Raw genomic sequence first — 47,538 nt, 5'->3', positions numbered from 1 at the left:
TTTCGGGGCTCAGGTGAAATCCGCGCTTTTCTGGCGTTCCGGCAGCCAAATCGTCGCGCAGATCATTGCGTGGAGCTCGACATTAATCGTGATTCGACTGCTTTCGCCGTCGGATTATGGCCTGTTTGCCCTCACCCAAGTGGTGTTGGCGCTGCTGACCGCCTTTGCCGGATACGGATTCGCCCGCTCTTTGGTGCAGGCTGATTCGGTGACGCCCAAAATGATTCGCCAAACTTTGGGTCTGCTGATTCTCCTGAACGGCGGTATGGCCATCGTCCAATATATAGCCGCCCCTTATATAGCCGCTTATTATGGTCAGCCGATGGTGGCCGATCTGCTGCGTGTGCAGACGCTCATCTTTCTCGCCAATCCGTTCGCGCTGGTGTCCGAAGTTTTGTTGAGCCGCGATCTGCGTTTCCGTCCGCAAGCCATCGTCAATCTCGTCGCAGCGATTCTGGGTGCAGCAGCCGCGCTTATTATGGCGGCAACCGGATTCGGGGTGTGGACGCTGGTGTTCGCGCCCGTCATCGGCTTTTGGGTGCGCGCCATCGGGCTGGCGCTGGTCGTGCGGTTAAAGCCGATACCCAGTTTCGATTTTCGCGGCACTGGCGACATGGTCACGTTCGGCATGACCTTATTAGGGAGCCATTTGCTGATCGCGATCCAGACCCAATCGGACATTTTCCTGTCGGGCCGCAAATTCGATACCCACGCCATCGGCCTTTATAGCGAGGCGCTGTTCCTTGTTCAGATCTTCATCAACAAGTTCATCCCGCCGCTAAACGATGTCGCCTTCCCTGCTTATTCGCGAATCCAAGGGGATGTGACCGCGACACGCTGGGCGTTTTTGAAATCGCTGCGGCTTGTCTTTCTGGTCGCCGCGCCAATCTTCTTTGGCCTTGCCGCGACCGCCAAGCCGCTCATCCTCACCTTGTTCGGTTCAAAATGGGGCGAGATGGCCCCTTATGTCGCGATACTCGGCCTTATCATGCCGTTCCTCACCTTTCAGGCGCTGATCGGCCCGCTCAATAATGCGCTGGGGCGGCCCGACATCAATATGAAGTGCAGCCTGCTTGGCGTGATCCTGTTTCCCGCCTGTGTGCTGGTCGGGCTGAACGATCAGGTGATCGCAGCGCTGCAATCCCTCCTTAAGACCGATGGCAAGATGATCGGCGTGGTATGTGCCTGGCTGGTTTCCGCGCCGCTCATCGCCTGGTTCGGCGCAAGCCGGACGCGCGCCATTCTCCACTTCAGCTATAGCGAGCTATTGCAGGCGGTGCGCCCCGGCCTTGTGCCTGCCTTCCTTATGGGGGCGGTAGTTTATGGACTGGGCCGGATATTGCCTCCGCTCCCCGCGCCGGTCATGCTCGGCCTGCTCGTCGCCGTCGGGGCGGCGCTTTATAGCGGGCTGTTATGGCTACTCCATCGCAGCGCGGTCGACGAGATTCTCGGGATGGTCCGCAAGAAGAAAGCGGCGGCGCAATAAGCGCACTCCATATATGCACATTATATACGCACACTATAGAGCAGCCCTCTATATAGAGTGCGCTTTCTTATAGAGTGCGCGCTTGGGCCGCCATGCGGCGCAGCGCCGCGCGGTCGAACCACCACCACACGGGATGGGCGCGCGGGGTCAGGCTTGGTAATTTTTGCAGGTAAAGACTTGCCAATTGGCGCGGCAGTCCGGCGGGGCCTTGCGCGCGCATTATTTCGCTGACCATCCGGTTCTGGAAATGGCGCACACTATAATTGACCATACGCTTGCGCTGCATCGCCCATGTGTGCGGCGACCAGAGCGATACGGTTTCCGACAGGAAGCCCGCCTGTTCGCACACCTGCACCCGCGCATCTTGCCAATCGGTTTCCGGTTCGAGATTGGTCTTGGCCATCGCGCCGATCAGGCCGTCATCTCCAACCAGATCATCAGGCAGGCGCAACCCGCGGCGTTTCATTTCGCCAAGGAAGGCGCCCTGCAATCCGTAAAGATCGCCGAACAGCCCGTGATCGCGCACCATCGCCGCGCGATATTCTGCATAACGCCGCCCGTTGTACGGCATCCCCGCCACCGCATTGACAGACGCATCGGCCTTGAGCGCCGCAGCGAGCGCGTCAATCGAACCCGGCACGATTTCCGCATCGCCATCGACGAAGATGTGGGCGGGGTGGAAGGCCGTCAGCGTATCGAACAGGAAGCGGTTCCAACTGCGCGATTTGCCGCCTTCCTTGAAATTATGGACAACCAGATTGTCCGTGCGGTCCGCAATCGCCTGCGCGCGGGCAGCAGTGCCATCGGTCGACCCATTGACCACCACATGGATGATGACATCTTTGCGGCCCAAGGGCAGGCTTTCAAGACAGGTCGCAATGCGCCGCTCTTCCTGATGTGCCAGCACGGTGATGCAGATAGGCTGCATAGCTTATCGCTTCGCATCCTGTTGCGGCTTTTGCGCAATCGCCCACACGGTCACGGGGAAACGTGCGTCATTATGGAAACGGCGCTCCCAGCCCGCGCGCGCCCAGCGGTGGAAATTGGCTTTGACCGCCCCCGCATTGCCCCAGCTTCCGGTCTGCGTCGCGTCCGGATCAAAGCCCGCTTCGTCCAGAAAATGCAACAGGCCGGTTTCGGTCCAGCGGGTGCAGTCTATCGGGATCGGATGATAGCGGATGAGGAAGGGCGTAATGCAGATGAAATGCCCGCCGGGACGCAGCATCGCAAATACATTACGCGCGGCGCGATAGGGATATTTGAGATGTTCGAATACATTGTCGGCAATGATGACATCAAATTGCCGGTCGATCCGGTCGGCGCAAATATCATGGTCGGGCCAGTTCATTTCGGAAAAGCTGCCCCAATCGCGCGCGCGCCATTTCCAGCCTGCCGATATTTCGAGCGCGTCGAGCCGGGCAGTCCCCGCCGCATCCAGCCAGCGGTCCACCGCACGATAAGCGACCACCCGCGTAATATGGGTTTTGTCATAGCCGATGCTGCGCGCGATGCGTTCCAAAAGCTGCTTGCCGCCCAAGGCCATATCTATTCCCGTTTTGCTGTCCGCCCTATGCCTTGCGGCACAGACCGTCCGTAGCGCCAAAATATTAGCCAGTCATGAAAAAGACCGGACATTTTTCCATTTAATGCGAGAGGATGGAAGCGGCGCGCGCTTCAGGTCACACCTTGTATATAGTTGCGCATTGCATGGGCTTCCGATTCGATCCGGTCGATCCGGTATTTGACCAGATCGCCGATGGAAACAAAGCCGTTCACCTGCCCTTTTTCGATGACCGGAAGATGGCGGATGCGGCGGCGGGTCATCAACGACAAGGCGGTGAGCGCAGGCACATCAGGTTCGACCGTAATCGCGGGCGAGGTCATTACGGCTGATACCGGCAGGTCGAGCGCGGCGGCGCCTTTGGTTGCAAGGCAATGCACGACATCGCGTTCGGAAAATATGCCGACCACTGCGCCCGAGTCGATGACCGGCACCGCGCCGATCCGTTTTTCGGACAATAAAGCGACCACCTCCGAAACTTTCTGGTCGCCCGTCACCGAAATGACGGTCCCGTCGCGCGTTGCCAAAATCGCCTTTATTGTCATAGCCGGACCCTCTTTTTGTGCTGCCGCCTGTCTTGATGCAGGCTGGGCGGAAATTGTAACACAGATTTTTGCAACCGCCAAAGGGCTTGCCCTTCGCTTATGCGAGGCGCAAGATAACCGCTATTATGACCAAACATTCCCAACTTGATGACCCCGACTCTGCCCGTTTTGCGTGGGATCGCTATTGGCGATTGATGCGCTGGATGGCGGGCGGTGCGGTCGTCGCGGTGCTTGTCTCTTTCGCCTATCTCGCTTTCTCCGACGGTGCTGCCTATGTCAGCATCCATATGTATATCGCGACGGCGGCGGGCGTATTTTTCTCGGTCTTATTGGGGGCGGCGCTCATGGGGCTGGTCTTTCTGTCGAGTGGCACCGGCCATGACGAAGCGATTGACGATCAGCTTGCGGATGAATTAGGGCCGGACAGCGACATTTATAAAGACCAGAAATAAGAAATAATGCCTCCAAAAACAGATGCCCCCGCCTTCTCGACCGAAGGCAAATTTCCCGTGCTGCGCGTTGTCCCGGGACCCCAGGATATTAATTCCAACGGCCATATTTTCGGCGGCTGGGTTTTGTCCCAGATGGATATTGCCGGCGGCATCATCGCGGGCCATGTCTGTCAGGGGCCGTGCGCGACGGTCGGCATCGAGGCGATGGAATTTATCGCCCCCATTTTGCTGCGCGATCTGGTGTCGGTTTATGCCGAGGTGGAGCGGCGCGGACGCACATCCGTCGGCATCCGCATCAATGTCGTCGCCACCCGCGACCGCGGCGCACAGGAAGTGCAGGTCACCAGCGGCCTGTTCACATTTGTCGCACTCGACGAACAATTCCGCCCGCGCGCCTTGCCGCCGGTAGAGGCCGACGCCTCTTAATCCTGTAATCCTAATCCTTCGCGCGCTTGACCTTATAGCGCAGCACCGCCTTGCCATTGGCCGGGACGGTGGCGAACCAGGTTTCCACCCCGTCCTTGCGACGTAGCTTTTGGCTGGGCCCGCGCGCAGCGGATTCGCCCGCGCTGCCGATGCCCAGTTCGAGCGCCACCGGATAGGGATTGGCGTTGCTGACCGTGACCGTCACCCGATCCTTGTCGTCGCGCATCTGTTCGACCGTGACAGTCGGGCTTTGGCTGACCTTGACCTCAATCTCTTCCTTGACCGCATAGTCGGTGACGCGGTCGCGTCCGGCAAGGATGCGCGCGCCGCCCACCTGTTCGAACACCGCGATTCCGCCCGACGGCAGCGGCACGCCCAGCCCGTCTTTCTCTTCATTTCTGAGCCGCAGAATAAGTGTCGGCGTGATCGACTGATCGCTATTATCGGCGGCAATCCACGCTTTATAGAGGCGCGCGTACGGCACATCATCCTTGACCAGCAAGGCCACCTGCTTTTGCTGCTTGGCCGCGACCGTCACCGCCATCGGGACGCGATAAAGCTTCAAATCGCCCAGATCTTCCTGTCTGGCGACACGCGAGGCGGTCACGACGACCTCATCCATCGCCATTTCCGCAAGCGGGGCGGCCATCATCGGCGGGGGTGGCGGCGGCGGCGGCGGCGGCGCGCCTGCCAAGCTATTCCTATTCCGCTCCAGCCCCTCACGCCCCGATCCCATCGGATAGCAGGACAGATTCAAGCGCGGCGGCGGCTGGCGGGTCACCAACTCGCGATAATCGCGCTCTTTATTGAGCTTGCCCGCAACCGCCATCATCTGCGCATCGGGGAAGGATTCGGCATTGCTATTGGCCACGGTCAGCCAGGCAAACAGGTCGAGCGTGCGCCCGTCGGGATTGACCGTCGCGACATAATTGGCCGCCCAGTCAAATCCGGTCGCAAGATAGGTGAGCGTGACCTTGGCCGTCACCGGCGCATCGCTGCGGGTGATAACCGACAAGGTCGGCTTGGCGGTCAGCCCTTCGGGGACTTGGCTATAAACCAAGGTTTCGGGGAGGCCCGAACAGCGCAGCGATTCAAACCCTTTATCGGTTTGCAAAACCACAGCGCCACCGGGGCCGGAGCGGATAATCGCTTGCTGTTCCTCCACTTTGCCGGTGCCGGGATTGACCCGCTTAACCGTCACCCGATTGCCGAGCGTGCCGTCGAGCAAAGCGGCGGGCGATAATAAAGCGGCATCGCGATTTTTTTGCACCACGCCGCCTGGAAGCCCCGTCACCACCGCGCTTACCGCGACCATGCCTTCGGCGACACCTTCGAAGCGCACCCGCGATTCGCCCGCCGGTATCGCAATGGTCCGCGTTTCGGTGATGAGCGCAAAGCCGTTGAGCCAGTTGCGGTTAATCTCCCCGCCATCGCGATTCGGATCGCGATAGATGGTGACATTGACCGCATCGGGCTTGGGCGAGGTGACGGTCTGTTGCGGAGCCGGTTGCGGGGCAGTTTGCGGCCCCACTTGTGGCCCAACTTGCGGAACAGGCACATCCTGCGCCGCCAGCGGGACCGCCGCTGCTGCCATCATCCACCCTGCAAGGAAAGCGCGCGCGCGCATGGCCTATGCCCCCTAAATCAATAGCGGGTTTCAAACACAGCGGTCACGCTCGCTTCGCCATTGGCGGGCACCGGCACATTCCATTCGGTCGCATTGGCATTGACGCGCGTGCTTTTAAGGCTTTCCGACACGATGCGCGTATCGCTCCAGCCCCATTCGAGGCCGGACTGGACGAGGTCGACCGTCACATTTTGCGCGCGCGCATTGGTGAGCGTGTAACGCATCGTCGTGCGCCACTTGTTCGCTGACAAACGCTCGCGCTTTTCGACGGTCGATTTGACCTTCACGTCAAACGCATCGCCGGTGGCCAGCGCAAGCGCGCTCCCCATCGGGGTATGGCCGATGCGGCTTTCGCCGATAAATTGCGGGTCGCCTTTGCGGTCGCGCATATAAAAGCGCACCGTGCCTGCGGGGAGCGCATCGCCCAGCCCGCCATTGCGGCTGGAGCTGAATTTGATCACCGACTTGGCACTTTGCGCCTGCTCGGTGGAGGCGAGCCAGCCGACATTATATTGATAGGCCTTGCGCGCCGGGACTTTCTGCACATCAAGGAAACTCACCTGCTTGGTCTGCGCATGGGCTATGGTGGTGCGTTCCTTGAGCGGATAGAGATAATAATCGCCCAAAGTCGCGCGGGTCGGGGTTTCGGTGCCCGCCTCTTCGACTTCGGCATCCTCCGAAACATAATCGCCGCCATAATTGCGCATCCCGCCTTGCCCGCGCGGATTGCCCGCCACCAGCAATGTATTCGCATTGCGGAAGGTGGTGCCGGTATTATTGGTGAGCGTCACCCAGCCTTGCACATCAATCGTGCCGGATGCTTCGTCATAGAGCGACACATAATCTGCCGCCCAGCCCATGCCGCCGGTAAGATAGGCAAGCGTTGCGGGGCGGGTTCCGGCGCGTTGCGAATCGAGTGTCACCGACAGGGTCGGCTTGGCGCGCAAATTTTGCGGGATGCGGTCGAAAATGACGCGGACGGGAAGCCCGTCATCGCGCAAGATTTCGATACGCTCGCCAATCTGCATGACAACGCCGCCATTGACCGCGAGGATTTTCGCACGTTCGCGGGTTTCCGCGCCGGTCGCGGGATTGGTGCGGATGAGCGTCACCGTCTCGCCCACCGCCTTGTCCATCATCGCATTGGGCGACAGTAGGTCATAATCGAAATTCTGTTCGACAATCGAGGTGCCGCTGGCGTTGAAGGACACGGTTTGCGGCTGGATTTGCGCCGACACATCGGGAAATTCCTGCCGCGCGACGCCGTTCGGGATATTGAGCTGGCGCACATCCTGTACCAGCGCGAGATTATTATTATAGATGGTGACCGACACATCGCCTTGCGCATTGGGCGCAACCGGCGAATTGCTGGTCTGCGCGGTCGCAGGACCGATGAGCGTCAGTGCGGGGACAAGACCGGCCAATGCTGCCACTGCTTTGAATTTCATATTCTCTCCCCTTCACATCTTGGCTCGTGCGGCCATCCTATCGCGCCTTTCGGAAATTATGAACCTCATTTCCCGCCGGAAAATGTATTTTTCAGAAACATATCGCTTTTGGCGAGCATTTCCTGACGCACCACATTGTCCTCCAGATAATGGTCGAGGCCTTTATAGACGATAAGCTCGTTGCGCTTGCCAGCCTTGCCGAGCGCATCGGCCATGGTGCGCGAAGCCGCAACCCCTACATTCACATCCATATCGCCGTGGAACATCAGCACCGGCGCCTTGAAATTTGCGGCGTGGCGGTTGGGCGAGCCTTCGGCAATATGCGGGCCGCTGCCGACAAATTGCTGGACCATCTTGAAATCCGAATAATAGCGATGCTCTTCCTTGAGCGCGTCAAGGTCGGTGACGGGCGCGACCGCGATAATCGCCTTGAACAGGTCAGGGTCCAGTACTGCCGACTGGAGCGCGGCATAGCCGCCATAAGACCAGCCGAACACGGCCAGCCTTTGCGGGTCGGCAATGCCTTGCGACACCAGCCAGCGCCCGCTGTCATTAATATCGCCAACCGCAATCTTCCAGGATTTAAAGCCATTATTCTGATACCAGCTATCGCCATAGCCCGACGAGCCGCGATAATTGGGTTGCAGCACCGCATAGCCGCGATTGGCGAAAAATTGCGCGAGCCAGTCAAAGCCCCATTCGTCGCGCGCGCTCGGCCCGCCATGCGGCATGATGATCGCGGGAAGGGCTTTGCCGTCCGCGCCTTTGCCATTGGACCCGGGTGGCAGGGTAAGATAGCCCGGCACCAGCGTGCCATCGGCAACCTTGATCGACACCGGCTTCACTTCGGACAGCTTAACCCCGTCAAGTTCTGCGCGGCTGGGGAAAAGCGGGCTCATCTGCCGCGTTGCGCGGTCGAGATAATAATATTGCCCCGGATCCACATCGGACCCTGCCCACACGATCATTTTCTGTTCGTCTTCGCTGAGGCCGACCATATTGACCAGCCGTTCACCGCCCAAGGCTTTGGCAAGGCTGGTGCGTAATTTCTCTATCGCAGGATCGAAATAAACTGCGTGCCGCTTGTCGGTTGCATAGGTTGCCCCGACCACCTTGCGCTGCCGCCCGAGCAGGATGAGTCCGTCAATATCGACATCGGAACGCTGCAACACGTCGCTTTTGGTAAGGCTTCCATCCAGCACCACCTTGGCGACCATATCGCGGCCATCCTTCTTTTCGAACCCGAAAACGGTGTTGGTCGCTGGATCAATGGCGGACGGATAAAAGCCTGCATCGGTGCGGCTGTCATAGTCTCCAAGCTTCCGCCAATCCTTGTCATTGGCCAGCCGGTACTGGAAGGTAACCTTACCGGTATCATAGCCGCGCCCGTCCGTCTGGCGGATGGCAATCACACGGATATTGCCCTTACCGTCCGAAATATAACGCACCACATTTTCGCGGGGATATTCGACGGTTTTGGATTTTAACGTCCGCGTATCGACATGGTCGACGCCCAGCCCTTCGCGCCTGCTCACGATATTCGACCCCGTGGTGCTTTCCGGAACATAATAGCGCGTCACCAGCGCCGCGCCGTCATCGCCGGGCAAAAGGTCGATCAGACTGCCGCCATGATAGGCAAAGCGTTCTGCACGAAAACCCTGCCGCACACTCACCATTTTTTGTTCGGAGCCATCGGCATTGACCGCAATCATCCGTGTAACGGTCACAGGCCCCTCCAAATCCTTGGACACGGCCATGATCTGGCACAAAAGGCGGGTGTTGGAGACCCAGTCACAATGGGCGATTCGCGCCGGATTGCCATCCGCGCTAAGCGCCAGTTTGCGCTCTTGCTTACCGTCAATTTCGATCGTCATCAGCACATTGCCCTGCCCTTTGGGCATAGGCGCAATCAAACCGATATGCTTGCCGTCCGGAGACAGCGAAATATATTGTATATTTTCGCGCGCGCCAAAGGCCGCAGCGGCATCAAAATCCGCAGATTGTGCAACAGCAGTGCCGCTGGCCGAAACCAGCAAAGCCAAACCGAATAAATATTTCACGCTTATCCCTCCCCCTCAAGCCCGTTTATATTTTTAACGGATGACAAGCCTGCGACAAGCAGAATTACACTCGCTTTGGCGCAATAATGTCAGGGGAGATATTGTCAGGGGAGAAGCAGGCTCGCATCGCCATAGCTATAAAAGCGGTAATCCTCTGCAATGGCATGGGCATAGGCGGCCTGCATCCGCTCGCGGCCCATAAGCGCGCTCACCAGCATGAACAGGGTCGAGCGCGGCAGGTGGAAATTGGTCATGAGGCCGTCAATGAAGCGGAAGCGGTAGCCCGGCGTAATGAAAATCGCGGTATCGCCCGCAAAAGGCACCATCTGCCCGTCATCTCGTGCCGCGCTTTCGAGCAGGCGCAACGAGGTGGTGCCGACCGCAATCACCCGCCCCCCGCGCGCCTTGACCGCATTGAGCCGGTCGGTGGTTGCCGCATCAATCCGGCCCCATTCGCTGTGCATCTGGTGCGCGTCGGTATCGTCGACCTTGACCGGCAGGAAAGTTCCCGCGCCGACATGGAGGGTCAGCGTTTCATGGGTGATGCCCGCTTGCGCCAGCGCGTCCATCAGGCCGGGGGTGAAGTGGAGCGCCGCGGTGGGCGCTGCAACCGCGCCTTTTTCGCGCGCAAACATAGTCTGATAATCTTCGGCATCGCGCGCATCGGTCGCGCGCTTGCCCGCAATATAAGGCGGGAGCGGCATGGTGCCTGCGCGTTCGAGCAATATCTCCACCGGCTCGTCGCCGAGGAAATGGAGCGTCATGCTGCCATCTTCGGCGCGTAGGCCCGCCTTGGCTTCAACACCCGCGCCAAAGTCGATGATGTCGCCTTCGCGCACCCGTTTGGCGTTGCGGACAAAGGCTTGCCAGTCGCGCAGGCCCAGCCTTTTGTGGAGCGTCGCACCGACCGCGGCATTGCCGCGCTTGCCTTCCAGTTGCGCCGGAATGACCCGCGTATCGTTGAACACGAGGCAATCGCCCGCCTTCAACAAGGAGGGCAAATCGGTCACAATATGGTCGTGCATCCCTGCCGCATCGAGCGCGAGCAGCTTGGCACTGTCGCGCGGGGCCGCAGGACGCAGCGCAATATTGCCGGGCGGCAGGTCAAAATCGAACAGATCAACCCGCATCGGGTGCCGGTCTTTCTTTCAAGTTAAAGCGCGCGGTCGAGCCTCAATTGCCCGACGGCGGCGTCGGTGTCGCGGGCGCGAGCGGCGCGTTGAGGTCGGTCGCAACCGGAGCCGGAAGCGGCGCTTCGCTCAGCACCGGCGGGACCGGCTTATTGTCGGCGAGGATCGAGGCCTGGACGATGCGCGAAGGCACCACCGGCGGCTCGCCGCGCCGGATCGCGTCGACATAGGGCATCCCCGAAATCACGCGCCCGAACGCGGTATAGTTGCGGTCGAGGTTGAAGCGCGGCTGGAACACGATGAAGAACTGGCTGTTCGCACTGTTCGGCTCGTTCGCGCGCGCCATCGAGACCGACCCGCGCACATGCGGGAAATTGTTGAACTCGGCCGGAAGGTCGGGAAGTTTCGATCCGCCCGTGCCATTGCCCAGCGGATCGCCGCCCTGCGCCATAAAGCCGTCAATCACGCGGTGGAACGCAAGGCCGTTATAAAATCCCGCGCGCGTCAATTCCTTGATGCGCTCGACATGTTTGGGTGCAATGTCGGGGCGGAGCTGGATAATCACGCGGCCCCCCGTCGAAAGGTCGAGCGCCCACTGGTTTTCCGGCACCGCAATCTCCGCAGGCGCATTGACCGCCACCGGCGTGAAGGTCGATGTCGGCACGGTTTCGGGCGTAATTTCCTTGGGCTGTTTGCCAAACAGCGTCGTGCAGCCCGACAGCGCGATCAGAGCCGGAATGAGGATAAGCGTCTTGCGGTTCAGCATTATATTCGGGTCCATTATTATGTCAGGCTGGCAGAGCGGTATTTGCCTTGGGAACAAGGCCGCGCCACCTTTTGCGGCCATGCGATTAACCGAGGATGAGCGCGCTGTCCATCATCCTGTCGTTCCGGCGCTTTATCCGCGATCGCCCTTGAGGCCGATTTCGGCGACGCGCGCTTCGACTTCGGCGCGCACAGTCGGGGTGACGAATTTGTGGATCGGGCCGCCATAGCTTGCAATTTCCTTGACCAGGCGCGAGGCAATCGGTTGCAACGACACATCCGCCATCAGGAAAATGGTTTCGACGCCTGCATTAATCTGCTGGTTCATCCCCGCCATCTGATATTCATATTCAAAGTCGGCAACCGCGCGCAAACCCCGCACAATCACGCTCGCGCCTTGTTGCGTGGCAAAGTGCATGAGCAGCGCGTCAAAGCCGACCACCTCGATATTATCGCCAAGGCCGACCACTTCGCGCCGCACCATCGCCATCCGCTCGTCATCGCTGAACATCGGAGATTTGGACGGGTTGGTCGTGACCCCGACGATAAGCCGGTCCACCAGTTTCGCGCCGCGCCGGATAATATCGACATGGCCCAAGGTGATGGGATCAAATGTCCCGGGATATACGCCGATCCGCTCCGCCATCTTACCGGTCCCTCTCCACTATATAATAAGCAATTGCCCGCAAAAGATCCGCCTCGCGGCCATAGGCGTTGAGGTGGCCCACCGCTTGTTCGACCAGCAAGGCCGCCTGTTCGCGCGCGCGCTCCAACCCCATCAGCGACACAAAGGTCGCCTTGCCTGCCGCATCATCCTTGCCGACCGCCTTGCCGGCGGCGGCGGCATCGCCTGCAACGTCCAATATGTCGTCGGCAATCTGGAAAGCGAGGCCGATGTCACGCGCATAACCGCGCAAGGGCCCGCGCCCTTCCGGCGGCACACGGCCCAGAATTGCGCCTGCTTCGAGGCAGAAACCGATAAGTGCGCCGGTCTTTAATTGCTGGAGCCGCGTGATGGTCGGCAGGTCGAACGCCTGCGCGCTGCTTTCGGCGGCCAAGTCCATCGCCTGCCCCCCGACCATGCCGCTGATGCCCGCAGCGCGGGCGAGCGCCAGCACCAGCTCTGCACGCACAAACGGGTCGCCATCGGTCGCCTCGTCGCTCAAAATTTCGAACGCCAGCGCCTGAAGCCCGTCCCCCGCAAGCACGGCAGACGCTTCGTCATAGGCCTTATGCACGGTCGGCTTGCCGCGCCGCATATCATCATCGTCCATGCACGGAAGGTCATCATGGACGAGCGAGTAGACATGGACCGCCTCGACCGCCGCGCCAACGCGCAAGGCCGCTTCCTGATCCACGTGGAACAAGGCTGCGCTTGCCTGCACCAGCAAGGGCCGCAGCCGCTTGCCGCCATCCATCGCGGCATGGCGCATCGCTTTATAGAGCGTATCGCGCGGGTCGCCGGGAAGCGCGAGCAGCCGGTCGAACAAGGCATCGATCGCGCTCGCCACCGCCCCCAGAGCGGGGTTCAGCAATGCGCGCGGATCCTGTGCATCGGGCGCCTGTTCGTCGTCATTGGCGGGCAAGGCGGCGCGGCTTTCAGTTGGCGTCGAACGGGACGCTGCCCGAAGGCTTGCCGCCCGCGTCGAGACTGATCTTGTCAATCCGCGCCTGCGCTGCATTGAGCCGCGCTTCGCAATGCGCGCGCAACGCATCGCCGCGCGCATAAAGATCGACCGATTCGTCAAGCGGCACATCGCCGCGCTCCAGCTTTCCGACAATCGCTTCCAGTTCGGCAAGCGCGGCTTCAAAGCTGAGGGTCGAAATATCGGCGGAAGGGGTAGGGCTGTCGGTCATACTGCCAGCAATGCCGCCGGGCGCCCCGAGCGTCAAGCACCGAAGCGGGGCAGAGGCGCGTTTTATCCCGCTAAAAATTACATTTGGCCTTCACCCCTGCCCCTGCACCATCGCGCGCAATTTGGTGATGGTGAGGCCGAAGGTGATTTCCTCCATATCGGTTTTGATATGGAGTAGTTTCACGCCGTCTTGCGCTAAAGCCCGGTCGAGGGCGGGGACGAACTCTTCTGTGGTTTCGACCGTTTCCGCCCAAGCCCCGAACGCGCGCGCATAAGCGGCAAAGTCCGGATTGGCGAGCGCGGTCGCGGGGGTCACGCGGGTCGGATATTCGCGCTCCTGATGCATCCTTATGGTGCCATAGCCGCCATTATCGACAACCAGCACCAGCATATCACAGCCATAGCGCACCGCGGTTGCCAGTTCCTGACCGTTCATCAGGAAACATCCATCACCTGCCAAGGCTACGACCTTGCGGTCGCGGTGGCGTATGGCGGCAGCGGTCGCGGCGGGAAGGCCATAACCCATGCTGCCATTGGTCGGCGCTAACTGGCAGGTCGGGCCTGCATAGCGCCAATAACGATGCCACCAGCCCGAATAATTGCCCGCGCCATTGCAGATGATCGTGTCGGTCGGGAAACGCTCGCGCATCGCGGCAACGCACGGTCCCAAGTCCATCTTCACGCCCTCGCGCGGGGCAGGGGTGGACCAGTCGAGCCAATCCTGATGCGCAACCTTGCCGCAATCATAATCAATAAGGTCATCGGGCCATAGCGCGGCGGTTTCGGCGAATTCGTGGCAGTCCGCGCAAATACCGAGATCGGTTTTATAGACGCGGCCAATCTCGTCGGGATCGGGATGGACGTGCACCAAAATCTGCCCCGGATGGTCGGGGGTGATAAGGCTATAGCCATCGGTGGTCGCCTCGCCCAAACGTGCACCGACAACCAGCAGCAGATCGGCATTTTTGACCCGCTCGACCAGCTTGGGGCTGGGGCCGTAACCTAAATTGCCCGCATAGGTGGCGCAGTCATTATCGACCGCATCCTGACGGCGGAACGCGGCGGCTACGGGGATGCCGGTGCGCTCGGCAAAGGCTTTGAAATAATGGCCCGCTCCCGGCGTCCAACCAGCCCCGCCGATGATTGCCACCGGATCGGTTGCGTCTTCGAGCAAGGTCATGAGTGCTTGCATCGCTTGCGGATCGGTCGCCTGCACCACCGGCTCGACGCGCGGGCGGTCGAGACATTCCGCAACATCGGTCAGCATATCTTCGGGGAGCGCCAGCACAACCGGCCCCGGACGCCCCGACATGGCGACTGCATAAGCGCGCGCGATATATTCGGGGATGCGCGCGGCATCATCAATCCGCGCCGCCCATTTGGCGATGGGCGAAAAGAAAGCGGTGAAATCGACCTCCTGAAAGCCTTCCCGGTCCTTCATTGACCGGTCCACATCGCCGATGAACAGGATCATCGGGATCGAATCCTGAAACGCGACATGGACGCCAATCGTCGCATTGGTCGCGCCCGGCCCGCGCGTCACGAACGCCACGCCGGGGCGGCCCGTCAGGTCGCCATCCGCGCACGCCATATAGCTGACCCCGCCTTCCTGACGGCACACCACTTGCTCGATGTCGGGCGTGTCATGGAGCGCATCGAGAACGGCCAGAAAACTTTCCCCCGGCACGGTGAAAATCCGGTCACAGCCTTGGATCAACAACTGGTCAACAAGGATGCGGCCTCCGGTGCGGGGGGCGTTTTTACTGTCTGTGGTCATCGTCAACTCCATTGGCCCATCGTTGAACGACAAGGCTGAATCATCTCACCCGTCATTGCGAGCGCAGCGAAGCAATCCAGTGTTGCGCACGCGACTCTGGATTGCCACGCCGCTGCGCGGCTCGCAATGACGTTGTGTGTTTAAGAGTGGAAGGGACTTAACCTTGTCACATCATATGAATGGTTTTGGACACCATGAACGCCTTCAATCCTTCCGGACCATCTTCGAGGCCGTGGCCTGATTCCTTGACGCCGCCGAACGGGCTGTCGCCGGTTGAAATCGTCGCCGAATTGACCGCGACCATGCCTGCTTCAATCTTGTCTGCGGCCAGCATGGCGGTGCGGCCATTTTCGGTAAAGACATAAGAAGCGAGGCCGAACGGCAAGCGGTTGGCGTGGTGGATGGCTTCATCCATATCCTTGAAGCGGTGCATCATCGCGACGGGGCCGAACGGCTCTTCATTCATGATGCGCGCGCTTTCGGGAACGTCGGCCAGCACGGTGGGCGCATAATAATAGCCCGCTTTGTCGAGTTGTTCGCCGCCGGTGGTTGCCCGCGCGCCGTGCTTGACCGCATCGTCCACTAGATCGCCGACCGCCGGAATCCGGCGGCCATTGGCCAGCGGTCCCATCTTGGTGGCGGCATCGAGCGCATTGCCGACCTTGATATTCTTCTCGGTAAATTCGGTGAAGCCTTTGACGAACTTGTCGTAAATCCCCTCCTGCACATAAAAGCGGGTGGGGGAGACGCACACTTGGCCTGAATTGCGGAACTTGCCGGGGACGATGAGCTCCAGCGTGCGTTCCAGATCCGCATCGTCAAACACCAGCACCGGCGCATGGCCGCCCAATTCCATCGTCGTGCGCTTCATGCCGTCGGCGGCAAGTTTCATCAGATGCTTGCCGACCGGCACGGAGCCGGTGAAGCTGATCTTGCGGATGATGTCCGACGCAATCAAATGGCGGCTGATAAGGTCGGGGTCGCCGAACACCAGTTGCGAGGCATTGGCGGGGATACCGGCGTCGATGATCGCTTGTTGCAACAGGATCGCCGAGGCCGGAGTTTCCTCGGCGGGCTTGGAGATGATCGAGCAACCGGCGGCGAGCGCGGGCGCAATCTTGCGGGCGACATTATAAATGGGGAAATTCCACGGCGCAAAGCCGACGCACGGGCCGACCGGCTCATAGGTCACGCTCGACCGCTGCCCCTGTGGGCGCACTAGCAAGCGACCATAAGCGCGCTTCGCTTCTTCGGGGTGGATGTCGAAAAAGCGGGTCGCGGCGCGGACTTCGTTGCGCGCTTGCTCGATCGGCTTGCCTTGCTCCATCGCGAGCGCATGGGCGATGGTATCGGCCCGTTCGCGCAAAATGTCGGCTACTTTGTGGAGCAACGCGCCGCGCGTTTCGACATCCTTGGCGCGCCATTCATGCCAGCCTTTTTCGGCGGCCTCCAAAGCGCGGTCGAGATCGTCGGTGGTCACCTCCGAAACCTCGCCCAGTGTCTCGCCGGTCGACGGATTGATAACGCCCCGCGCGCTGCGATTTCCGCGCGCAATCCATTCGCCGTCAATCTGGGAGGTCAAAATCTGGGGATAGCTATAGGGCATGAAACGAGTCTCGCATCATTGATAAGGGGAGGAAGGGGTTCGTCTTAGACCAACGGCTGTTGGGGGGCAACATGGGGGGAGGGAGAGAGGGAGAGCGAGAGGGGCGCAACGACTTAACCAGATCCTCCCCGAGCTTGCTCGGGGAGGGGGACCGTCCGGCGTAGCCGGATGGTGGAGGGGTAATGCGATTGCTTCAGCAATCGCGCGAGGCAAAGCCTCGCTTAACCCCTCCGTCACGCGCTGACGCGCGCGCCACCTCCCCAAGACAAGCTTGGGGAGGAACTGTTTCTTCACCCCCCCCTCTTTACTTGACATTTTCCGCCACCGCCCGGACATTGGCTGGGCTTATGCTTATAAGCAGGGGCGCGTATCAACAGGGGGCGATACGGAGGAAAAGATGAAATTACACCCGATCCTTTTTGCCCTGCCTTTGGCGCTCACCGCATGTGGGGGCGATCCGTTGGCGGAAGATATTCGCGAATTCAACGCGCTCGGCGAAAAGACGGTGTCGCCCGAGGCTGCCAATGACCTGATGAGCAAGGCGCGCATGGCGCAGACCAATGCCGAAAAGGCGAAATTGCTTGGCGATTATGCCGACCAGACGGCCAAGCAGGCGGAAACAATGGGGGCCTTCAAAGCGGATACACCCGAGGTTAAAGCGATCGCCGCCAAGGTTTCGGGCGGGCTTAAAAAAGCATCGGATGGCGCGCGGGCGGGACAGCAAGGCTTTGCCAATGATAATGAGGAAGCCTTCCGCACCGCCGCGCAAAATATGAATGAAGGCTTGCAGGAATTTCAGGCTGGCGCGAACGAATTGCGCAAGCTCGCCCGCGAAAAAAATGTTGACCTGACGCCTTAAAATAGCGGCCCCGGAACAGGGTCGAGCTTGCAGCGCCGGTCGCGCTTGCCGAAAATTGGACGCTCTTCTCCACCCTGATCGTTGCTGCCGCGTTTATCACCTTGGTCCTGTCGGGGATTTTCGGCATTGCGGACAAGTTGCGGCTATTAGTGGGGTTGCATGGCTATCCGAACGCTGGTTGCCGCCGGTTGCGGCGACGCTGCGGGTAGGAAATTTGGCCTTCTTGGATATTCAAATGCCACCGGTGGCTCCGACCGCTTCGTTAGGGGGCGTTAAAAAGATCCAGTAAGGCACTTATATATTCCAGAAAAAAATCTGTTATCGGGGCGGGATCTTGGTCGAAATAAAGACATTGAAATGCTCTGCCGACATAGGGACGAAAATGATAAACCGCAGGAGCTAAGGGTAGAATCGGTTGGCGTAAACCTAAGCTATCCCTGAGGCTCAGTTGATATAGTAGTCGGGCCGTGCGTCCGTTGCCGTCGGGGAGGGGGTGGATCCTAAGATAATCGACATATAGCGCGAGGGCCCGCAACAGAGGCGGCATCGCACTCATTGCATGATAGTCTGTACCCAACTGATTCAAATGTTGCGCGATCAAACCAGAAGGCAAATATCCCAGGCGCAGTCCATTAGAAAAACGCGACGTTGCTATGGGCGTGGTCCGGTTGGAACCATGCCCGGTCAAAGCCGCTCCTGCCAGCTGGTAAAGATCTACGCCAAGCGGATATTCTTTCCTATTCCAGAATTGCTTTGCTAACAGTTCAGGCTGTGATCCTCGAATATGGGAAAGTTTATCTTTCTCTATCGACTCATGGTAGAGTGGCAGTGCTATCGACGCTTTTGGCAAAATGCATCGCGGATTAAACCCATCTACTCCGGCGCGCATTAGCCTTGCCTCCAGTTCGACCGGAATACCCTCGTATGGTAGCGACTGGTTGAACTTATGCAGCCGCTGTTCAACCCTATATGTTCGCGCTGCCGGGAGCATCGAAAATAGCGGCCATACGGGTGTTCGCCAAATATCGATAATGGACATCGCTCGAGGATTAATGCGCAATACCGGATGGTTTTACGGGAGGCGTAACTAAAGACTGCCGGGACGAGATAACGGTTTTTCGCGTATCGAAATAAAGTGTCAAACGCTGCGCGCCTTGTTCGGTGAAACTAACCGTAAACCCGCCATTTAATGCACATTCAAAATAAACTAGGGCGTAGCCGCGCTTCACTTGGCCGAGCAGCTCATTAAATTGGTCAAGCTGGGTCGGAGTCATAATCTTTTTATCAATATAGGCCGACATAAGTTTTATGGAGGACAAATCGGATTCAAAGGTCAATCCGATCTTCTGATCAAAGCATAAATGTTCTTGTCTGACGATGGACCGCTCTGCCGGTCGCCCATCCACCATCATTGGCGGAGGGGGGGCAGAAGGAGCAGGAGTCGCCGCTGTGGCCGTGCAAGCGGATACAGCCCACAACAAACTAGTCAAAATCAATCTGGCGGCGCTGTGCATCGACTATTCCTAAAGAATGAATGTTTCTGAAATCACGGTATTAGAATTCAGCAAATCCGGAACTGCATTTTGATTATCACTAACATCATATTCGTCCACTTGATTTCCGTGAATAAGATAGAGTCTCTGATCAACGCTTTGGTCTCCATAATTGTCCAGCCAAGAAAAACCTTCAATGTCCCCCGTAGATAACAGACCAGCATAAGGATTTGGTTCACCATTTAGCGGTTGGATATCCGGGTGACTGTGGATAAAGCCGACTACATTATGAGCGCCAACCTGATTGACAATTGCGCTTAAATCAACTTGCCCGCCTTGTGCACCTATGGGGCCGGGTTGAATCTCCGAAATTTTAATTTGCCCGTCCAAACCGCGATATATAACCGCCCCATATTCGCGGATATTATAGTCCGGTTTGTTTTTTATAATGTTAGCGACATGGGTGGCTAATGCATCCGCCGCTTTGTCTTCAACATATTCGGTGCTTGGCGTCGGTTGCTCGCTGCCCCAGCCCTGATTGCCGCCGTCACCAAAGCTCCAACCCCAACCCCAATATGATCCATCGGGCGTACGATTACCTGTGACCACAATATCCGGTTCGGATGAGGTTTGATAGGTGGATGCAGCATGGCTATAGTCGAAGAGCGATTCATCTTCCGAAGACATGAATTCAAGCATCAATATACTCCTCCCTTAGCTTTCATCCCCTCTTTTTCACCACGCGTTTATGACAAGCCTATGACCAAACTTACCGGCCTACTTGGGGGCAGTTTCAATCCGGCGCATGGCGGACATCGGGCGATCAGTCTGTTCAGCATCGACGCGCTGGGGCTTGACGAGCTGTGGTGGCTGGTCAGCCCCGGCAATCCGTTAAAGCCCAAAGCGGGGATGGCGCCCTTGCCTGCGCGGCTGGCGTCAGCACAGCATCAGGCGCGGCGCTCGCGGATCAAAGCGACGGCCATCGAAGCCGAATTGGGCACGCGCTACACGATTGATACGCTTAAAAAGCTGGTCGCGCGCTACCCCGACCGGCGCTTTATCTGGCTTATGGGGGCGGACAATCTCGCCATATTCCACCAATGGAGGCAATGGCGCGATATTGCGGCATTAATGCCGATTGCAGTTATCGCCCGCCCGGGTTATGATGACCCTGCTCGCGCGGCTGTCGCGATGAGCTGGTTAGGGCGGTATGTCCGGCCCTCGAGCCAACGGAAATTATGGACACACTGGAGACCCCCGGCGCTTGTGTTTTTGCGCTTTCGACCTGATCCGCGCTCCGCAACGCAGCTCCGGCTGGCCAATCCCCACTGGTATCGTGCCTATGAAGGCCGCATTGTTCGCGATGCGGTCACGCGCCATTTGGTGCGGGGGTGATGCTTGATCCGGCAGCATGGCCGGAACGGGTGCAAGGCTTGCCGGGACAGGAACAGGTTCCCATATGCCGCTTGAACATGGTGCGGATGGTCCGCCCCGTTTAAAGGAGTGAATTTGATAGCTGGTAATCCGCACGCAGCAACCCCGGTTCCGCCGCCCGCCTCGCAAGGCGCGCCGGTCGATGCCGAAGCCGCTGCCCTTCACACGCTGGTCCTCGCCCATCTGGACGACGAACAGGCGATTGAAACCATCTCCATCCCGCTTTCCGGCAAGAGCAGCATCGCCGATTATATGGTGATTGCGAGCGGTCGATCGACGCGCCATGTCGCAGCGATTGCCAACAAGCTTGGTGAACGGCTCAAGAAAGAGGCAGGGATTCTGCCCCGCATCGAAGGGCTTCCGGCTGCCGACTGGGTGCTGATCGATGCAGGCGATGTGATCGTCCACCTGTTCCGCCCCGAAGTGCGCAGCTTCTATAACCTCGAACGCATGTGGGGTTTCGAAGACGCACCCGAAGCGACACCCGAAGGTCCGGAAATCAACTGAAGCGGACTTGGCGTTTCCTGTCACAAGGACGGGGACGGCAAGCCCGCTCGGTTGTTGCTTGGCCGGGCATAAGGGGCTGATACGCCTTGACCTTTTGCGCTGGCCCGAAGAATATAAGCGACATTCAGAGTGAATGGGGCCGCATGAAGCTTTAAGCTGACACAAACGGGGCACATGTTTCGGTCGGGATGACGGCATTGTGGCCAGCACAATCCGGTCCTGCTTTTGTCCGGGAGTGTTTTGACGATGAAAAGCCCCATCCTTACAGCCGCCGCTCTTATCGCCCCTGCGGCCGCATTGTTCCTGTCCGTTCCGGCGGCGGCCCAGACGATTGATCCTTTCTCCACCGATTATTTCACCAAGGTCACTTGGGACGATATTAACCGCCGCACGTCCGATCAGGCGCGCGAGGCCCGCAAAAAGGCAGCGCCATCGCCGCCGCGCCGTGCGTCTTCGCCAAAATCCGCATCCCCGCAAACCAGCCCCCGGCAGGTGACGCCCAGACAGGTGACGCCCAGGCAAAGCGCCGCACGGCCTGCGCCCGCCGCTTCTCCTGCCGCGCTCGATTTCCGTCCGACAGGGGCACTCGCACGTTCCAAAGGAATTAACGCCCTTGTCGCGCACTATAGCGCCGCTGAACAAGCGGGCGCGCGGGCTAATTATGTCGCGATGATCGAATCGTTCAACAATAGCGTGCCGCGCCTCTATGGCGTACGCAAAAATAATATGGCGACCGGCACCGCGGCGCTGCTGACCGGCGCCTATGTCGCTTACACCAACCGGCCTTTCCCCGATGCGTGGGTGCGCCCGCTGGTGGCGCAACTGGAATCGACGATGGTCGAGGACAGGAACCTCACCGGCGCGTCCGCTGCAGATAAGGAAACCGCCTATCATGTGATGGTCGGCACCGGCATGACCTTGCAGGTCGCGCAAGCCGAACTGGCCAAAAAACCCGACGCCCGCAAAGCAGCAGAGCTGCGCCGCATGGGCGCGGACATATTCCGCAAAATGCAAATCAACGACCCCGCCCGCATCCGCTTTTCCGAAAATGGCATATCAATCCGGTGAGGATGCGCCGGTGAGGATGGTCCGGCGAGGGTGCGCGGGCCAAAGCCAAAGCCCTTAAAGTCGCATTGAGTCACACCATTGAACGTTATCGCGCGACAGGTTTTTTGTAGCATCTTGCCGCTCCTTTCCTGCCGCGACTTTATGGGCAGAACGGCAAAGCTGACGGCGCGCAATGATGTAGGACAGGGCTATTATAGCGCGCGGTAATTCTGCCATCCGCACGCAGCGACATGATGCTGGCCCCGTCGCAAAGAAAAAGAGCTTCGCGGGGGCGAAGCTCTTTCTTGTTCCTGTTTAAGGCGTGTACCCTATTTTTTCGCCTTCGGTTTTTCGAGGATGAGCGGCGCGCTGTCCTCGGCGTCCGCCTCTTTCGCCCCGGCACCATCGTCATCGTTGATCGCGGGTGGGGCGTCGGGATGCGCAACCGGATCGGCGGCGGTTTTGACAAGGCCGTTTAGCGATTGGCCGTCCAGCCCCAATTCTTTCATCAATCCATCAATTACCGGGGCCTGCGCGCGATAGGCGAGCGCGGCCGAAACCGCATCCTGCGCAAGATTGCCGGTGGTGCCAGCGCCGCCTGCTCCGGCACCGTGCGCGCCCGCCCGTGCGCCAGCGCCATTGCCGGTAATGCCATCGACCTGCACAATCTTGATCGAATCGATTGCCTCCAACGGTTTGGCGGATTCGCGCACCAGTTCGGGCAGCACTTTGAGCAGCGCCATTTTGGTCTGGAGCGAAATCTGGTCCATCGACAGCAGGTTGGCCGCTTCGTTGATCGCGCGTTGCCCCGCCGCTTCGACTTCGAAACGCACGCGGGCCGCTTCGGCGCGCAGCTTTTCGGCCTCGGCTTGGCCTTCGGCTTCAAGGCGCAAGGCTTCGGCGCGGTTGGAGGCGGCTTCCTTTTCGGCTTCGGCTTCGACTTTGACGCGGATCGCGTCGCGTTCGGCCTGCTTGGCCGCCTCGATCAGCTCGATGCGCTTGTCACGCTCGGCAACTTCGGTTTCGCGCGCGGTCGCAACCTGTTCTTCGGCGGCAACGGCGGTCGCGCGGGCGGCGTCGGCTTCGGCCTTGGCCTGGCTTTCCTCGCGGCTCTTATTCTGGACCGCAATCTGCTGTTCCTGCCGTGCGATTTCGAGCGCCTGTTCCTGTGCAATGCGCGCCTGTTCGACCGCGCGGTCGGCTTCGATCTGCTGGTTGTCGATCAGCTTTTTGGATTCGATGCGCGCTTCTTCCGCCTCGCGGTTTCGCACCGCTTGTTCGCGCGCGACCTCTGCCGATTGTTCGGCGCGGCGCATTTCAATTTCGCGCTCCTGTTCCAGCCGCGCAAATTCATTGTCGCGCTTGATTTCGAGCGAGCGTTTTTCTGCTTCGAGATTTTTGCTCTCGATCTGGACGCGCGTATCCTGTTCGATGTCGTTGCGCGCTTTTTTGCGCAGTTCAATCTGTTCGGTAAGCTTGGTCAGACCTTCGGCGTCGAACGCATTATTGGCGTTGAAATGTTCGATCAGCGTCTGGTCAAGGCCGGTCAGCGATACCGATTCCAGTTCCAGCCCGTTCATCGCCAGATCGTTCGAGGAGACCTGTTGCACCTTCTGGACAAAGTCGGCGCGCTGTTCATGAAGCTGGTTCATCGTCATGCCCGCCGCGACCGAGCGCAGCGCATCGACAAATTTGCCTTCGACCAGATCCTTCAAAGCTTCGGGCTGCATCGTGCGCATACCCAGCGTCTGCGCCGCCATTGCGATGGATTGCGCATCGGGCCGCACGCGCACATAAAATTCCGCTTTCACGTCAATGCGCAGCCGGTCGAGCGTGATGAGCGCGTCGGCATTTTTGCGCTCCACCGCAAGGCGCACCGTGTTCATGTTGACCGGCATGGTTTCGTGGAACACCGGGAGGACCAGCGCGCCGCCGTTCATCACGACTTTTTCGCCACCAAAGCCGGTGCGGACAAAGCCGACCTCCTTGGTCGCGCGCTGGTATAGCCGGGTAATGGCAACGCCGAGGATGATAAGGACGAGCAGGGCAATCCCTGCATAAGTGGCGAGGGTGATGAGGTTTTCCACCGGGTTCAATCTCCTTTCAGCATGGTTTGTGTTAATCGCGTCTGGTCAATGAATAGGGGTCGGGACGCGGCACTCAATCGAGCCGCAGCATCGGGTGGTCGCCATAGAGGATGGCGCGGAACGCATGGCCGTCGCGGCGCACGAGCATCACCATCGTTCCGGTTTCAAAACGGCCATTTTCATCGTCGGGTTCGACCATCACCTGATGCGGGTGGCCAAATATATCGCGGATTTCGGCGCGGGCGGGCGCACCGCGTGTCGCTGTACCGATGGTGATGCGCCCCGTGCGCCCGATCAGGCTGTCGATAGAAACCGCCGTGCTTTCATCATGCGGCAGGATGCGCGCGAGGGGCCGCGCCAACAGGCCGGTGAGCGGCAAGCCAATCACCCCTGCGCCGATGCCCGCCAATAGCGGGTCGAGCGGGGCACCCGTCAACGCTTGCGCGGTTTGCTGTCCGGCAAGGCCGGTGATCGCATAGACGCCCAGAAATAGGATGAGCCAGAGCAGGAAAGGCAGCCGCCCGATGCCGAACCAGCCGAGCAGTCCGTCAAGTCCTTGCACATCGCCATGCGTGTCCACGCCGCCGTCAAGGTCGGCATCGCCGAACAAATTGGCAATGCCGGTTAACTGAAAAATCCCGATAAATAGTAAAAGAAGGAGCGCGCCCGTAAAAGGCAGATTCTGTGATGCAAGAAATTGCGAATAAAATCCGTTCGCCATTGGTCCTCCTGTAGGACAATCCTATAAAAAGCGGTGATGAATAGCAATAAAAATCAACAGATTTGGTTGAATTTATGACATGTTCATAAAAGTGCCGGTTTTATACGGAATTTCCTTTTCGGCCCGACGGATTTATAATATAGATGGAGGCTTGAAGTCGTGGCGGCTATCCGTTGGAGTCTGCCGCTGGAGTCTTAAGCCGGAGCCTCAAGCTTCCCGCCAGCCCGCATCCTCTTCCGTCGCGCGCGCTTTCCTACTAACAGGCTGCCATGCACCTTCACATTATCGCGCGCGGGAAGATTGGCCGGTCTGCGGAAGCAGAGCTGGTGGACCGTTATTTGAAACGGGTAAGCTGGCCGACGAAAATTACCGAATTGCCCGAAAGCGGCGGCCCCAAGGGAAGCGGGAAATGGCCGGATGCGGCGGCGGGCAGTGTGACCGTGCTGCTCGATGAAAAGGGGCAGAATCTCACCAGCATGGAATTGGCGCAAAAGCTGGAACAATGGCGCGATTATGGCGCGCGCGAATGTCGATTTCTGATTGGCGGTGCGGACGGCTTTGACGACCGCCAGCGCGGCGAGGCCGATCTCCTCATCGCGTTCGGCAAGGCAACCTGGCCGCATCTGATGGCCCGCGCGATGCTCGCCGAACAATTATGGCGCGCGACCAGCATTATTGCAGGCCACCCCTATCACCGCGAAGGCTGAGAAGCGCAGTCGCTATCCTTTAAATTATAGCTTTCATTTAAATTATACGTGCATTGCTCCTCTTAGAAATAGGAGGAAATGATAGTTATTGTCCGGTCATCCGCGCCCTCTCTTTTCTTTTGCGCTCCGTCCTCTGCGCTGTTATTAATCCATGTTAGTAAAGGCAGGGGGCCAATAGGGGGCATCTGCTGGCACATCAGGTCCATATCCTCCCGCATGTCGCGGCGGGAGGCGGCTATATTGCCATGACCCACGCATAAGACGCCCACGCATTAGATGGGCGGGCGGATGGCAGGCACAAAAGCCAAGGATAATGGTCCGAAAATAGATGTGGACGCCCCTCTCCTGCCACGCTGACGGATGCGTTGGCTTTTGGAGGAGGAGCTTGGGGATGACTATCAATCGCGCGGCATCGGCCGCATCGTTACTGGTCTTGGCATTGGCCTTGACCGCCTGTGGCAAACAGAGCGCGGACGGCGCGGGTGCGGGGAAAGCCGCTGCGGCGGATACGGCTAGCGGTGCTACCGCTGCCCCCGACAAGGCCGCCGAAACATTGCCCGCCCCCGCACTTGCCGCGTGGGAAAGCTATTCCAAGACATTATGCAAAGATATGGGCGAAAAATTCGCCGCTGTGCATTTTTACCCGCTAGCCAGCGCCCCCGCGACGGGCGAGGGCAGCGACGCGCAGGGCGGCTATCTCCAGGGCGATTTCAACAGCGACGGCACACCCGATTTTGCGGTGACCAGCGACAATAATGGCTGCGTCAACACCAGCGGCGGAACCCCTTATGGCAATGCCGGACCGCCGGTGGATTTCATCATCTCGGACGCAAAGGGCTATAAGGTCGTCGAAGGCTTTATGGCCTATCTTGCCGCCGGAAATCTGGGCAAGCATGGCGGGCGCGATGCCGTCATCACCGATGGCGCGTTCAACGGCACCTGCGGGCCGGTCACCAAAATCGTCTGGGGCTGGACCGGCAGCAAGATGGACGTGCTGGAACGGCGCAATGACAAGGGCGCCAAGGTCGATCAGGAAGGCTGTCCGGTCGGCCAAGCCGCCAAAGCCAGCGGCAATTTCCCCCCGGTCAAGCAAGGCGTTTATGTCGTTGACGGCACAAGCTGCCAGCAAGCGGCCGCGCAAAGCACACCGGGCAAGGATGGCTGGCCCGCCGATGCTTTCGCTTATTTTGACGACAAGATGTGGGGCTTTGTGTTCGAAGACGGGATGCCGTGGGGCAACCGCGATTATAAGGGTTTCGAACCGGCTGGCCCCAACCGCTACAAGATCAAGCTCCACACTTTCGGCAATGGCGATGGCCCCGGTTTTCCGGACAGTGCGACCATTAATGTCGCATCGCCGACGCGGTTCAGCGAAACCTATAATGGCCAGACCACCACCTATAATCATTGCCCCGACGCGAGCCTGCCCGCTTGGCTGCGCAACCATTTTAAGGCGTGATAGCTATGCGTTATATATCTGCATTGAGCGTTGTGTTGCTGGTGAATAGTCCGGCAACCGCGCAAACCGCTCAACCTTCCGCTGCCCAACCGACCGCCGCGCAAGCGGCTGCGGCCAAGCCTGCACAGCCCGGCAAGCCCGCCCTCCACATATTGGGCGTGCCCCTTGGCGGCACGGTTGCCGACATTGAACGGATGAGCCGCGCGCAAGGGTTTCAAGGCTATTCGCGCGAAAATTATTGCGACAGCGGCCGTCTGTGCCGTTACCGCGTGAGTATTGAAAATATCCCCGGCACCGATTTCATCTTCACCATGTGGGGACAGAAAAAGACCGCGGATCACAGCCTTGCGATCAGCTTTGCCTTCACCGCGCCGCCTAACGCGCATCGCATCTGGTCGGCAGGAACGGACCAAAGGTTCGGCGATGAACGCAATCCCGGCGCTTCGGCCCCGATGTGGGCGGATGTGCAAGCCGAACTCAACCAGCGTTTCGGCAAAGCCTCTTATGTGCGTCCGCTCAATGGCGGCACACAGGCGCTGCATATGCGCTGGGTGTGGGATACGAACGGACGTCTGCTTAACTGGACCAAGCCGATGTTCAATAATTGCGGCCCCGCCATCGCGCGCGCATCGGTCGAGCCGGGCATCGGGGTGCTGGCCAATTCCAACGTCGCACCGCTCCAGCCGCAAGCCTTTTTATGGGCGCGCCAAGGCGGCTGCGCCCGCGCGGCAGAGGTCGAAATGTACCAGACGCGCGGCGTGGTCTATTATCTCAAAGTCCGCGTGATGGACTTCCAGATGGGCCATGATTCGCAATATTACACAACGCGGATGCTCAACGAACATCGCGCCAAAGACAACCGCGCCCGCACGGTTAATAATAAACCGAATTTCTAAAAAAGCAGGAAGCAGAAAGCAGGGGGGGCAGGGCGCATCTCCGGCTTTGCTTGCACCAACAAAAAACCGCCCGCCCCTTGCCGGAACGAGCGGTATTTTTGAGCGAAGGGTCTTTCCCCGCCGATGAGGAGAGGAGAGTGGGGGGAAAGCCGCCTTCGCTCGTCGGGCGGCTCCGCGCGGCCGGAAATGTTACCTGAAACATTCCGGCGCGCAGGAGCGCCTTATGGGCTTATGCAGCCGATTTGAACTTCGACACAGCCACCGCAACGCGGTTCGAAATCGGCTGGAACATGTCGTTCGCAAGCTTCAGAACGGCTTCGCTGTTCTTCGAGGTTTGCTTGACGGCAGCGTCGAACGCGTTGCGCGACAATTCACCCTGAAGCTGGAAGAATTCGGTCGGGGTCTTGACGGCCGCAACCTTCTTCAGCGCAGCGGTGCTGTCTTCAAAGCTCTGCTTGGCGAATTCAACATAATCGCGGGTCAGGTCCTGGCTGCCCTTGAGGCCGATCTTGCCGGCTTCAACAACAGCTTCAACATTGCCCTTGGTGAATTCCACAGCGTCCTTGGCCAGTTCCTGACCCTTTTCAGCCGCAGCCTTCGCCTTGCTGTTATAGTCGCCGAAAAATTCTTCAGCCTTGGCCTGAGCTTCTTCAGCGAAATTCTTAACGGTGTTAGCCATTTTCTTAATTCCTTCTTGGTTGGCTGCGGGCTTAGCCGACGCAACCTTGGTGGTTTTGATGGTCTTGGCAGCGGCGGCCTTGGGAGCCGACTTGCGCGCTGCCGTTTTGATCGTCTTTGCCTTGGGAGCTGCGGCTTTTTTTACAGCCGTCTTTTTGGGCGCGCTTGCCTTGGGCGCTGCCGGAGCAGCCGCCTTGGCAACAGCCGGTTTGGCCGGAGCACTTTTGGGCGCAACCGGTGCAGCAGCAGCCGGAACCGCCTTGGGCGCTTCGGTCTTGGCCGTAGCGGGGGCCGTTACAGTCTTATCGGCTGCAACGCTGGTGCCGCTCACCGGAGCCGCAGGGGTGCCGGTGGTCGAACTGGCCGCAGCATAGGCTGCTTCCGCCGACTTCGCGCTTTTATCTTCAAATTTGGTCGCCATGATGACGCTCCTTCATTCTCATGCTGCACTGCACAATATAGGAAGTGGTTGTCGATTTCAACTATTTTTTGTGCAGTGCAACATAAGTGTCATGGTGGAGGGTGGCTGGCGCTCATACAGGGCGGCGAACAGGCCCTCCCCCGGCCCCTCCCGCAAGCGGGAGGGGAGAATATGTAAATGCGGGAATCCGCAGCAACGCCGCGCACAATCTATTGGAACGGCGCGCCGCCCTGCCAGTTGCGGATGGACTCATTGGGGGCCAGCAGCATCCACACATTGAGCGTGAGATTGTCGCGGATAGTGGCTAATGTCATCGCCTCGAACGCCAAGGCGAGCGCGACCACCCACCATGTTTTGACCTTATCCCATGCGGCAAACAGGAAACCGGCCATCATCCAGATAATGTCGAACAGGCTGTTGAGGAGCGAATCGCCCGAATAGCCATAAGAAATGGTCGCCTCGCGATAACGGTCGATGATGACAGGCGAATTTTCGAGTATCTCCCATCCGCCCTCGACCAGCACGGCGAGCAGCAAGCGCAGCCCCAAAGGCCGGTTGCGCAATAACAGCCAGCCGACTCCATAGAAGATAAAGCCGTGGATGATGTGACTGAACGTATACCAGTCCGCGATATGCTGGCTGTTTTCCGCCGACTGGACGATGCCGTGCCATAATTTGACCGTGCCGCAGGTGCAGATGACGGGGCGGCCCATCGCCAGCATGACCGCGATAAAGGCGAGCAAGGCGACGCCGACCGCTATCCACCATCTGCGTCCGATCTGCGAGAATATCTTGTTCGTCACCCGTCACCCTCTTGACCCGGACCGCCTGATGGAACAGGAGCGGCCATGCGCGATACTTATCCGACCTCTAAAGAGATTAGCTCCTTGCACAAGGGGCAGAACCGATGAGCGTCCCGTCGGAAGCCGGTGGGAGCCTTGCGCGGCGCGGCGTCTTGTTCGTCCTGTCCTCGCCGTCGGGCGCCGGAAAATCGACGATTGCGCGCAAGCTCATGGAAAATGACGACCAGCTTTCCATGTCGGTGTCCGCCACCACCCGCCCGCCGCGTCCGGGCGAAGTCGATGGCGAACATTATCATTTTGTCGATGTGCCGACCTTCAAGGATATGGTCGGCGACGGCGAATTCCTTGAATGGGCGCATGTGTTCGGCCACCGTTACGGCACCCCGCGCGCGCCGGTCGAAGCGAGCCTTGAGGCCGGATGCGACGTCTTGTTCGACATTGATTGGCAGGGCGCACAGCAGCTTTATCAGGAAGCGGGCAATGATGTGGTGCGCGTGTTCGTGCTGCCGCCCTCGATGATCGAGCTGGAGCGCCGCTTGCGCGCGCGCAACACCGACAGCGCCGAAGTCATCGACGCGCGCATGGAACGCGCCGCGTCCGAAATCGGCCACTGGGACGGCTATGATTATGTGCTGGTCAATGATGATGTGGAGCGTTGCTATGAGCAGGTCCACACCATCTTGCGCGCCGAGCGCCTGCGCCGCAGCCGCCAGACCGGGCTTATCGGTTTTGTCCGGCGGATGGTGCGGAAAGGCGAATAACCGCCTTTCCCGCATCCTTTCATTCCAGCCTTTATACCGGCCTTAGCGCGTCAGTCTTTCAACCGCACTTTTTCAAGCAAGGCGACAAATTCGGGGCGTAATGCTCGCGCGCCTTGCGTGTCGGTATAGACCAGGGTGCAATCACAGGTCGCGACACAAATATCATTCTGGAAGGCCGCCGAAGCAATCTCCCAGGATGCGGTGCCGATGCGCTTGATCCCGTTGGCAATGTGCAACAGGCCGGGGAAATGCGCTTCGGCAATATAGTTGATCGCAAGGCTTGCGATCAACAAACGATCCCCCGGCGCGCGCGGGAGGCCCGCCGTGCCGTTGAGATGGTTGAACTTGATGCGACCGGCCTCGAAAATCCCCGCCATTGCCACATTGTTGATATGGCCCAGCGGGTCGAGATCCTGAAAGCGCGGCTCGACCGTCACGGTTACGGGATAGCTATCCGCCAACAGGCGGCGTCCATCGGGTCTGCCCATGTTTAGCGCGGTGGCATACGGAGCGCGCCGTCAAGACGCACATCTTCGCCGTTGAAATAATCATTTTCGATCATCGCAAGCGCAAGCTGGGCATATTCGCCGGGGTCGCCCAATCGTTTGGGATAGGGGACGCTTGCCGACAAGGCTTCCTGCGCCTTTTCAGGCAGGCCCGCGAGCAAGGGCGTTTTGAACAGGCCCGGCAGGATGGTGTTGACGCGCACGCCTTCATTCATAAGGTCGCGCGCAATCGGGAGGGTCATGCCGACCACACCGCCCTTGGACGCCGAATAAGCTGCTTGGCCGATCTGGCCGTCTTCTGCCGCAACGCTGGCGGTATTGACGATCGCACCGCGCAAGCCAAGCTCGTCCATAGGGTCGAGCGTCAACATCCCTGCCGCCGATTTGGCGATGCAGCGGAATGTGCCGACAAGGTTGACCTGAATGATGAAGTTGAACGCTTCCAGCGGGAAATGCTTGATCGAGCCGTCCTCCTTGGAGCGGCTTGCGGTCTTCATCGCATTGCCCATGCCAGCGCAATTCACAAGGATGCGCTCTTGGCCATGCGCGGCGCGTGCCTTGGCAAAACCGGCATCGACGCTTTCGTCGCTGGTGACATTGACTTCGCAGAAAATGCCGCCGAGTTCCGCAGCCATTGCTTCGCCTTTTTCGGCCTGAAGGTCGAAGATGGCCACTTTGACGCCCTTGGCCGCGAGCGCCCGCGCGGTCGCTGCCCCAAGGCCGGATGCGCCGCCAGTGACGACCGCTGATACGGATGAATCAAGTTTCATTTTTTGTCTCCCTAAAAAGCCCCTCCCCTTTAGGGGAGGGGTTGGGGTGGGGCCTGTCCAAATAGCGCAATGTGCGCTGCAAGACCCCACCCCGCTCGCCTAAATTCGCTCACGCTCATTAAGGCTCCGTTGCCCCTCCCGCAGGCGGGAGGGGATGAAATGTTAGAGCCTTTCCACAATCGTCACATTGGCAAGGCCACCGCCTTCGCACATGGTTTGCAAACCATATTTGCCGCCATTGGCTTTGAGGACGTTGAGCAAGGTTGCCATGAGCTTGGTGCCGGACGCGCCGAGCGGGTGGCCAAGCGCAATCGCGCCGCCGTGCATATTCATGCGCGCAGGGTCGGCGCCGACATGTTTCGCCCAAGCGAGCGGCACGGGGGCGAAGGCTTCATTGACTTCATAAGCGTCAATATCGCCGATTTTGAGGCCCGCCCGTTGCAACGCGCGGTCGGTCGCGAACAGGGGTTCTTCGAGCATGATGACGGGGTCGCCGCCGGTCACGGTCACATTATGGATGCGCGCCACCGGCGTCAGGCCATAGTCTTTAAGCGCCGCTTCCGACACAATCAGCGCGGCCGACGCGCCATCGCAAATCTGGCTGGAATTGGCCGCGGTAATCACGCCGCCTTCCTGCAAAAGCTTGACGCCCGCAATGCCTTCCAAGGTTGCGTCAGCCCGGATGCCTTCATCGGCAAGATGCAATTCGGTGCCATTTTCGCCTTCGATTTCGAGCGGGACAATTTCATGGTCGAACTTACCCGCATCGCGCGCCGCCGCCGCACGGCGATGGCTTTCGAGCGAGAAGGCGTCGAGATCTTCCTTGGAAAAGCCGTGCTTTTTCGCGACCATCTCCGCGCCCATAAATTGCGAGAACATGAGGCCGGGATATTTTTCTTCGAGGCGCGGCGATTTATAGGTGCCGAGGCCCTCCTTCATATGGAACATACCGGTCGAACCCATCGGCACGCGCGTCATCGATTCGACGCCCGCCGCAATCACCACATCCTGCGTTCCGGACAAGACGGCCTGCGCGGCAAATTGCATCGCCTGTTGCGACGAGCCGCACTGGCGGTCGATGGTGACAGCCGGCACGCTGTCGGGCAGCGCCTTGGACGCCAGCACCGCGTTGCGGCCAACCTGGAAGCTTTGCTGTCCGCCCTGCATCACACAGCCCATAATCACATCGTCGACGCGCGCCGGGTCCATGCCGGTTTTGGCCATCAGATGGTCGAGCGTGACCGCTGCCATATCCACCGGATGCCAGCCCGCAAGCTTGCCGCCGCGTTTGCCGCCAGCGGTCCGGAATGCGTCTACTATATATGCCGTTGCCATGTCACAGGGTCCTTCCGATCAATTCTTTCATGATTTCATTGGTGCCGCCAAAGATGCGGGTGACACGCGCGGCGCGCCAGGCACGGGCAATCGGATATTCATTCATATAGCCCGCGCCGCCATGGAGTTGGAGGCATTTGTCCATGACTTCCCATTGGAGGTCGGTGTGCCACAGCTTTGCGGCCGCGCCTTCTTCTGCCGTCAATTCCTTCTTGGCATGGCGGTTGAGCGCCCAGTCAAGATGCGCCCAGCCGACCTGCAATTTGCTCTTGATGTCGGCCAGCACGAAACGGGTATTCTGGAAGTCCAGAATGGGCTTGCCGAACGCTTTGCGGTCGCGGGTAAATTCGACCGTATCGTCAAAGGCGCGCTGGGCCGACGCTTGCGCGGAGACAGCAATCGACAGGCGTTCCTGCGGCAATTCGCTCATCAGATAGATGAAGCCCTTGCCCTCTTCGCCAAGGCAGTTGGTCATGGGGACGCGCACATCGTTGAAGAAAAGTTCCGATGTATCGGCTTCATCCATGCCGATCTTGTCGAGGTTGCGTCCGCGTTCAAATCCTTCACGGTTCGCTTCGACAAGGACGATGGATACGCCCTTCCATGCGGGCTGCACTTCGGTGTCGGTCTTGACGCACACCAGCACCAGATCGGCATTCTGCCCGTTGGTGATATAGGTTTTGCTGCCGTTGATGACATAATGGTTGCCATCTTTTTTGGCGGTGGTCTTAAGGCCTTGAAGGTCCGATCCGGTGCCGGGTTCGGTCATCGCAATGGCGGTTACAACCTCGCCCGAAATCATCTTGGGCAGCCATTCGCGCTTTTGTTCTTCCGACCCGTAAGAGACGATATAATTGACCACAATATCGCTGTGGAGCGAAAAGCCCGTGGTCACGCGGCCATTATAGGATGATTCTTCGGCGACAATCGCATTATAGCGGAAATCAAGCCCAAGGCCGCCATATTCTTCGGGAACGGTGGGGCAAAGAAGGCCCAATTCTCCGGCTTTCAGCCAGATGTCTTTATCGACAATGCCCGCTTCGGCCCAGGCGGCCTGATTCGGGGCAATTTCCTTTTCCATGAACTGGCGGACGGTTTGACGAAAGGCTTCATGATCATCATCATAAGCAGTGCGGGACAGGCTATCGAGCGACATGGGCGAATACTCTCCTCGGTTGTTTTCGGCTATGTGTCCCGTCAAAAGGCCCTGTTTTGACGTTTACGTCAAGTTGCTTTTTGAAACTCTTTTTTCAATCCGGCGGCGAGGCGGTAAACAGATATGGCGCGTGACGTTACGACAGCCTTGAAAATTCCGGCGATGCTGGGCGAAGGCCCGCGATGGCATATTTCGCACCGCTGTTTATACTGGGTCGATATTGCCCGCAACGAACTGCATCGCTTTGATCCTGCCAGCGGCGAGGACAGGGTCCGGCGGTTCGACCAGCCGGTCGGTTGCTTTGCTTTTTGCGCCCATAATGGTGGCGGCAATGATGGCGACAATGGCGATGGCGGCTTTCTCCTTGCGATGAAAAATGGCTGTGCATGGCTTGCCGATATGGACGCGGACCCGGTGCCGTTCGGGCCGCAAATCCTTGAAGATAAGCCGCACCACCGCTTCAATGACGGACGCACCGATGCGCGCGGGCGCTTCTGGATCGGTACGATGAACGAGGCCAAGGACGCCGCCGATGCCGCGCTCTACCGGCTCGACGGCGATGGCACGCTTACAAAAATCGAAGGCGGGATGCTGACCTGTAATGCCGCCGCGTTTAGCGCCGATGGCCGCTTGTTCACCCATGCCGATACGCCCAGCCACGCGCTGCGCCTTTATGATGTGACGGCGCAAGGCGACCTTGCCAACCGCCGCATCCTCCACCAATTCCCCCACGGCCAAGGCCGCCCCGATGGCGGGTCGTTCGACGCCGAAGGCTGTTATTGGAGCGCCCTGTTCGATGGCGGTCGCGTGGTGCGGATCAATCAGCACGGCGCGATTGTCGAAACCGTGCCGCTCCCCGTCACCCGCCCGACGATGATTTGCTTTGGCGGGCCGGACCTTAAAACCGCTTATGTGACCAGCGCGCGCATCGGACTGGGCGATGACGCGCTCGCCGCCCAGCCCGATGCCGGGTCAATTTTCAGCTTCCGCGTCGATGTGCCGGGCCTGCCCGAACATCCGTTTCACGCAGAACATCCGTTCCACGTGGAACAGGGCTGAACAGGAAAGCTTCGATAATCCGTGCTTTTTGACCATCCGGCATTTTACAAATTCACATAGTTCACACCCGAACGCTTATTGCGATACCCGCGCCGCACACCGCATCCAGCCTCCTTTGCTGTCCTTTCCTATCCGCAAAATATTGCACCGGCTTATCGTCAGTGTGCCCGCGCCTGATCCTGTAGGACACAGGTTTTTCACGAAATAAAGTTGCGCAACCGCCGGACGCGGCTTAGGCTCGGTCCATCGTCCACACGTCCGGCCCGCTGCCGGACCCGCCTCTGGCGCCGCCGGACAATATGACCCGATTGAGGAGAGTTATTCCATGCGTTTGCTGATACCCTTGCTTGCATCGACAGCCCTGCTGTCCGCATGTGCTACGACAGGACAGGATATGACCGCATCTTCGACCCCCGCTAGCCCCGAAGCTACCAGCCCCGAAGCCACCACTCCGGCAGCCAATGCCGACACTAATCCGCTGACCCAAAAATGGACCGGCCCTTATGAAGGCGTGCCGCCGTGGGATAAGCTGGACCCCGAACAATTTCCCGATGCTTTCACCAAAGCGATGGCCGAATATACCGCCGAAGTCCATGCGGTGCGCGACAATCCGGAACCCGCGACCTTTGAAAATGTCCATGTCCCGATGATGCTCGCTGGCGACAAGCTGGACCGCGTTTATGCGCTATGGGGCGTGCAGACCTCCAACCTGTCGAACCCGCGCGTGCAGGCGATTGACGCTGAATGGAGCCCCAAGCTTTCGAAACAGTCGAACGAGCTGAGCCTCGATCCCAAATTGTTCCAGCGCTACAAGCAAGTCTATGACAAGCGCCAGTCGCTCGGCCTCAACGCCCAGCAAATGCGGATTGTCGAGCGCAGCTATGACGCCAAAGTGCGGCAGGGCGCGGCACTCGATGATGCGCAGCGCGCGCAGCTTATCGATTATAGCGCCAAGCTTGCGGGGCTGTTCAACGATTTTTCGTCGAAGCTTTTGAAGGACGAGCAAACCTATGTCGTCGTTGATAGCGAAGCCGATCTCGCCGGCCTTCCGCCCGCTTTCATCGCCTCGTTGAAAGCGGCAGGCACCGCCGCTGGCCAGCCCGGCAAGTTTGCGATTAAAAATACCCGATCGGCCGCGCAGCCGGTGCTGCAATATGCAAGCAACCGCGCGCTTCGCGAAAAAGTGTGGCGCGCCTTTGTCAATCGCGGCGACAATGCCAACGCCAATGACACCAATGCGACCATCGCGGAAATATTGAAGCTGCGCCAGCAACGCGCGACCCTGTTGGGCTTCAAGACCCACGCCCATTACCGCATGGCCGACACGATGGCGAAAACGCCCGAAGCGGCGATGGACCTGATGATGAAAGTGTGGCCGGGTGCGGTTGCGCGCGTCAAGGAAGAGGTCGCCGATATGCAGAAAATCGCCGACGCGGAAGCTAAGGCGAACAAGACCGCGCGCATCACCATCGAGCCGTGGGACTATCGCTATTATGCGGAGAAGGTCCGCAAGGCGAAATATGACCTCGATGAAAGCGAGGTGAAACCGTATCTCGAACTCGGCAATATGATGAACGGCATGTTCTGGGCTGCCGGTCAGCTTTATGATCTGGGCTTCAAGGAAAATACCGGCACCATTCCCGTGTTCGAACCCAATGTCCGCACGTTCGAAGTGTCGAACCTCAAGACCGGCAAGCATGTCGGCGTCCTTTATATCGACAATTATGCGCGCGACGGGAAACGATCGGGCGCGTGGATGACCACCTATCGCAGCCAGCAGAAACTGGGCGGCGAAAGGAATGTCCTTGCGGCGAACAATAATAATTTCACCCAAGGCGCGAATGGCGAGCCGACGCTCATCAGCCTTGATGACGCATCGACCCTGTTCCACGAATTCGGGCATGGCATCCATTATCTGTTGCAGGATATCAACTATCCCGCGCTTGGCGGCGTGCCGCGTGACTTTGTGGAATATCCGAGCCAGGTGAATGAAAACTGGCTGCTGACCCGCGAAGTGCTCGATAAATTCGCCAAACATTATAAAACCGGCGAGCCGATGCCGCAGGCTTTGGTGCAGAAAATCCTCAACAGCGAAAAATTCAATCAGGGCTTTGAAACGACCGAATATCTGTCGTCCGCGATTGTCGATATGAAGCTCCACAACCGCACCACGCCAGTCGCCGATGTCGATGCGTTTGAAAAGGCAACGCTTGCCGAAATCGGGATGCCCAAGGAAATTGTGATGCGGCACCGCTTGCCGCAATTCAGCCATCTCTTCTCCTCGGACAGCTATTCGGCGGGCTATTATAGCTATCTCTGGTCGGAAACGATGGATGCCGACACATGGGCGGCCTTCACCGAAGCGGGCGGCCCGTGGGACCGCACGGTCGCGGACAAGTTCCGCACCATCCTCCTCATGACCGGCAACGAAACAGACCGCGCCGAAGCCTATCGCGCCTTCCGCGGCCGCGACCCGGACGTCAATGCGCTCTTGAGGAAGCGCGGCTTTCCGGTGAAATAGAGCGACCTCTATAAGCCCCTCCTCCTTTAGGGGAGGGGCAACGGAGACTTAGGAATTTTACGCGCAAGCGAAAATTCTTAGTCGTAGTGGGGTGGGGTCTCGCGGTTTACGCTGCGCTAGGCGGACAGACCCCACCCCAATCCAGTGCGCTTGAAACTGCCCCCGGCAGTTTCAGATTGTGCCGGGGGCACAATCTCGCGCACTCCTGAAGGGGAGGGGCTTTTCTTTTCCGGCGCCGCCCTGCATTGCCTCGCCCCCTTCCCCATGCTAGCCCTTTGATAGTCCATAAGGAGCAAGCTTGGTTTTTCTGCTGACCCTCGCCATCGCTGTGTTGTTCGTTCTACTGTTCGACCAGAAATATAAGCTGCGCCGGTTGGACCAGCAGGTCCATGATCTCGCGGCCCGGCTTATGGATCAGCAGATCGGCAGAGACATGGCCGAACCGGATAGCCCCGACACGCAAGTAGAGCCAGCGGCGGCACGGGCGGCGGCGGTTACCCCGGATGCCAAACCTGAAGCTGCGCCCCGGACGGCCCCGCCGCCCCAAATATCTCCGTCACCCAAGCCTGCGCAAACCCAGCTTGCTGCGTTGCGTAGCGCCTATGGCAAGTTGCTGCGGTCCGACAAGGAAGCGGCAGAGGCCACGCGCGCGCCGGAAACAGCGGCCCCGATGGTACCTCCTGCCCCCGCAACGCCCGCCAAGCGCGTCACCGCCGCGCCGCAAGCCGGTGCTGCCGGAACCGATGCTGGCACAGGCGTAGATACAGCCACTGGCACAGAAACACCCGGCATCCGCGCGCCGGAACCCGCATCCGCACCGGCCCCCGCATCCACAAGCGCATCCACGCGCACCCCCGCCCCCGCCGCTGCCCCCGTCCCCACCCCCGCCAAAGGCTTCTCCTTCAGCTTTGAAGAATTATTCGGACGGCAACTGCCGATCTGGGCGGGCGGGATTACATTGGCGGTGGCGGGCGTCCTTATTGTCAAATATGCGATTGATGCCGGATTGCTGACGCCTTGGGCGCGCATCATCGGCGGGCTGCTATTCGGCGCGATCCTCATTGCGGGCGCGGAGCTGGTCTATCGCAAGGAGGCACTGGTCGATGATCCGCGTGTGCGCCAAGCCCTCGCCGGAGCAGGGATTGCGACGCTCTATGCAAGCATTTTGATGGCGCATAACGGGTTCGGCCTGATCGGCCCCTTTGCAGCCTTCGTGCTGATGGCGCTAGTGACCGCGGCCGCGCTCGGCCTGTCGCTGCGCTTTGGCGCGCCCAGTGCGATGCTGGGGCTGGCAGGCGGTCTTGCGACCCCCGCGCTGGTCGGCGCGATGCAGCCCAATGTGCCGCTTCTGTCCGCCTATCTCGCGCTCACCATCGGCGCGCTCACCGCCGTGTCGCGCCATCAACGCTGGATGTGGCTGGGCATCGCCGCGCTGGTCGGCGGGGGCGTGTGGAGCCTTATCCTTATCGCCACGATGCAGCTTTCGACGGTCAACGGATTGTCGTTGGGCGCGCTCGTGCTGGGGCTTGCGATTGCGATACCGGCGCTCGGTTTTACCGATGCCCGCCATGCGCTGTTCCGCGCCGCCGTCGCCGCCATCGGCGCGGTGCAAATCGCCCTCCTCGTCGCGCGTGGCGGTTTCTCCTTGCTCCATTGGTCGCTTTTCCTGCTTATCGCCTGCGCGTGCCAATGGCTGATGTGGCGCGAGCGGCGCGCACCAGCGCCCAACCGGAGCGCGCTGGCCTTGTTGCAACTGGCGAGCCTCATCCTGTCGATCCTGTTGCTGTTAATGTGGTGGCCGTTCGCGCCGGGGATGCAATTGCTGGGCATTGGCGGCGCGTTGCTCGCCATCCATGCCGTGCCGCTGTTCCCGCGCCTGTGGGACAGGCATAGCGACCAGCCGGTTGCGCAATGGGCGGTGATGGGGCTTGCGATATTGTGGGTCGGCTTGCGCCATACTTTCCCCGATTTCCCGCGCCCGACCTTGGCGCTGGTGAGCCTTGGCGCGGCGCTGTTCACCGCGTTGCCGCTCGTCACCGGATGGAACAAGCTCCGCGCCCGCGCCGGACAGCCCAAGGATTTTAGCTGTGCGCTGCTGGCCGGGGCAACCGCGCTGTTGCTGGGGGCTGCGCTCTACTTCGCCTTGCCCTTATGGAGCCTTGCCATCGGTGCGGCGCTGGTTGTTGCCGCGATGCTGGAACTGGCGCGCGCGGCGGGAGACCGCAAGACCGCCACACTCGCCTTCCTCTTTGCAGGCGGCGTGATGTTTCTGCTCTTTTCGACCCCGATAGAACAGGCGATTACCGAATGGATCCGCCTGTTGAGCGAAGAAGAGACGGTCGGCACATCGGTGCTGCGCTGGGCGGCAGTCACGGCGATGGCATTGCTGTTCGTGCTACGCGCGCCCGCGCCCTGGCAGCGCAAAACCGCGTCGGCCGCTACCGCTTTCCTTGGCTATGGCACGGCGGCGCAGTTCGTGCCGACCAGCTTCCTGCCCTTTGTCGCGCCGCTCATGATGCTCGGCCTCGCCGCCTTTGCGAGCCGCTGCGCGCAGGGCCATGCGTCCGCGCCTTCGGCTCCTGCTTTGGTCGCGCCCGCTTTAGGAATGGGCGCGCTGATCGCTTTCTTGTGGGCAGCGGGACCGCTCACGGATTGGTTGAATGGCGTGATGGACGCAGTAGCGGGCAATCCGTTGCTGGCCGACCATCTGCCGTCCGCCGCCCTCACCGTGCGCCAACTTGCCGCGCCCGCTGCATTGATAGCGGCGGCTGTGTGGCTGATGCGCGCGCATATGGCGCGGCTTGCCGGACGGATAGGCGGGGCGATGATGGTCGCGATCCTCGTGATTGCGGTCCATATCCTTTACCGCCACGGCTTTGCAGGCGTTGCGGGCGGGGATTTTGTCGCGACCGGCATGATGCAGCGCGCGGTGTGGGCGGCATTGTTACTCGGCGTCGGTTTTGCAGGCTTTAAGGCAAGCGCGCGCTACCAGCCCTTTGGCCGGATGCTCGCGCTCGGCCTTGCGGTCGCCGCGACCCTCTATCTCGGATTCTTTTCGCTATTCCTGCACAATCCGCTGTGGAACGGGCAGGCGGTCGGCGCCTTGCCGCTCCTCAACGCGCTGCTCCCCACTTATGGCTTGCTGTTTGCCGCCTTGTGGCTGATCGAGCGTAGCGCCGCGACCTTGCTGCCGACGACCCTCAACGCCCCCTTGCCGCGTATCCTTGATGTGGGGCGGATGGGCGCGATCATCCTGTTTGCCTATGCAACGCTCGCCCAAGCCTTTCATGGCAGCCGCTTCGATGTCGCGGCCTTGGGCGAGGGCGAAAATATCCTGCGCTCGATTCTTGCGATTGCGCTCGCCATCGGTTTCCTCCTGTGGGGCATCAGGCGGCACCGGCGCGACTGGCGCATTGCCTCGCTGGTGCTGATGCTAGGCGCGGTCGGCAAAGTGTTTATCTTTGACGCATCGGGGCTGACCGGATTGACCCGCATCGCCTCGTTCGTGGCGCTCGGTTTCAGCCTGATCGGCATTGGCTGGCTGTATAGCAGACAGCTCCGCTCGACCCCGCAAGAGGCGCAGAAAGACTGAGTTTTTTCGCCTGTCCACCGCATCTTAGACAGGGTGACTGACGGGGTGATTGACAGGGTGATTGACAGCACATCCGAATCATATAAATATGATATCATAATTATATGGAGGATTCGCTGTGACCCAATCCATTTCCCACGGTCTTAACGCCAGCCGCGAGCGGCCCGCGACGACCTTTAACGGCTATCTGATTTTCATCCTGTCGATCATCGTCTTTCTGTGCGGGATCGGCCTTATCATCGCGCTGGCCAATGATGTGATCGGCCTTATCGGTGTGCCGTTCGCGGTGCTGTTGATGGCCGGAGCCGCGTTCGGCTTTGGCGGCTTCTATATGATCCAGCCCAACCAGGCCGCCGCAATCATGCTGTTCGGCAGTTATCGCGGCACCGACCGCAAAGAAGGCCTGCGCTGGATCTGGCCGTGGATGAGCCGCTCCAAAATTTCGGTGCGTTCGAACAATATCATTTCGGAAAAATTGAAGGTCAACGACCTGCGCGGCAACCCTATCGAAATCGCCGCGCAAGTCGTGTGGCGCGTGGTCGATACCGCGCAGGCGCTGTTCGACGTGGACGATTATAAAGCCTTCGTCCTTGCGCAAATCGAAGCCGCCGTGCGCGCCATCGGCTCGCGCTATCCTTATGACGATATCGAACATCAGGAAGTGACGCTGCGCGGCAATCATGACCAGATTGGCGAAGAATTGCGCATCGAACTCATCGAACGGTTGAAGGTTGCAGGCATTACCGTCGACGAATGCGGCCTCACCCATTTGGCCTATGCGCCCGAAATCGCGCAGGCGATGCTGCGCCGCCAACAGGCCGATGCGGTCATCTCCGCCCGCGCGCGCATCGTTGCTGGCGCGGTCGGCATGGTCGAAATGGCATTGGGCGAATTGTCGGAAAAAGGCGTGGTTGAACTCGACGATGAACGCCGCGCGGCGATGGTGTCGAACCTCATGGTCGTCCTTTGTTCGGAACGCGACACCCAGCCGGTTGTCAATGCAGGCTCGCTCTATCAATAAACGATAGTGGTCACGCCATGACGTCCCCGCCCAAAAAAGCCTATCCGCTCCGCCTCGACCCCGCGCTCCACGCGGCCATCGAGCGGGCGGCGGCGAGCGATTTGCGTAGCTTCAACGCCGAGGTCGAATGTCTGCTACGCGAGGCGCTGGCCAAACGCGGCGTGAAGGTCAAACATAGCGACCGCCCGAAACGGGGCCGCCCTGCAAAGGAGGGGTGAGCGGGACGGGGGAGGAGGACAGCGATTAAGCGCGCCCAAAATCCTCCCCTCAAAAGGGGAGGATTATCAAGGAGTAGTCTCATGAGCATAGTCCCGAAGAAGCAGCATCTCCTGCAAGCCTGTTTGGCCATTACAATCATCGCCACGCCCGCGGCATCAACCAGCCCGCCAACCCCTCAACCTCAACCTCTGCCTCCGCCCATTGGCGAGCCGGTCACGATCCCCGGTCCCGAAGGTCCGCTTGCGGGGAGCTATGTCGATGCGGGAAAGGGCGCGCCGGTTGCGATCATCATTCCCGGCTCCGGCCCGACCGACCGTAACGGCAATAGTCCGATGGGCGTCAAGGCGAACAGCTATGCGCTGCTGGCACAGGCGCTTCAATCCAACGGCGTTTCGACGCTGCGCATCGACAAGCGCGGGATGTTCGGCAGTAAAGCGGCCCTTTCCAACGCCAATGCGGTGACTATGAGCGATTATAGCCATGATGTGCGCGGCTGGATGAAATGGGCCCAGCAAAAGACCGGTGCCTCCTGTACATGGCTGATCGGCCATTCCGAAGGCGGGCTGGTGGCGCTTTGGTCCTCAGGCGGGAATATGGGCAGACCGCGCAGTGGTTGCGGGCTTGTGTTACTCGCGACACCGGGGCGGCCGCTGGGCATAATATTGCGCGAACAGCTTGCGGCGAACCCTGCCAATGCCCCGTTGCTGGGGGCAGCCAATGGCGCAATCAGCGCGCTAGAAGCCGGTGAAACGGTGGATATAGCCACGCTCCCGCCCGCGCTAGCGTCCTTGTTCAACCCTGAGGTTCAGCCCTTTTTGCGCGATCTGATGCGCTTCGACCCGGCAGAGCCGCTGCGTTATCGCCGCGACCCCGTCATGGTGGTGAGCGGCGGGCGCGACCTTCAGGTCACGGCCAAGGACCGCGATGCCTTCGCCGCCAATCGGTCCGTTCTGGCAGGAATGCCGCAGCGCTGCATCGTCACATTCGAAGCGATGAACCATATATTGAAAGATGTGCCTGCCGACGACCGCGCCGCCAATTTGGCAAGCTATGCCAATCCTGCCCTGCCCCTCACGCCCGACCTTGCGCCCACCGTCGCACAATTCATCAAAACAAATGGCAGCAGGATGGGCGATGAATGCCAGCGGTAAGGCCGCCCGACAAACAGGAAAATTTTACCTATCCGGTCTCTTTCTTGCGTCGGCCGACAAAAAAGCACCGCAACCTCGGCTGAGGTGCGGTGCTTTTTTATTCCGGCGGACGCTTTTTGTTAAAGCGCCCGTCTTTTATCCGGTCGCAATCAATCCTGAACGGGTTCCAGATTGACCGCAGCATGTTTGCCGCGTCCGTCGACTTCGATGTCGAACTTCAAACGGTCGCCTTCGTTCAAATTGACCATGCCGGCGCGTTCGACCGCGCTGATATGGACAAAGGCGTCGGGCTGGCCGTCATCGCGCTGGATGAAGCCGAAGCCTTTCATCGCGTTGAAGAATTTGACCGTGCCGGTTGCCGATTCGCCGGTCAGTTGGCGCTGCGGACGCCCGCCGCCACCAAAACCGCCACCGCTGCGTTCACGCGGCTCGCGCGGTTCGCGCGGTGCCGATTCGGGAACCGGAAGCGGTTCGCCGTCGATTTTAAGGTCGGTCGCCGACACTTTGCCGCCGCGATCTACCAGCGTGAATGCAAGCTGTTGCCCTTCGGCAAGGCCGGTGAGGCCCGCTTGTTCGACCGCGCTGATGTGGACAAACACATCTTCGCCGCCTTCATCGCGCTGGATGAAGCCAAAGCCTTTCTGGCCGTTGAAAAATTTGACGACGCCATTGCCTTCGCCGACGACCTGTGCGGGCATATTGCCACGCGCACCGCCGCCACCGCCGCCTCCGAAGCCGCCGCGACCACCGCCGCCACCGCCACCGAAGCCGCCGCGATCACCGCCACCGCCGCCGCCAAAGCCGCCACGGTCGCCGCCACCGAATCCGCCACGGCCACCGCCGCCGCCTCCGAAGCCGCCGCGATCACCGCCGCCGTAACTGCGTTCCTGGTAGAATGGGTCGAAACTATCTTCGCCGAAACCATCGCGCTTGTCGCGCCCACGCCCACCGCGCCCACGACCGCCGCGGTTATCTCTGTCGAAACTCATGCCTTAAACGTCACCTTCGCTTCGTCCTTAAAACTATAATCTGGCCAAAGCCCCAGGACGAACGGGACGCACAACCACCGTCAGGGGGATCCAAAAAACCCATGTCGGCGAGTCGTCATAACCGAAAATGTAACGAAGGCGAACAAAAATTGTGCGTTACACGATGGATCGAAAACTATTTATTGCCGTTTCTATTGGCTTCTTCTTTACCGACACAAATGTAAAGAGCGGTCTAAAGCGGTATCTAGTTACCGTAGAGGCCGCGCGATAAGCCGTGCTTGCCCTTGCGTTTGACGTCATTCCACGGCAAAGCGGCGCCCTTGTTTTTTCTTTGATATCCGGGATTGCAGCATAGTTATGGCCATTTATTTCCACGAAGAGGATCTTCCCCAAGGCGTGCTTGCCGACGGACCGGTGGCCGTTGATACCGAAACTATGGGGCTGAATTCGCACCGTGACCGTTTGTGTCTGCTCCAGATTTCGGACGGGCAGGGCGATGAGCATCTGGTGCGTTTCGGCCCGGACAGTCAATATGATGCGCCCAATCTGAAAGCGATTCTCGCGGATCCGGCGCGACTCAAACTTTATCATTTCGCCCGATTCGATCTTGCGGCGATCGAGCAATATCTGGGCGTTACCGCCGCGCCTGTCTATTGCACCAAAATCGCCTCGCGACTGGTGCGGACCTATACCGACCGGCACGGGCTTAAAGAATTGGTGCGCGAGCTTTTGGGTCAGGAAATTTCCAAACAGCAGCAATCGAGCGATTGGGGCGGTCCCGAATTGTCCGACGCGCAAAAAGATTATGCCGCATCCGATGTGCGCTACCTCCACCGTATGAAGGAAGAGCTGGACCGCCGCCTGGTGCGCGAAGGGCGGATGGAGATGGCCGAAGCCTGTTTCGCTTTTCTGCCGATGCGCGCCAAGCTTGATCTGGCGGGCTGGCCCGAAACCGATATTTTTGCGCACGCCTGATACAGACGCGATACAGATAAGCTGTTATAGAAGCGCGCTATGTCCCCAACACCCCCGCCTTCCATATCTTCGGCTTCAACCGCTCCGGTTTCGACTTTAGCCGAGCAGGAGCGCAGCAAGCGTCAGGAGCGCGCGTCGAGCGGTGGCCGTTATGATGCGATGCTGCGTCTCTTCAAATTCGGCCTGCCGATTGCGGTCGGTGCGCTGGTCGCGGTGCTGGTGCTGGCCCCCTTGTTCAATAATGACGAGGTCAGTTTTGTGCTGGCCAAGGACAAGGTCGAGGTCGCCAAGGAACGGATGCGCGCCACCGACGCCATGTATCGCGGCGAGGATAATAAGGGGCAGCCCTTCACGCTTCAGGCCGGATCGGCGGTGCAGCAAACATCGGCCAATCCGGTGGTCGATATGCAGCAACTGGCCGCAAAAATCTGGCTGACCGATGGCGCGGCGTCGCTGACAGCGGCGCAAGGCCTTTATGATATGAAGGCCGAAACCGTCGATATTCCGGGGCAAATCCTGTTCACATCGGATAAGGGCTATTCGCTCACCCTTGCCAATGCGCTCGTCGATCTCAACAACCAGACGCTGCAAGGGCGCGGCACGGTGTCCGGTACCATGCCGATGGGGACATTTTCGGGGAGCGGCCTCAGCGCCGATCTCGACAAACAGACGGTGCAACTGGCCGATGGCGTGCAAGGCACTTTGAATATTGGCAGCTATAGCGCAAACCGTTTATATGCCGACAATAAGAGCCGGACCGTGGTGCTGGAAGGCAACGCAAAGCTCCAGATCAAACAGGGCGCGCTCAAGCGCTGAACGAATAAGAATTGAGTGACGCATGAAGCACAAGCGCCCGGCCCTATTCAATACTCTGTCACGGACAGGATTGGCCTTTTCCCGAATGGGGTTAGCGGGCCGTCTGGCCTTAGGGCTGGGGTTAGGCTTCGCGGCGGTGCTGGCGGGCCAGCCGTCCGAACCGGCAGCAGCGCAAGCGCTCGGCAATCATGACGTCAACGCGCCGGTCAATTTTTCCGCCGACCGTATCGAGGTGCAGGACCGCGCCGACCGCGTGATCATCGCGGGCAATGTGATTGTCGTGCAAGCGGGGATGCAGCTTAACGCCGACCGGATGACGATTGCCTATACCCAGGCGGGCGGCACGCAGGTCAACCGCATCGACGCGACCGGCGGCGTGACGGTCAAGCGCGACGACCAGACCGCGCGCGGCGATGTCGCGGTCTATGACCTTAATCGCAAGCTGGTGACGATGCTCGGCAATGTGAAGCTCACCCAAGGCAGCAATGTGCTGAACGGCGGGCGCTTGATGATTGACCTTACCACCGGCCGCGCCACGGTCGATGGCGAAGGCGGCACCTCCGCCCCGCAACGCGGCCCCACCGGCACGGTCATCCCGGGCAGCGGCCATGGCCGCGTATCGGGCAGCTTCACCGTTCCCCAAAAGGGGAAATAAGGCCGCGCAAAAATGGCACGTCAGGACATACGGCGGGTTATTCGCCGCTATGCCCCAATATTGCTATCGCCCATGATGCAGCCTCGGCGACGACTTCGGATGGGTCGGCGCAGAGTGTCTCCAGCACCGGCACTAGCGCCGCATCGCCGCTATTGCCTGCC

At 59.7% G+C, this 47,538-nt stretch carries 48 protein-coding genes (2 of these 48 running past the window's edge); 22 read left to right on the top strand and 26 right to left on the bottom strand.

Going from position 1 to position 47,538, the window contains the following annotated elements; all coding sequences use genetic code 11:
- A protein-coding gene (locus DMP17_RS11415; protein WP_337829202.1) for a lipopolysaccharide biosynthesis protein crosses the window boundary here: on the top strand, nt 1–1,486 show its 3' portion. It extends 32 nt beyond the left edge of the window; only the last 1,486 of its 1,518 coding nucleotides appear in the window; its start codon lies beyond the left edge, outside the window; the stop codon is at nt 1,484–1,486.
- A 67-nt stretch (nt 1,487–1,553) separates the two neighbouring features.
- Here DMP17_RS11415 and DMP17_RS11410 read toward each other — a convergent pair whose 3' ends face one another.
- From DMP17_RS11410 to DMP17_RS11400, 3 genes are all read right to left on the bottom strand, one after another.
- Nucleotides 1,554–2,414 carry a glycosyltransferase family A protein gene (locus tag DMP17_RS11410; protein WP_337829201.1) on the bottom strand — a complete coding sequence of 287 codons (861 nt, stop codon included), beginning with the start codon at nt 2,412–2,414 and terminating at the stop codon, nt 1,554–1,556.
- 3 nt (nt 2,415–2,417) lie between these two features.
- Nucleotides 2,418–3,029 carry a class I SAM-dependent methyltransferase gene (locus DMP17_RS11405; RefSeq protein ID WP_337829200.1) on the bottom strand — a complete coding sequence of 204 codons (612 nt, stop codon included), beginning with the start codon at nt 3,027–3,029 and terminating at the stop codon, nt 2,418–2,420.
- 131 nt (nt 3,030–3,160) lie between these two features.
- Complete coding sequence (locus DMP17_RS11400) at nt 3,161–3,517, bottom strand: CBS domain-containing protein (protein WP_337829784.1); 357 nt, start codon at nt 3,515–3,517, stop codon at nt 3,161–3,163.
- Here DMP17_RS11400 and DMP17_RS11395 point away from each other — a divergent pair.
- From DMP17_RS11395 to DMP17_RS11385, 3 genes are read left to right on the top strand one after another with little or no spacing between them, the layout of a single operon-like run.
- Nucleotides 3,471–3,740 (top strand): hypothetical protein, encoded by a 270-nt coding sequence (locus DMP17_RS11395; RefSeq protein WP_337829796.1) that lies wholly within the window; start codon nt 3,471–3,473, stop codon nt 3,738–3,740. The genes DMP17_RS11400 and DMP17_RS11395 overlap by 47 nt on opposite strands.
- Entirely contained in the window at nt 3,718–4,044 is a 327-nt protein-coding gene (locus DMP17_RS11390) for an MnhB domain-containing protein (protein ID WP_337829199.1), read from the top strand. The genes DMP17_RS11395 and DMP17_RS11390 overlap by 23 nt, the downstream gene beginning before the upstream one ends.
- Nucleotides 4,045–4,050: 6 nt before the next feature.
- Complete coding sequence (locus DMP17_RS11385; RefSeq protein ID WP_337829198.1) at nt 4,051–4,470, top strand: acyl-CoA thioesterase; 420 nt, start codon at nt 4,051–4,053, stop codon at nt 4,468–4,470.
- 10 nt (nt 4,471–4,480) lie between these two features.
- On the opposite strand, the gene DMP17_RS11380 is transcribed toward DMP17_RS11385, so the two are convergent.
- From DMP17_RS11380 to DMP17_RS11335, 10 genes are all read right to left on the bottom strand, one after another.
- A complete protein-coding gene (locus DMP17_RS11380) occupies nt 4,481–6,097 on the bottom strand; it encodes a DUF4139 domain-containing protein (protein ID WP_337829197.1) in 1,617 nt (538 codons plus the stop codon).
- A gap of 17 nt (nt 6,098–6,114) precedes the next feature.
- Entirely contained in the window at nt 6,115–7,545 is a 1,431-nt protein-coding gene (locus tag DMP17_RS11375) for a DUF4139 domain-containing protein (RefSeq protein ID WP_337829196.1), read from the bottom strand.
- A gap of 65 nt (nt 7,546–7,610) precedes the next feature.
- Nucleotides 7,611–9,605, bottom strand: a complete 1,995-nt coding sequence (locus tag DMP17_RS11370; protein ID WP_337829195.1) for an alpha/beta hydrolase family protein — start codon at nt 9,603–9,605, stop codon at nt 7,611–7,613.
- A 104-nt stretch (nt 9,606–9,709) separates the two neighbouring features.
- Nucleotides 9,710–10,735, bottom strand: coding sequence for a tRNA preQ1(34) S-adenosylmethionine ribosyltransferase-isomerase QueA (gene queA / locus DMP17_RS11365; RefSeq protein WP_337829194.1), 1,026 nt, complete (start codon nt 10,733–10,735; stop codon nt 9,710–9,712).
- Between the two features lie 43 nt (nt 10,736–10,778).
- Entirely contained in the window at nt 10,779–11,516 is a 738-nt protein-coding gene (locus DMP17_RS11360; protein WP_337829193.1) for a peptidylprolyl isomerase, read from the bottom strand.
- 117 nt (nt 11,517–11,633) lie between these two features.
- Nucleotides 11,634–12,146: a pantetheine-phosphate adenylyltransferase gene (gene coaD / locus DMP17_RS11355; RefSeq protein WP_337829192.1), complete on the bottom strand. Its 513-nt coding sequence runs from the start codon at nt 12,144–12,146 to the stop codon at nt 11,634–11,636.
- 1 nt (nt 12,147) lies between these two features.
- Nucleotides 12,148–13,086, bottom strand: coding sequence for a polyprenyl synthetase family protein (locus DMP17_RS11350; protein ID WP_337829191.1), 939 nt, complete (start codon nt 13,084–13,086; stop codon nt 12,148–12,150).
- Nucleotides 13,087–13,099: 13 nt separating this feature from the next.
- On the bottom strand, nt 13,100–13,357 hold the full coding sequence (locus tag DMP17_RS11345; RefSeq protein WP_337829190.1) for an exodeoxyribonuclease VII small subunit: 258 nt from the start codon (nt 13,355–13,357) through the stop codon (nt 13,100–13,102).
- Between the two features lie 90 nt (nt 13,358–13,447).
- Entirely contained in the window at nt 13,448–15,166 is a 1,719-nt protein-coding gene (locus DMP17_RS11340; RefSeq protein ID WP_337829189.1) for a thiamine pyrophosphate-binding protein, read from the bottom strand.
- A 133-nt stretch (nt 15,167–15,299) separates the two neighbouring features.
- The gene (locus DMP17_RS11335) at nt 15,300–16,739 is read right to left on the bottom strand and encodes an NAD-dependent succinate-semialdehyde dehydrogenase (RefSeq protein WP_337829188.1); all 1,440 of its coding nucleotides are present in this window, start codon (nt 16,737–16,739) and stop codon (nt 15,300–15,302) included.
- A 397-nt stretch (nt 16,740–17,136) separates the two neighbouring features.
- On the opposite strand from DMP17_RS11335, the gene DMP17_RS11330 reads away from it, so the two are divergent.
- Complete coding sequence (locus DMP17_RS11330; protein WP_337829187.1) at nt 17,137–17,598, top strand: hypothetical protein; 462 nt, start codon at nt 17,137–17,139, stop codon at nt 17,596–17,598.
- A gap of 262 nt (nt 17,599–17,860) precedes the next feature.
- On the opposite strand, the gene DMP17_RS11325 is transcribed toward DMP17_RS11330, so the two are convergent.
- From DMP17_RS11325 to DMP17_RS11315, 3 genes are read right to left on the bottom strand one after another with little or no spacing between them, the layout of a single operon-like run.
- Complete coding sequence (locus DMP17_RS11325; RefSeq protein WP_337829186.1) at nt 17,861–18,637, bottom strand: Fic family protein; 777 nt, start codon at nt 18,635–18,637, stop codon at nt 17,861–17,863.
- 10 nt (nt 18,638–18,647) lie between these two features.
- A complete protein-coding gene (locus DMP17_RS11320; RefSeq protein ID WP_337829185.1) occupies nt 18,648–19,112 on the bottom strand; it encodes a hypothetical protein in 465 nt (154 codons plus the stop codon).
- Nucleotides 19,113–19,121: 9 nt separating this feature from the next.
- Complete coding sequence (locus DMP17_RS11315; protein WP_337829184.1) at nt 19,122–19,790, bottom strand: hypothetical protein; 669 nt, start codon at nt 19,788–19,790, stop codon at nt 19,122–19,124.
- 60 nt (nt 19,791–19,850) lie between these two features.
- Between DMP17_RS11315 and DMP17_RS11310 the strand changes: the two genes are divergently transcribed.
- The 3 genes from DMP17_RS11310 to DMP17_RS11300 all read left to right on the top strand — a co-directional run bounded on the left by DMP17_RS11310 (nt 19,851) and on the right by DMP17_RS11300 (nt 22,100).
- Nucleotides 19,851–20,486 carry a nicotinate-nucleotide adenylyltransferase gene (locus DMP17_RS11310; protein WP_337829183.1) on the top strand — a complete coding sequence of 212 codons (636 nt, stop codon included), beginning with the start codon at nt 19,851–19,853 and terminating at the stop codon, nt 20,484–20,486.
- Nucleotides 20,487–20,600: 114 nt separating this feature from the next.
- Complete coding sequence (rsfS, locus tag DMP17_RS11305; protein ID WP_337829182.1) at nt 20,601–21,032, top strand: ribosome silencing factor; 432 nt, start codon at nt 20,601–20,603, stop codon at nt 21,030–21,032.
- A gap of 246 nt (nt 21,033–21,278) precedes the next feature.
- Complete coding sequence (locus tag DMP17_RS11300; protein ID WP_337829181.1) at nt 21,279–22,100, top strand: DUF6683 family protein; 822 nt, start codon at nt 21,279–21,281, stop codon at nt 22,098–22,100.
- Between the two features lie 308 nt (nt 22,101–22,408).
- Here the strand turns inward: DMP17_RS11300 and DMP17_RS11295 are convergent, their stop codons facing one another.
- Nucleotides 22,409–24,166, bottom strand: coding sequence for a flotillin family protein (locus tag DMP17_RS11295; RefSeq protein WP_337829180.1), 1,758 nt, complete (start codon nt 24,164–24,166; stop codon nt 22,409–22,411).
- A 73-nt stretch (nt 24,167–24,239) separates the two neighbouring features.
- Nucleotides 24,240–24,887, bottom strand: coding sequence for a YqiJ family protein (locus DMP17_RS11290; RefSeq protein WP_337829179.1), 648 nt, complete (start codon nt 24,885–24,887; stop codon nt 24,240–24,242).
- 269 nt (nt 24,888–25,156) lie between these two features.
- Here DMP17_RS11290 and DMP17_RS11285 point away from each other — a divergent pair, with 269 nt between their 5' ends.
- The 3 genes from DMP17_RS11285 (at nt 25,157) to DMP17_RS11275 (ending at nt 27,949) form a co-directional block, all read left to right on the top strand.
- Nucleotides 25,157–25,594 carry a 23S rRNA (pseudouridine(1915)-N(3))-methyltransferase RlmH gene (locus tag DMP17_RS11285; protein WP_337829178.1) on the top strand — a complete coding sequence of 146 codons (438 nt, stop codon included), beginning with the start codon at nt 25,157–25,159 and terminating at the stop codon, nt 25,592–25,594.
- A gap of 391 nt (nt 25,595–25,985) precedes the next feature.
- Nucleotides 25,986–27,053 carry a hypothetical protein gene (locus DMP17_RS11280; RefSeq protein WP_337829177.1) on the top strand — a complete coding sequence of 356 codons (1,068 nt, stop codon included), beginning with the start codon at nt 25,986–25,988 and terminating at the stop codon, nt 27,051–27,053.
- Between the two features lie 23 nt (nt 27,054–27,076).
- Nucleotides 27,077–27,949 carry a hypothetical protein gene (locus DMP17_RS11275; protein ID WP_337829176.1) on the top strand — a complete coding sequence of 291 codons (873 nt, stop codon included), beginning with the start codon at nt 27,077–27,079 and terminating at the stop codon, nt 27,947–27,949.
- 229 nt (nt 27,950–28,178) lie between these two features.
- Here the strand turns inward: DMP17_RS11275 and DMP17_RS11270 are convergent, their stop codons facing one another.
- The gene (locus DMP17_RS11270) at nt 28,179–29,048 is read right to left on the bottom strand and encodes a phasin family protein (protein ID WP_337829175.1); all 870 of its coding nucleotides are present in this window, start codon (nt 29,046–29,048) and stop codon (nt 28,179–28,181) included.
- A gap of 209 nt (nt 29,049–29,257) precedes the next feature.
- Complete coding sequence (locus DMP17_RS11265) at nt 29,258–29,851, bottom strand: DUF2585 family protein (RefSeq protein WP_337829174.1); 594 nt, start codon at nt 29,849–29,851, stop codon at nt 29,258–29,260.
- A 104-nt stretch (nt 29,852–29,955) separates the two neighbouring features.
- Here DMP17_RS11265 and gmk point away from each other — a divergent pair, with 104 nt between their 5' ends.
- Nucleotides 29,956–30,612: a guanylate kinase gene (gene gmk / locus DMP17_RS11260; RefSeq protein WP_337829173.1), complete on the top strand. Its 657-nt coding sequence runs from the start codon at nt 29,956–29,958 to the stop codon at nt 30,610–30,612.
- Nucleotides 30,613–30,662: 50 nt separating this feature from the next.
- Here the strand turns inward: gmk and DMP17_RS11255 are convergent, their stop codons facing one another.
- The 4 genes from DMP17_RS11255 to DMP17_RS11240 form a co-directional block, all read right to left on the bottom strand.
- The gene (locus DMP17_RS11255; RefSeq protein ID WP_337829172.1) at nt 30,663–31,049 is read right to left on the bottom strand and encodes an acyl-CoA thioesterase; all 387 of its coding nucleotides are present in this window, start codon (nt 31,047–31,049) and stop codon (nt 30,663–30,665) included.
- A gap of 53 nt (nt 31,050–31,102) precedes the next feature.
- Nucleotides 31,103–31,888, bottom strand: coding sequence for an SDR family NAD(P)-dependent oxidoreductase (locus DMP17_RS11250; RefSeq protein WP_337829171.1), 786 nt, complete (start codon nt 31,886–31,888; stop codon nt 31,103–31,105).
- Nucleotides 31,889–32,050: 162 nt separating this feature from the next.
- Complete coding sequence (locus tag DMP17_RS11245; RefSeq protein WP_337829170.1) at nt 32,051–33,223, bottom strand: acetyl-CoA C-acetyltransferase; 1,173 nt, start codon at nt 33,221–33,223, stop codon at nt 32,051–32,053.
- A 1-nt stretch (nt 33,224) separates the two neighbouring features.
- Nucleotides 33,225–34,379 (bottom strand): acyl-CoA dehydrogenase family protein, encoded by a 1,155-nt coding sequence (locus DMP17_RS11240; RefSeq protein WP_337829169.1) that lies wholly within the window; start codon nt 34,377–34,379, stop codon nt 33,225–33,227.
- A gap of 123 nt (nt 34,380–34,502) precedes the next feature.
- On the opposite strand from DMP17_RS11240, the gene DMP17_RS11235 reads away from it, so the two are divergent.
- The 6 genes from DMP17_RS11235 (at nt 34,503) to DMP17_RS11210 (ending at nt 43,942) form a co-directional block, all read left to right on the top strand.
- A complete protein-coding gene (locus tag DMP17_RS11235; protein WP_337829168.1) occupies nt 34,503–35,438 on the top strand; it encodes an SMP-30/gluconolactonase/LRE family protein in 936 nt (311 codons plus the stop codon).
- Nucleotides 35,439–35,763: 325 nt separating this feature from the next.
- The gene (locus DMP17_RS11230; RefSeq protein ID WP_337829167.1) at nt 35,764–37,959 is read left to right on the top strand and encodes a M3 family metallopeptidase; all 2,196 of its coding nucleotides are present in this window, start codon (nt 35,764–35,766) and stop codon (nt 37,957–37,959) included.
- A 298-nt stretch (nt 37,960–38,257) separates the two neighbouring features.
- Nucleotides 38,258–41,551 (top strand): DUF2339 domain-containing protein, encoded by a 3,294-nt coding sequence (locus DMP17_RS11225; protein WP_337829166.1) that lies wholly within the window; start codon nt 38,258–38,260, stop codon nt 41,549–41,551.
- Nucleotides 41,552–41,669: 118 nt separating this feature from the next.
- A complete protein-coding gene (locus DMP17_RS11220) occupies nt 41,670–42,572 on the top strand; it encodes an SPFH domain-containing protein (RefSeq protein WP_337829165.1) in 903 nt (300 codons plus the stop codon).
- Nucleotides 42,573–42,589: 17 nt separating this feature from the next.
- Nucleotides 42,590–42,790 (top strand): hypothetical protein, encoded by a 201-nt coding sequence (locus DMP17_RS11215; RefSeq protein ID WP_337829164.1) that lies wholly within the window; start codon nt 42,590–42,592, stop codon nt 42,788–42,790.
- 81 nt (nt 42,791–42,871) lie between these two features.
- The gene (locus DMP17_RS11210) at nt 42,872–43,942 is read left to right on the top strand and encodes an alpha/beta hydrolase (RefSeq protein ID WP_337829163.1); all 1,071 of its coding nucleotides are present in this window, start codon (nt 42,872–42,874) and stop codon (nt 43,940–43,942) included.
- A 149-nt stretch (nt 43,943–44,091) separates the two neighbouring features.
- Here DMP17_RS11210 and DMP17_RS46380 read toward each other — a convergent pair whose 3' ends face one another.
- Entirely contained in the window at nt 44,092–44,640 is a 549-nt protein-coding gene (locus DMP17_RS46380) for a cold-shock protein (RefSeq protein ID WP_443217881.1), read from the bottom strand.
- Here DMP17_RS46380 and DMP17_RS11195 point away from each other — a divergent pair.
- The 4 genes from DMP17_RS11195 (at nt 44,530) to DMP17_RS11180 (ending at nt 47,377) form a co-directional block, all read left to right on the top strand.
- On the top strand, nt 44,530–44,970 hold the full coding sequence (locus DMP17_RS11195; RefSeq protein WP_337829795.1) for a hypothetical protein: 441 nt from the start codon (nt 44,530–44,532) through the stop codon (nt 44,968–44,970). The two genes, DMP17_RS46380 and DMP17_RS11195, sit on opposite strands and share 111 nt — an antisense overlap.
- A 318-nt stretch (nt 44,971–45,288) precedes the next feature.
- The gene (locus DMP17_RS11190) at nt 45,289–45,906 is read left to right on the top strand and encodes a ribonuclease D (protein WP_337829162.1); all 618 of its coding nucleotides are present in this window, start codon (nt 45,289–45,291) and stop codon (nt 45,904–45,906) included.
- 39 nt (nt 45,907–45,945) lie between these two features.
- Nucleotides 45,946–46,722, top strand: coding sequence for an LPS export ABC transporter periplasmic protein LptC (lptC, locus tag DMP17_RS11185; RefSeq protein WP_337829161.1), 777 nt, complete (start codon nt 45,946–45,948; stop codon nt 46,720–46,722).
- Nucleotides 46,723–46,744: 22 nt separating this feature from the next.
- Nucleotides 46,745–47,377: an LptA/OstA family protein gene (locus DMP17_RS11180; RefSeq protein WP_337829160.1), complete on the top strand. Its 633-nt coding sequence runs from the start codon at nt 46,745–46,747 to the stop codon at nt 47,375–47,377.
- Between the two features lie 37 nt (nt 47,378–47,414).
- Here the strand turns inward: DMP17_RS11180 and queG are convergent, their stop codons facing one another.
- Nucleotides 47,415–47,538 carry the 3' portion of a tRNA epoxyqueuosine(34) reductase QueG gene (gene queG, locus DMP17_RS11175; protein WP_337829159.1) on the bottom strand. 953 nt of this gene lie beyond the right edge of the window, so the window shows 124 of its 1,077 coding nt (coding positions 954–1,077); its start codon lies off the right edge, out of view; the stop codon is at nt 47,415–47,417.

The sequence above is a fragment of the Pseudonocardia sp. TMWB2A genome (genome assembly GCF_017312135.1).
This window is presented reverse-complemented; position numbering and strand designations above follow the sequence as displayed.

Coding starts and splice junctions, on each gene's coding strand:
- DMP17_RS11235 (WP_337829168.1), top strand. CDS start 34,503: ATGGCGCGTGACGTTACGACAGCCTTGAAAATTCCGGCGATGCTGGGC.
- queA (WP_337829194.1), bottom strand. CDS start 10,735: ATGCGGGTTGATCTGTTCGATTTTGACCTGCCGCCCGGCAATATTGCG.
- DMP17_RS11330 (WP_337829187.1), top strand. CDS start 17,137: ATGAAATTACACCCGATCCTTTTTGCCCTGCCTTTGGCGCTCACCGCA.
- coaD (WP_337829192.1), bottom strand. CDS start 12,146: ATGGCGGAGCGGATCGGCGTATATCCCGGGACATTTGATCCCATCACC.
- DMP17_RS11310 (WP_337829183.1), top strand. CDS start 19,851: ATGACCAAACTTACCGGCCTACTTGGGGGCAGTTTCAATCCGGCGCAT.
- DMP17_RS11250 (WP_337829171.1), bottom strand. CDS start 31,888: ATGAAACTTGATTCATCCGTATCAGCGGTCGTCACTGGCGGCGCATCC.
- DMP17_RS11215 (WP_337829164.1), top strand. CDS start 42,590: ATGACGTCCCCGCCCAAAAAAGCCTATCCGCTCCGCCTCGACCCCGCG.
- DMP17_RS11230 (WP_337829167.1), top strand. CDS start 35,764: ATGCGTTTGCTGATACCCTTGCTTGCATCGACAGCCCTGCTGTCCGCA.
- DMP17_RS11300 (WP_337829181.1), top strand. CDS start 21,279: ATGAAAAGCCCCATCCTTACAGCCGCCGCTCTTATCGCCCCTGCGGCC.
- DMP17_RS11345 (WP_337829190.1), bottom strand. CDS start 13,357: ATGACCGACAGCCCTACCCCTTCCGCCGATATTTCGACCCTCAGCTTT.
- DMP17_RS11270 (WP_337829175.1), bottom strand. CDS start 29,048: ATGGCGACCAAATTTGAAGATAAAAGCGCGAAGTCGGCGGAAGCAGCC.
- DMP17_RS11245 (WP_337829170.1), bottom strand. CDS start 33,223: ATGGCAACGGCATATATAGTAGACGCATTCCGGACCGCTGGCGGCAAA.
- DMP17_RS11390 (WP_337829199.1), top strand. CDS start 3,718: ATGACCAAACATTCCCAACTTGATGACCCCGACTCTGCCCGTTTTGCG.
- DMP17_RS11375 (WP_337829196.1), bottom strand. CDS start 7,545: ATGAAATTCAAAGCAGTGGCAGCATTGGCCGGTCTTGTCCCCGCACTG.
- DMP17_RS11410 (WP_337829201.1), bottom strand. CDS start 2,414: ATGCAGCCTATCTGCATCACCGTGCTGGCACATCAGGAAGAGCGGCGC.
- DMP17_RS11210 (WP_337829163.1), top strand. CDS start 42,872: ATGAGCATAGTCCCGAAGAAGCAGCATCTCCTGCAAGCCTGTTTGGCC.
- DMP17_RS11290 (WP_337829179.1), bottom strand. CDS start 24,887: ATGGCGAACGGATTTTATTCGCAATTTCTTGCATCACAGAATCTGCCT.
- DMP17_RS11405 (WP_337829200.1), bottom strand. CDS start 3,029: ATGGCCTTGGGCGGCAAGCAGCTTTTGGAACGCATCGCGCGCAGCATC.
- DMP17_RS11385 (WP_337829198.1), top strand. CDS start 4,051: ATGCCTCCAAAAACAGATGCCCCCGCCTTCTCGACCGAAGGCAAATTT.
- DMP17_RS11280 (WP_337829177.1), top strand. CDS start 25,986: ATGACTATCAATCGCGCGGCATCGGCCGCATCGTTACTGGTCTTGGCA.
- lptC (WP_337829161.1), top strand. CDS start 45,946: ATGTCCCCAACACCCCCGCCTTCCATATCTTCGGCTTCAACCGCTCCG.
- DMP17_RS11335 (WP_337829188.1), bottom strand. CDS start 16,739: ATGCCCTATAGCTATCCCCAGATTTTGACCTCCCAGATTGACGGCGAA.
- DMP17_RS11395 (WP_337829796.1), top strand. CDS start 3,471: ATGACCGGCACCGCGCCGATCCGTTTTTCGGACAATAAAGCGACCACC.
- DMP17_RS11190 (WP_337829162.1), top strand. CDS start 45,289: ATGGCCATTTATTTCCACGAAGAGGATCTTCCCCAAGGCGTGCTTGCC.
- DMP17_RS11320 (WP_337829185.1), bottom strand. CDS start 19,112: ATGCACAGCGCCGCCAGATTGATTTTGACTAGTTTGTTGTGGGCTGTA.
- DMP17_RS46380 (WP_443217881.1), bottom strand. CDS start 44,640: ATGCCCGCACAGGTCGTCGGCGAAGGCAATGGCGTCGTCAAATTTTTC.
- gmk (WP_337829173.1), top strand. CDS start 29,956: ATGAGCGTCCCGTCGGAAGCCGGTGGGAGCCTTGCGCGGCGCGGCGTC.
- DMP17_RS11325 (WP_337829186.1), bottom strand. CDS start 18,637: ATGTCCATTATCGATATTTGGCGAACACCCGTATGGCCGCTATTTTCG.
- DMP17_RS11180 (WP_337829160.1), top strand. CDS start 46,745: ATGAAGCACAAGCGCCCGGCCCTATTCAATACTCTGTCACGGACAGGA.
- DMP17_RS11315 (WP_337829184.1), bottom strand. CDS start 19,790: ATGCTTGAATTCATGTCTTCGGAAGATGAATCGCTCTTCGACTATAGC.
- DMP17_RS11380 (WP_337829197.1), bottom strand. CDS start 6,097: ATGCGCGCGCGCGCTTTCCTTGCAGGGTGGATGATGGCAGCAGCGGCG.
- DMP17_RS11285 (WP_337829178.1), top strand. CDS start 25,157: ATGCACCTTCACATTATCGCGCGCGGGAAGATTGGCCGGTCTGCGGAA.
- DMP17_RS11240 (WP_337829169.1), bottom strand. CDS start 34,379: ATGTCGCTCGATAGCCTGTCCCGCACTGCTTATGATGATGATCATGAA.
- DMP17_RS11360 (WP_337829193.1), bottom strand. CDS start 11,516: ATGGACCCGAATATAATGCTGAACCGCAAGACGCTTATCCTCATTCCG.